We start from the raw sequence: 47,063 nt of genomic DNA, 5'->3' as shown, positions 1-47,063 counted from the left end.
CCTTCCGTGCCCACTTCACGCGCCACCCGCGTGACCTCGTCCGCGAACGAGGAAAGCTGATCGACCATCGTGTTGATCGTGTTCTTCAGCTCGAGAATCTCACCCCGCGCGTCCACCGTGATCTTCTGCGACAAGTCACCCTTCGCCACCGCGGTCGCGACCTGTGCGATGGACCGCACCTGCGCGGTGAGGTTGCCCGCCATGAAGTTCACCGACGTCGTCAAGTCCCGCCAAGTCCCCGCCACCCCGGGAACCTGCGCCTGCCCGCCGAGGGCACCCTCGGTGCCGACTTCGCGCGCGACCCGCGTGACTTCGTCGGCGAACGACGACAGCTGGTCCACCATCGTGTTGATCGTGTTCTTCAGCTCGAGAATCTCACCCCGCGCGTCCACCGTGATCTTCTGCGACAAGTCACCCTTCGCCACGGCGGTGGTCACTTCGGCGATCGATCGCACCTGATCGGTGAGGTTGCCCGCCATGAAGTTCACCGACGTCGTCAGATCCCGCCAAGTCCCCGCCACCCCGGGAACCTCCGCCTGCCCGCCCAGTCGTCCTTCGCTGCCGACCTCGCGCGCGACCCGCGTCACCTCGTCCGCGAACGACGACAACTGGTCCACCATCGTGTTGATCGTGTTCTTCAGCTCCAGCATCTCGCCTTTGACGTCGACGGTGATCTTCTGGGACAGATCCCCTTTCGCGACCGCCGTAGCGACCTCGGCGATGTCGCGAACCTGACCGGTCAGATTGCCCGCCATCGCGTTCACCGAATCGGTGAGGTCCTTCCAGGTACCCGAAACCGAAGGCACCGCCGCCTGTCCACCGAGCTTGCCGTCGGTCCCCACCTCACGCGCGACCCGGGTGACCTCGGAGGTGAACAACGCCAGCTGGTCGACCATCCCGTTGAAGACGACCGCCATCTCGTCCATCAGGACGTCGTCCACTTGGGGCAGCCGGGTGCTGAAATCGCCGTCACGGACGGCTTTCAGCCCCTCCAGCAGCCGTTGCAGTCCTTCGTCGTCGAGTCCACCACTCGCTCGGACCGGGTCGCGCGACACCCGCTTGTTCTCCGGTTCCGGCATCGAGGTGTCTCCTTCGTCCAGGGTTCCCCAGGTCCGGAGGAACCGTCATCGCCGTACCGGTCCGGAACCGGCCAGCGGAATCCAGCAGACCACCCAAGTGCCTTCACCCGGTTTACTGGTGACCCGGAACCATCCTTGCGCCGCCTCCGCACGCTCACGCATCGATGCCACTCCGATGTGCTCACCCGACAACATGTCCGGGGAACCGTCGGCGCCCGGCTTCATCCCGTCACCGTTGTCGGCGACCCGCACCAGCAGTCCGCCGTCCTGCCCGGTCAAGCTGACCTCGACGGCGGTGGCGTTCGCGTGCTTCCGCACGTTGACCAACGCCTCCTGCAGGATCCGGAAGACGGTGACGACGAGTTCAGGCGGCGGCCTGCCGGTGAAATCGTGCCGAAGCGTGCAGTCGAGCCCCCAGCCGCGGACGACCTCGTCGAGATAGTCGCGGATGGAGCCGACGAGGTCCTCGTCGTTCAGTGCGGGCGGGCGCAATTGGGCCACCAGTATCCGCAGTCGCCGGATCGCGCCTTGGATCGCTTCGTCGAGTTGCAGCAAAGCGGAATCGCGGCGCTGGGCGGCGAGCATCTGCAAGCGCATGCTCACCGCGATCATCGACTGAATGGAATCGTCGTGAACATCCCACGCGATACGACGTCTTTCGGTTTCTTGCGCTCGCACCAAATGCGCGAACGCCTGCTGCCGCCCGCTTCTCTCCTCTTGCACTTTCCGCCGTTCGGTGAGGTCCCTGGTCACCTTGCCGAAACCGATCAAGGCCCCCATGGGGTCACGCAGGGCGGTGAGCACGGTGTTGGCCCAGAAGTGTTTCCCTCCTCGGCGGACCCGCCAGCCTTCGTCCTCGTGGCTGCCCATTTCGGCGGCGATCAGCAGTTCCGCGGTCGGTCTTCCGTCGGCGATGTCCTCCTCGGTGTAGAAAACGGAGAAATGGCGGCCGAGGATCTCCTCCTCGGAATACCCCTTGATCCGTTCGGCGCCCTGGTTCCAGGTGATCACCTTTCCGTCGACGTCGAGCATGTAAATGGCGTAGTCGACGACGCTGTGCACGAACAACTCGAAGAGCACAGCATTGCGATGATCGGGCGCCGATTCCGATGGCAGCATGGCCATAGTGCAGCTTGGCACTCAGGCGCGTCCCGGCGCTACGGCCGTTCGAGGAGGCCGTTCCGGCGCGCGTGCGCCACGGCTTCGAGTTTCGAATGGGTTCCGGTCTTCACCAGTATCCGCTGCACGTGATTCCGCACGGTGTTCCGCGCGAGCCGCAACTCCTCGGCGATCCGATCGGTTCCCGCCCCGTCGGCGATCAAGCCGAGCACCTGCCGCTCCCGCAACGACAACACCGGACCGAGCGAACCGGAACTCCCGGCCAGCATGGCCAAAGCCCCGCTGAGCAGTTCCGGGTCGATGATCACGTCACCGGCCGCGACGGTGCGGATCGCCGTGATCAGCTCGTCGAGCAATCCCGATTTCAGCAACAGCCCGGCCCCGCCGACTTCGAGAATCCTGGCGGCGATGGCACTGTTCGCATCGCCGGTCAGCACGAGCACTCGGCTCGACGGCGAAATCGCGCGGAACCTCGCGATCGCCTCGATCCCGTCGCCGTCCGGCAGCCGCCTGTCGAGCAGAACGATGTCGGGCAGATGTTCTTCCGCCGCGATCATCCCGTGCGCGAGGGACTCCACCGAAGCCACCAGCCGGATCTCCGGGAATTCCTCGAAGGCGGCACCGAGTGCCTCGGCCACCATCTTGTGGTCTTCGACGAGCAGCACCCGGATCGGAGCCGCCGCCGGGGTTCCGGGCCGCGGGGAGTTCGGGTTCGGCATACACCTTCTCCGTCGATCGAGGTCTCGCCGGCGGACATTGTCCCACCGACTTCCGTCGTCCCGGCGTTTCGAAGCCAACCCGTGACACGTCGTACCCGTTCGGCGACCGAACGAGGTCTTTGTGCCCTCGATGCCACTACCTTCGGCGGTGACCTGAGCACCCGCGATACCGCATCGTCGAAGGTGGCAATCGCCGGACCGCCGAAGGGGAAGGGTGACCGGGACGTGACCACGAGGATCTGCGAGACCCGCCGCCGTCCCGGCACGCGCGCCGGCGCCACCCGGACACCGGTCTCCGCCGAACTCGAAAGGTTGCCGCGAGTATCGGCGAAACCCGAGACGCGCGCCTCCCTGCTCGACGACGTCTTGACCGTCATCCAGCAGGCCGACGGTGCGGCCGCGGCCACGAACGGCACCGCGCGGCCTCGGGAGCGGTACCACTTTCCGCGATGGAACCCACGGGACCGGCGCGTTCAGCGGCTGCGCGGCTGGCTCAGCGGCGCCACCGGCTGACCGGTCAGACCGGGCGCCACCGGCCGATATCGGGCTCCATCGGCACGATCCGGGTCAGCGACGAACGCACCTTCAGCTCCATCGCGCGGTCCCGGCCGCGGGTCCCGCGCGGGGCATAGGGATAGAAGGTGCCGCGCTCCCGGCGATAGACCATGGTCAGCTTGGGGTGGCGCAGATCCCGCAGCTCGGCGAAATCTACCGTCGTGTGCAGCAGCCAAGACGCGAAGCCCGCCTGCGCCAGCCGGTCGTTGACGTCGACGAGGTCACCGAGAAGCCAGCCCAGATCCCCGTTCTCCCGCCAGCAGCGCACGATCGTCCTTCCCTGGGCGTCGTGGTTGATCACGTTGCGGCGCACGGAATCCCCGGCGAGACCGGCGATGATCTCCGCGTCCGTCCCCTCGCCGGGACGGCCCTCCGCGACGAAGCAGACCGTCCCCGTCCCGGTCGGCGCGAGTCCGTAGCCTGCCCGCAACGGCAAGGCCGTGGACCTCAAATCCAGCAACGGAAGCAGGCTCGGCCGTACCGAGCGGCTCCTCCCGAGAAGGCTTCCCAGTCGCGCCATGGCATTCACGCATCCTCTCTTCTGCGTGAAGCCTTCCCCGTTCCGTCCCGGCGCTGTAGGGCCGCACGGTCGCGCGTTTCGCGGGACAAGTCATCGTTTCCGGTGACCAACGACCCTACCGGCAACTGCCGCTCACCACTCGGCAGTTGTCAACTGCGGCGCGATCGAAGGAATACCTGGCTGTCCAGTGAACCGTCGACGACCCCGCGTGCCACGTCGAACAGCTTCCGGTTCGAGCCGCGGGCGAACGCGCGCATGCGCTGAAAAGCCTCGCCGGCGCTGACACCGGCACGCTCGGCGAGTATCCCTTTCGCCTGCTCGATGACGATCCGGCTGTCGAGCGCCGTCTGCAACTGTTCCGATAGGTTCCGATAGTGCCGCAGCTCCCGATGCTGGACCAGGCACAGGGTCGCGGCATCGGCGAGCGCCTGTCCGAGGCGGCGATCCTCGGCACTCAAAACCGCGGTTTCGGTATTCAGAAAGGTGATCGCACCGAGGGTTTCCTCCATCGCACGCAACGGAAGCGCGGAAACCGCGGCGTAGCCCAGTTCGGCCATTCTGGCGACGTAACCTGGCCAGCGGGACTTTTCGGCGGAGAGATCGTCGATCGAGACGCCACTACCGGTTTCGAACGATTCGAGGGCGGGCCCTTCTTCGACGGCCGCGGGGTATCGCTCGAGTTCCAGGCCCGGCAGGAAAACCTCCATCGAGTCGATCGGCAGCAGGCGCGCGCATTCGCTGGACAGGATGTCCACGACTCGCTCCGGCCGCGGATCCTCCACGGCGCTCGCGGTCAAACTCACGAACGCCGCGCAGACCGCGGATTCCCTGGTCAGCCCGGCGGTGAGCTCGGTGTCCCTCGCCATGGACGCCATCACCGATCCCGGAAGTGCATTCGCGACCCCGCGCGCCGTTCAGTCACCCGAGCGATTCTGGCCCGCATGGCCGCACCCGGCAACGACCAGATGGAGGATCCTTCACAAAAGCGCTCGCGGCGCGAAGGTTCGCCTTACCGGCGCAGGGATATCGGGGGCACCGTATTCGCGCGCAGCGCGTATTCGTCCATAGTGGACTCTCCGATGCCCGCCTTGCCGATCTTCTCCGCGACGAAGGCGCCCGGATCGTCGAGCACGTCGGCCCTGCCGCTCAGGAACGCCCATTCGTGCTCGTCCGAGCCGTAGTAGAGGACGGTTCCGAACGACTCGGCGAACCGGCGCCACGACGAGATGAGGTTCTGATTGCGCCACAGCGTCGGGCAGCCTGCCTGGCAGCCGACCACTCCCCCGGTGGTGAGCAGCGCCGTGCACCGGGCCAGGAAATCGGTTCCGTACAACCGGTTGTGCTGTGCCTCCGGATCGTCGTTCTCGTCCGGCAGGTCGATGACGACCACGTCGTAGGTGTCCCCACGCTCCCGTGCTTCGGCGAGGAACTCCCAGCCGTCGCGATAGTGCACGCGGATCTTCCCGTCGCCGCGCTCGGCACGGGCGAGGTCGTCGAGCATGTAGCCGTAGGGAAGATGCTCGGCGCAGGCCCGCACCGCCTCGGCGTCGATGTCGACGTGATCGACCACGTCGGCTCCCGCGGCGACCGCGAGTTCCGAGGCGACCCCTTCGCTGGAGCCGATGATCAACACCCGCTCGACCCGTTCGGCGAGCAGCAGCGACGGGATCATCAGCGCCTCGTGGTAGACGAGCTGGCTCAGCTCGGTACTCTGCCGTTCGTCGTCGCAGAACAGAGAAACCCCCTGCGCCGTCCGTCCGATGAGGACGTTCTGGAAGGCGGTGCGACCCTCGAACAGCACCTCGTCGACGTCCCAGTGCCGGGTGAGTCCCGGTCCCATCGGTTCGACGATCCGCCGCTGTGCCATCAGTTCTCTCCTCGTTCCACAGTGGACATCCGGACGGTGCCGGCACCGAGCAGCTTCGCCAGCAGCGCGACGGCCCGCTCCGGGTCGGCCCGGTCCCCGCAGGTGAACACGTCCACGAACACCGAGCCGATCTCCGGGTAGGTGTGCACGGACGCGTGCGACTCGGCCAGCAGCGCGAGCACGGTGACCCCTTGCGGTGCGAAAGAATGCGACACGACCTCGCACACCGTCGCCCCCGCTTCCGTCACCGCGTCCGCGAGGGCCTTCTTCAGCAACGCGGGATCATCGAGGAGCGACGGCTCGATCCCCTCGAACTCCGCGAGAACGTGGCGGCCGGCGAACCGGCCGACGAGTGGCACTTCACCCGGCATCGGCGAACCTCCCCACACCATAGGTACGCAACGGTTCGATTCCGTTGAACGCGACGGACGAGTAGCTGGCGGTGTACGCACCGGTGCCCGGGATGTCCAGCCGGTCGCCCGCCTTCAACGACAGCGGCAGCGCGCACGGCGTCCGCTGGTAAAGCACGTCGTCACCATCGCAGGTCGGCCCCGCCAGTACCACCGGTCCTTCCGGTCCTTTGACGCCGACGGGCTCCAGCCGATACGCGACGGCTTCGTTCTCACACTCGGCCATCCCGTTGTACCGGCCGACGTCGAGGTAGACCCAGCGGCGTTCGTCGGCGGCGGCGCGGGTGGTCACCAGGACGACTTCGGTCCGGATGAGCCCGGCGTCGGCGACGATCACGCGGCCCGGCTCGAGCATCAGTTCCGGCCCCGGCAGGTGTCGCTGAATGGCGTCGTGGATCACCGCCGCGTAGCCCGCCAGGGAAGGAACGGGTTCCCGGTGCTCGGTGGCGAATCCGCCGCCGATGTTGAGCCGCGCCAGACCGACGCCCGCGTCGGCGGCGACCTTGGCCGCGGTCGCGACGCCGATCTCCCAGGCGGCCGGATCCGGTTGCTGTGAGCCGACGTGGAAGGCGATCCCCGGCCGCAGCCCGGCTTCCACGGCCTGGCGGAGCAACGCGGCCGCCACGGGTGGCTCACAGCCGAACTTGTGGCCGAACGGCGTGACCGAATCGGGACCGCCGGTCAGCAGGCGGATCGAGACCAGCGAACCGGGCGCGTGCTCGGCGAGGTTCGCCAGATCACCGGCGGAATCCGTGGTGAATTCACGGACTCCGCGCGCATACGCGTACGAGATGTCCGACGGCTTCTTGATCGTGTTGCCGTAGGCCAGTTCCGCCGCGTCCGCGCCGCGCGACAGGCACAAGTCGATCTCGCCCGTGCTCGCGACGTCGAACCCCGCTCCCGCCGACCGCACCGCGTCGAGCACCCCGGGAGCGGGATTGGCCTTGACCGCGTAGCGGATCAGCGCGTCCGGGAAGGCCGCCGAGACCGCGGCCGTCCGCTCCGCGACCAGGTCGGTGTCCACGACCAGGCACGGTGTCGGCGGCTCGCGATCCGCCAGGAAGGCGCGGATCCGGTTGAGGCTTTCGGTCACGCGCCCCAGGGTGCCAAAGGCCCCTGAGCGGCGCGGAACCCGGGGTCACGCCCGGGCGTCGTCCGAGGCCTGCGCGGGCAATTCCACCCCGTGTTCGGCCGCCAAGCGCTCCAGGTTGGCGAGATCGGCGCCGACGGCCGACGCACGATCCTCGTCCGAATCCCGCCTGGCGATCCGGACCTCTTCCCTCGCCTGCCGTACCCGGTCCCGCAGATTCACCGCGAACTCGCTCATCGTGCACCCCCGATCTGCCGCGCCTTGTCCGTCTTCACCCTAGGACACTGGCGAATTCATCACCCACGTGATGTGCGTCATCACGGGCGCGTTCGTGGTCGAAGTGAAGAAGTATGACGGCGCCGCCATGGTTTCGCAGATCAGGGGAGACCGGCTTTTTCCACCGGGGCGGCCGCGCCCACCCGGCGGCCGATCACCGCCAGCGGCACGAGAGCGCACAGCCCGCCCGCGATGGCGACCAGAACGTATCCGCCCAGGCCGAACAGGTGCCCGGCGAGCAGGCTCGCCGCCGCGGAGGTCCCCCACACGAAGGCGTCGACGGTGCCCTGAGCCCGTGCCCGCTGAGCGGGCGGGAGATCACGGCTGAGCATGCTGCTGCCGCCGACGAACACCAGATTCCAGCCGTAACCGAGCAGGAACATCGCGACCGGGATTCCCACGTGATGCGAATCGGGGCCGCCGATCGCGGTGACCGCCGCGACGGTGAGCGTGCCGATGCCGCCGAAGATGGTCACGCGGCCGCCCCAGCGGTCGGCGATCCAGCCGGACAACGGCGCCAGCGCGAACATTCCGATCAGATGGGCGCTCAGCACCCAGCCGACGACGTCCAGGCCCTGACCGTGCTGGTGCAACTGGACCGGCGTCATCGTCATCACCGCGACCATCGCCAGCTGCGCGCCGACCATCGCCACGAGCGGTCCGAGGATCAGCGGGTTCCGCACGGACATCCGCTCCCGCCTCGGTACCCCTTCCGCCGGAGCGGCGAGACCGCGCGGCAGGGTGGCGACGGCGACCACCGCGATGGCCACGACGATCGCCCCGGCCGCGAGCGGACCGGACAGGGCAGGCAGTTCGGCGGCTTCCGCCCGCGCCGCGGCTGGCGCGATCAACGCCGGACCGGCCACCGCGCCGACCGTCCCCGCCCAGACCATTGTGGACAGTGCGAAACCCTTGCGGTGTTCCGGAGACAGGTCGGCGGCTGTATAGCGCGAAAGCTGCGCCCCGCTGTTGCCGAAGCCGATCAAGGGCATCCCCGCCACCAGCGCGAGCACCGATCCGCCGAGCACACCCGCGAACGAGATCAGCGCGCCCGCCACCGCGGCGCCGTACATCAGCACCAGGACCAGCCGCCTGCCGTAGCGGGCGGACAGCGCTCCCGACGACAGCGACCCGGCGGCGGAACCGAGTACCAGTGCGGCGTTCGGGAGCCCGCTCCACGCGGCACCGGCGTGCTCGACCACGATCAACGCCGCCGTGGTGGACAGGCCGACGACCGCGGTGCTGAGGCAGGCGACGCCCATGAAGAGGGCGAACATCGGTTTCATGATTCAAACCTAAGGAATCCGGACGTTCCGGCGAATAGGCTCGCGAAGGCCTTGCGGGGGTGCGAGGCCCATCATGAAAGGAATCCTGGCGCGATGACCTTACGATCGGAAAGACCGCTGGACGACCTCGACTGGCGGCTCGTCGAGACGCTCCAGAGCGACGGACGCCTCTCGTTCAAGGAACTGGGACGCCGGGTCAACCTCTCCGCGCCGGCGGTCGCCGAGCGGGTCCGGCGGCTGGAGGAGACGGGCGTCATCACCGGGTATCGCGCACAGGTCGACGCGCGCCGCACCGGGTACGACCTGCAGGCGTTCGTCGAGATGCGCTGCTCGCTCGGCAGCTGCCTGCTGCGCACCAGCAAGTCGGAGGACTACCCCGAGGTGGTCGAGCTGCACCGGCTCAGCGGTGACCGCTGCACCATGCTGAAGGTGCGGGCCGTGTCGCTCGAACATCTCGAAGGCCTTTTCGAACGGCTGGGCAAGCACGGTGAGCTGCGGTCGTCGGTGGTGCTGTCGACACAGTTCGAAGGCAGGCCGGTCGGACCGCCGGTCGAGGACTACCTGAAGGCGACGAAGAGCGAGGGCTGGAGCGTCTGAACCGGATCAGGAATCGAGAAGCGCCGGAGGCCACGGTTCACCTAGCGTGATCATCGTCGCGGACGCCCCGCACGTACAAAAGGATGAACGGCTCGAAACTGGTTAGATCGAGCCCGGTGAGGCTGACGGACCGTGAACGCGGCCCACCTCAGGATGGAGAAACGATGCGCAAGACCGCCAGGCCGCAGCCGCCCGAGCAGCACCCCGCCGACACCCACGACCTGATCCGTGTGCTGGGCGCGCGCGAGAACAACCTCAAGGACGTCGCCGTCGAGCTGCCGAAAAGACGGCTGACGGTGTTCACCGGCGTTTCCGGCTCGGGCAAGAGCTCACTGGTCTTCGACACGATCGCGGCCGAGTCGCAGCGGCTGATCAACGAGACCTACAGCACCTTCGTGCAGGGTTTCATGCCGACGCTGGCCCGGCCCGAGGTCGACGTGCTCGACGGCCTGACCACGGCGATCATCGTCGACCAGCAGCGGATGGGCTCCGACCCTCGCTCCACCGTCGGCACCGCCACCGACGCCCACGCGATGCTGCGCATCCTCTTCAGCCGGATCGGGAAGCCGCACATCGGCTCACCGCAGGCGTTCTCCTTCAACGTCGCCTCGATCAGCGGGGCGGGCGCCGTCACCATCGAGAAGGCCGGGCGGACCACGAAGGAACGCCGCGAATTCAGCATCACCGGCGGCATGTGCTCACGCTGCGAAGGGCGCGGCACGGTCAACGACATCGACCTCACCGCGCTGTACGACGAGAACAAATCCCTCAACGAAGGCGCGCTCTCGATCCCCGGTTACTCCATGGAGGGCTGGTTCGGCCGCATCCTGCGCGGCTGCGGCTTCTTCGACCCCGACAAGCCGATCAAGAAGTACACCAAGAGGCAGCTGGACGACCTGCTCTACAAGGAGCCGGTCAAGCTCAAGATCGAAGGCATCAACCTGACCTATTCGGGTCTCATCCCCTCGATCCAGAAGTCGTTCCTCGCCAAGGACCGGGAGGCGATGCAGCCGCATATCCGCGCCTTCGTCGACCGGGCGGTCACCTTCACCACCTGCCCCGAATGCGACGGGACCCGGCTCAGCGAGACCGCGCGGTCGTCGAAGATCAAGCGGATCAACATCGCCGACGCCTGCTCGATGCAGATCAGCGACCTCGCCGAGTGGGTCCGAGGGCTGAAGGAGCCGTCGGTGGCGCCGCTGCTGGAGAAGCTGCTGCACACGCTCGACTCCTTCGTGGAGATCGGACTCGGCTACCTCTCGCTCGACCGGCCGTCCGGCACGCTGTCGGGTGGCGAGGCCCAGCGCACCAAGATGATCCGCCACCTCGGCTCCTCCCTCACCGACGTCACCTATGTCTTCGACGAGCCGACCATCGGCCTGCACCCGCACGACATCCAGCGGATGAACAACCTACTGCGGCAGCTGCGCGACAAGGGCAACACGGTGCTGGTCGTCGAGCACAAGCCGGAGACGATCGCCATCGCCGACCACGTCGTCGACCTCGGACCCGGCGCGGGCACGGCAGGCGGCACGATCTGCTTCGAGGGCACCGTCGACGGCCTGCGCGCCAGCGACACCATCACCGGCCGCCACCTCGACGACCGGGCCGCGCTCAAGGACAGCGTCCGCAAGCCCACCGGCAAACTGGAGATCCGCGGCGCGGACCGCCACAACCTGCGGAACGTCGACGTCGACGTCCCGCTCGGGGTCCTCTGCGTCGTCACCGGGGTGGCGGGCTCCGGCAAGAGCTCGCTGATCCACGGATCGCTCCCCGCCGCCGAGGGCGTGGTTTCGGTCGACCAGACGCCCATCCGCGGCTCGCGACGAAGCAACCCGGCCACCTACACCAGCCTGCTCGAACCGATCCGGAAGGCGTTCGCCAAGGCCAATGGCGTGAAGCCGGCGCTGTTCAGCGCCAACTCCGAAGGCGCCTGCCCGACCTGCAACGGCGCCGGTGTCATCTACACCGACCTCGGCATCATGGCGGGCACCGCGACCACCTGCGAAGAGTGCGACGGCAAGCGGTTCCAGGCCTCGGTACTGGAGTACACCTTCGGCGGCAAGAACATCAGCGAGGTCCTCGCGATGCCGGTGTCCGAAGCCGAGGCGTTCTTCGGCGAGGGCGACGGGCGCCTCCCGGCCGCGCACGCCATCCTCAGCAGGCTCAACGACGTCGGGCTCGGCTACCTCAGCCTCGGCCAGCCGCTCACCACGCTTTCCGGTGGCGAACGGCAGCGGCTGAAGCTCGCCACGCACATGGGCGACAAGGGCGGCGTCTACGTCCTCGACGAACCCACCACCGGTCTGCACCTGGCCGACGTCGAAAACCTGCTCGCCCTGCTGGACCGGCTCGTCGACTCCGGCAAGTCCGTGATCGTGATCGAGCACCACCAGGCCGTCATGGCGCACGCCGACTGGATCATCGACCTCGGTCCCGGCGCCGGTCACGACGGCGGCAAGATCGTCTTCGAGGGCACGCCCGCCGACCTCGTCGCGACCGGTTCGACGCTGACCGGCGAGCACCTGGCGGCCTACGTCGGCAAGTGAGTGGTGGGTCCGTGAAGGGGCTCTTCACTGCTCTCAAGGCCAGGTCCGGCAGAGTCGAGATGGGCGGGCCTGATTTTGGACATCCGACCGGGCTTTACTGTCCACAAAGGACACCTGCGGCCGGTTCGGTATCCGATTTCTGCCTTTATGTACGGTTCCGCGCGGGGTCGTGAGTGCGGATGAGGGTTCTAACCCTCATCCACACTCACGACCCCCTCGCGAAGCAGCGCAAATCACCCAAATCGGGCGCTACGGTCTCGAAAAGCATCCCTTATGGACAGTCAGGAGCGGGCCGATCCTGGCCTGGATGCCGACGTCGACGAGCGGGGACATCGCCCTACCCTCGCGTTTAGTCCTCTAAATGCGGGTCGCGGTCGGCCCACTCGAGGAGGGTGTCGAGCGAGTACGCCGTGTCGTCGATGCCCGCGTGCAGGTCGCCGAGTTCGGCGAAGCGCGCGGGCACGGTGGCGATGGGAATTCGCGCGGCTCGACGTCGTCGATCTCGTCCCAGCCGATCGGCGTCGAGACGACGGCTTCGGGTACGCCGCGGACCGAGTAGGCGCTGGCGATGGTGTGGTCGCGAGCGTTCTGGTTGTAGTCGACGAACAGTTTCGAAGGATCGCGATCCTTGCGCCACCAGGTGGTGGTGACCTCGTCGGGCATGCGGCGCTCGACCTCGCGCGCGAAGGCGTGCGCGGCCCGGCGTACCTCCTGGAAGCCCCACCTCGGTTCGATCCGGACGTAAACGTGCAGGCCGTGGCCACCGGAGGTCTTCGGCCATCCGGTGATGCCGAGTTCGTCCAGGATCTCGCGGACGGTGTGGGCGACCTTCCGCACGGTGGAGAACGGGCAGTCGGGCATCGGGTCGAGGTCGATCCGCCACTCGTCGGGGCGTTCGGTGTCGGCCCGGCGGGAGTTCCAGGGGTGAAACTCGACGGTCGACATCTGCACCGCCCAAATCACGTCGGCGGGATGCGTGACGCACAGTTCGTAGGCGTGCCTTCCGGAGGGGAAGTCGACGCGGACGGTCTGCAACCAGTCCGGGGCACCGTTCGGGACGCGTTTCTGGTGAACCTTCTCCCCCGAGACCCCGGACGGGAACCGGTGCAGCATGCAGGGCCGTTCCCGCAGCGCCCGCACGATCCCGTCGCCGACCGCGAGGTAGTACCGGACCAGATCGAGCTTGGTCTCACCCCGCGCCGGGAAGTAGACCCGATCCGGGTTCGAGACGCGCACCGTCCGGTCGCCGACCTCGATTTCCACCGCCGAGCTTTTCGCCATGAGGGGAAACTAGCTCGAAACCGGCCACCCGGCCGATCACGATCACTCACTTCCGACGAACATCTCGACCAGGCTCCACGGAAGTTTCTCGCGGAACTCACGTTCCCGCAGGACTGCGGTCTCGCCGTCGACTTCGGCACTCCGGACGAACATGGCCTGCTCGTACTCGCCGATCCCGGCCTCGACGTCGCCGGGATGGGCGACGAGCGCTTTGGCCAGTTCGGCGCCGTCGAGCATGGCCAGGTTGGCCCCTTCACCGTTGGGAGCGGCGAGGTGGGCGGCGTCACCGACCAGCGTCACCCCGGGCACCTGGTCCCAGCGGAGCCCGGACGGGAGGGCGTAGTGCGGGCGATGGACCGGCGCGGTGTCGCTCTCGGTGATCAGCGCCGTGAGCTCCGGCGCCCAGCCGTCGAACTCCCGCGCGATCCGCGCGGTGGTCGCGGCGGGATCGGTGAAATCGATGCCCGCGAACCAGTCCAGCGCCTCGTTGAGCACCACGTAGGTGTGCAAGGTGTCGCCGCTTTCCCGGTGCGCGTGGATCTCCCTCTCCGGTGCGGGCGCTATCAGCGCCCCACCGCCGACCGCCTTCGCCGCGGCCCGATGCCGGATGTCGGCCTCGAACAGGTAGGTCTCGACGAACGACGTACCGGCGTACTCGGGTGTGGCGTCGGTGAGCAAAGGCCGTACTCGGGACCAGGCGCCGTCCGCTCCGACCAGCACGTCTCCCACGACGGTGGTGCCGTCGGCGAAGGTCACCTCGTGGCCGCCTTCGTCGAGGCGTCGGACGCCGGTGACCTTGTGGCCCCAGCGGACGGTGCCGTCCGGAAGGGAATCGAGCAACATCCGCCGCAGATCGGCGCGCTGCACCTCGGGGCGGCCGCCCGTACCGTCGTCGGCCTGCTCGAACAGGACCGTCCCGTCCGGCGCGAGGATCCGCATCGCCTCGCGGCCCTCCAGGACGAGGTCGCGGAACTCCTCCATCAGGCCTGCGGCCTGGATGGCGAGCTGTCCGTTGTAGTCGTGGATGTCGAGCATCCCGCCCTGTGCGCGTTGCTCCGGCGAGCCCTCCGCCTCGTAGACCACTGCCGGGATTCCGTGTACGTGCAGGACACGGGCCAGGGTGAGCCCGCTGAGTCCCGCGCCGATGATCGTGACGGTCACCTTCATGCCACCTCTTCTGGAATGACGTTCCATCATGGAATGCCATTCCAGATTGGAACGACGCTCCAGTCGTGTCAAGATGGGCGGCATGGGCACACGGACAAGCCGGACACCTCGGCGCGCGGAAGCGCTCTCCCGGGAGCGCATCGTCGAGGCCGCCGTCGCACTGCTCGACGCGGACGGCGAGAGCGGGCTGACCTTCCGGACACTGACCGAACGCCTCGCCACCGGCCCGGGAGCGATCTACTGGCATGTGGCGAACAAAGGAGAACTACTCGCCGCCGCGACCGACTCCGTGATCACGGACGTCTTGGCCATCGAGCACGACGAGACATCGGACACGCCTCAGGACGAGATCCGCACCATCGCACTCGGCCTGTTCGACGCGATCGCGGAACACCCGTGGCTGTCCGCGCAACTCGCCGTTCAGCTTTCCCGCAGCCCTTGGGGTTCGGTGACCCCGCGGATCTTCGAAAGCCTCGGGCAACGGGTGGCCGCGCTGGGCGTGCCCGAAGCCACCTGGTTCACGGCGACCTCGGCGCTCATGCACTATGTCTTCGGCGCCGCGGGCCAGAACGCCGCGAACGCCCGCGCACTCGGCCCCGGAGTAGACCGGGCCGAGTTTCTCCACGCCGCGGCGACGGCGTGGGAAGAGCTCGACCCGGGCGAATACCCGTTCATGAAGTCGATCGCCGATCAGGTGCGCGAGCACGACGACCGGGAGCAGTTCCTCACCGGGGTCGATCTCATCCTCACCGGCATCACCGCCCCGAACCGGGCCTGAGCACCGGGCGTCAAGCTTTCCGCCGCCAGGCCCTGTGAATTGTCGCGACCATGACGGCGAATACGGCGCCAAAGAAAGTGATGTCCACGGCGGGCACCCAGCGCACGTCGCCGCCCTTGAGCACGTACGCGCCGACAGGGCGCGCGGCCAGGATGAAACCGCCGCCCTCGCCTTCCTTGTCCTGTTCGGTGCCGTGCCCGCCACCGCCACCGCCGATGACGCTCGCGGCGGGGATCACCACCACGCCGTCGCGCTCCACCGGCTCGCCGTAGACGCGGCGGGCGGTGAGGATGTCGCGCATGGTGCCGGCGACCTTTTCGAGTCCCATTCAGGCCCCCAGCCTGTCCAGTTCCAGCGCGATCACGCCGTGCGAGAGGTTCCCGCGCCCTGTCCGGATCCATCGAACCAGAAAGCCGTCCCGCGGCGTCGTGGGCGATGTCATGAGGGGTCAGCCTTCCTGCGGCAGTACCGACATGACTTCGGACACCGGGCGCAGGTGCTCTTCCAGTAACCGCGACGCCTCTTTCGCGTCGTGGGCGTTCAAGGCAGCGACCAATTCCCGGTGTTCCTCGTTGATCACCGTCAGCCTCTCCGGCCGGGCCTCCAGCGCGCGGACCGTGACGCGTTGCTGCCGTGAGCGGAGGGTGTCGTACAGCTCGGTCAGGACGGAGTTGCCCGCGGCGTTCACGATGGCGCGATGGAACCGGCGGTCGAAGCCGGAAACGGCGAACCAGTCGCGTTCGTTCCCGGCGTTCACCATCGCTTCGATGAGTTCCGGCAGTTCGGCGGGCGCCCCGGCGCGATTCGCGCAGAGCGCCGCGATCGCGTGGCCTTCGATCAGCCGCCTGCTCTGGTAGACCTCTTCCAGCTCGCGCGCGGTGACCGTGCGCACCTGGGCGCCCTTGCGCGGCAAGAGACTGATGAACCGTTCGGCGGCCAGCCGGTGGAACGCCTCGCGCACCGGGGTCCGCGAAACGCCGATCTCGCCGGAAACCCACATTTCGTCGAGGAAGCGGCCGCCTTCCAGGGCGCCCGAGATGATTCCGTCGCGCAGCCACGTGTAGACCCGCTCGCGTGCCGGGCCGCCCCCTTCGGCGGTCACAGTCATCTCGTCCCCCTCCAAGCCGTCACTTTCCGCGACGGAGCCTACACCTGGACCACTCAAGTATCCATCATGTATACAAGAGTCCCACCTATCGGAAGGGGTCCCATGGTGCACGTCGCGGTGGCGCAGTTCGCGCCCGGCAACGACAAACAGGCCAACCTCGCACGCGTCGCCTCCCTCGTCGGTGAAGCGGCCGACCGCGGGGCGCGGGTGGTCGTGCTGCCCGAGTACTCGTTGTTCACCGTACCGACGATGAGCCGGGAGTTCGTGACCTCGGCCGAAGAACTCGACGGCCCGTTCGTCACCGAACTGCGCGGCCTCGCGAAGGAGCGGCAGATCACCGTCGTCGCGGGCATCAACGAAGCGCTCCCCGAGGGAGACCGGATCTCGAACACGCTGGTCGCGGCCGGTCCCGACGGGGCGATCGCCGCGCTCTACCGCAAATTGCACCTGTACGACGCCTTCGGTTTCCACGAGTCGGAACTGGTGCGGCCCGGCGACATCGAAGCGCCGGAGACCTTCGAGGCCGACGGCTTCGTCTTCGGTCTGCAGACCTGTTACGACCTGCGATTCCCGGAGGTCACCCGGCGGCTGGTCGACGCGGGCGCGGACGCGGTACTGCTGCCGGCGGAATGGATGCCCGGCCCGCTCAAGGAGGACCACTGGACCACGCTGGTCCGGGCGCGGGCGATCGAGAACACGAGCTATCTGGTCGCGGCGGGGCAGGCGGCGCCGACCGGGTCGGGGCACAGCATGATCGTCGACCCGATGGGCGTCGTGCTCGCCTCCGTCGGCGAGCGCACGGGAACCGCCGCCGCCGAGCTTTCGGCCGAGCGTGTTTCCGAAGTCCGCGCCAAGAACCCGGCGCTGGAACTGCGCCGGTTCGTCGTCACCCCGAAGTCCTGAGTATCTTCTCCAGGCGGAGGTCCGTTCGTGAAGACACGCCCTCGGGCGTGGTGACGCGGCTTCCGTTCGCCTGGGTGCCGGGTGGCCGCCCGGCACCCAGGCTCTCGGCTCACGGCACGAGCAGTCCCCAGTGGACGGCCCACGGGACGAACGCGACGGCTCCGGCCAGCAGCAGCCCGACTCGCACTCCCCTGGCCTCCTTGCGCCGCCACCACGAAACCGCGGTCACCACCCCGGCGATCACGACGCCGACCGCGATCAGCTGCAACGTGAGCCAGGGCAGCGTCCGTCCGAAAAGGACGGGACCCGGTGCCATCGCCGCCCCCATCGTCAAGGCGACGTAGTAAACGAGGAATCCCGCTGTGGCGAGCAAGCCGGTCGACGCCAGCCAGCGGGCGGGGCGGGCGAACGGCACGACGTCCTTACGGCGGCGGAACAACGCCGTCACCGGATAGGCCGCGAACGCCAGCAACGCCAGCGCCCACACCGCGATCTGCGCCCACGGCACCTCGTACCAGGCCAGCGGTGCCAGTGCGACACTCTCGCTCGCCTGCACCGGCGGCGGATCCGCGGACGGCTGGACGGTTCCGTCCTTCAATCCGGTCACCCAGGCCCCGACGAGATCGAGGTAGCCGGGAGCGAACCCGTCGAGCTTGTCGAAGCCATCGGTCGTCGGCCGGAGAGCGTGCTGGGCCCGGGGAAACACCTTCAGCGTGTACTGCCGGTTTCCCGTTCGCTCCAGCGTTTCCCGGAAGATCCGCACGGCCTCGCCGGGTGGGGTGAGCCGGTCCAGCTCACCCCACAACCCGAGCACCGGTTGCCGCACCTTCTCCAGCACCGGCACCGGGTCGTACCCTGCCTCGGGGAACACACCGGCGCCCGCGAGAGTCCGCATGTTCGTCGACGCGACCATGTCCACCATCGAGCCGGTGACCCCGCCTCGCCGCAGGTAGGTCTCGAAGGCCCAGGACTGCTGGCGGTCGGGTGAGACGCCGTTCGCCCCGACCGTGACCGCGAAAGCGACGTCCTTCGACTTCGACGCCGCCAACGGCGCGACCCAGCCGCCCTCGCTCAACCCCCACACGCCGACGCGGGCCGGATCCACGCCCGGAGACGACCGCAGGGCCTGCACCGCGGCGAGCGCGTCGTCGGCCAGGACCGAGTAATCCCGCTCGAACAGCGAATAGCCTTCGGTACGCTTGTCGTAGATCAGCGTCGCGATGCCCGCTTTGGCGAACGCCTCGGCCTCGGGGCGGTAGTCGTCCCGGTCGTGTTCGCCCGAGCCGTGCACCATGACGATCCCCGGTGCCGGACCGTCGCCTTCCGCCGCCACAATCGTTCCGCGCAAGGTGACGCCGTGGCTGGTGAACGAGACGTCGCCGGCGGGAGCGTCGGCGGGCGCCGGCGACGAAACCGCCATGACGGCCGCGAGCAGCGCGGCGATCATCGCCTGCTCACCCGGACCACCTCGAGCGACGGCGACGCGAGAATGTCGCTCTCGCAGTACCGTTCGGTGACCCACCGCTTGCGCGAGTACAGCTCCGTCTGGTCGCTGTGGTGCGCGCCCCGGCACGCCGGATCGGTGATCTCGCCGTCGCGCAGGTATTTGTTGACGCCCTCGACGTACCCGCGGATCAGTTCGCGGACCTCGCGGTGCAGACCGCGCGGCGCCGGCTCGGCCAGCATCCGCTCGACGGCACCGCTTTCGTTGAGCCCCTGGAAATACAGATCGCCGGCGAGGTTCGTACTCGCCTGGCTCACGCCGCTCGTCGGGGCCGTGTCCGGGCCGAGCCGGCGGGAACGCTGAGCGCGGGTGGTGAGCGCGACGTCCGCTATCGCGCAGATGTTGTCCTTGGCCGCGGCGTACCCCTGCCCGAAGCCCAGGTTCACGTAGTCGCTCGCGACGATATGCGGGATGCCGTACTCGGTGTAGCGGATGGTGGCGTCCGCGCGGGATAGTCCATCCGGCGGTTGCGCGGCCGTCGCGGTCCCCGCCGCGAGCAGGCTCATCGCGGTACCGACGGCCGCGATTCTCTTCCAGAGCAGCATGCTGCTCCCCCTTTACCTGTGAAGTCGTTCGTGAAGACACGCCGTCCGGCGTGGTGACGCGATCAGAGGTGGTCGAGTGGCCGCTCTCCCACCTGCTCTTCAGTCCCCCTCCTTCCCGTCCGGATCCGGGAACGCGATCCAGCGCACGAACACCTTCCGCGCGTCCGGGCCGGGCTCCGGCCGCCAATAGCGGCGCAGCAGCTCCATGTACTCCTCCCAAAACTGCTTGAGCTCCTCGATGTCCACGTGCACCGCGCCACGGGAGAACACCAGCGCGTCACCCCATTCACCCAGCTCACCGCGACGTTCGAGGAAACGCGCCAGCTGTTCGAGGTCTTCGGTGAACGCGGCACGCTGCGTCTCGTCGAACACCGCGCGCATCTCTTCGCTCTGCTCGCTGTGCCGGGGCCAGCGGATGTCGCGCGGCCTCGCGCGCCACCAGCGTTCCTTGCCGTGCGCGAGTTCCGGTGCCTCCTCGACGAAGTGGTACTTCGCCAGTTCCCGCAGGTGGTAGCTGGTCGCGCCCGAGCTCTCCCCCAGTTCCTTGGCCAGCTTCGTCGCTGTCGCCGGCCCTCGGCCCAGCGCTTCCATGATCCGTCTGCGCAACGGATGCATCACCGCCTTGAGCACGGCGGGGTCGGCGATCTCTTCGGGTGGCGGTGGGCCGGTCATGGCACCAAGGTAGCCATGCAAAGAAGATTGTGCAAAGGAATCTTTGCACGCGGTTCAGACCAGTCGCGTGGAGCGGCCGAGGATTCTGCTGGCACTTCGGTGAACTCAGCGTGAAATTGACAACTTCACTACCAAGGTCTTGTGCCGGGCGGACGAAATCCCGGCAGGCTCGCAGGTTTTTCGTTGTGTCTTCCCCGAAATTCGGTTGCATCCGATAGTTTTGCCCGGAGTCGACCTAGCGGGAGAGAACATGCCGAAGCACCGCCCTCGACAGCCGGACAGGTTGTCCGCCCGGCACCGGACGGCCTTCGCGCTCGCCGGTGGCGCACTCGCCGTCCTGCCCGCGGTCACCGCGTCGGCCGGTCCCGACACCCCGATCGCGGCGGCGAAGGAAACCGCACCGCGGAATCAGGCGGCGCAGTGGCAGCCGCCCGCCGGGGTCGTCCCGGAGATCGCGGTCGACGGCAGCCTCCCCGAGCCGCCCCATCCGGATCCGCTGACCGTCCCCGGCGGCACCGGCAACGTCGGCGGCTCGTTCGCGCCGTCGGGTGCGCTCGGCATCCCCGCCAGCATGATGAAGGCCTACCGCAACGCTGCGGACATCCTCGCGAAGGAACTGCCGGGCTGCCACATCGACTGGGCGCTCATCGCCAGCATCGGCCGGATCGAATCGAACCACGCGCGCGGCGGCTACGTCGACGCCAAGGGCGACACCCTCGAACCCATCCGAGGCCCGCAGCTCAACGGCGCCGGGCCCTTCGCCGCGATCCCCGACACCGACGGCGGCAAGTACGACGGCGACACGGTCTGGGATCGCGCCGTCGGCCCGACGCAGTTCATCCCGTCCACGTGGAAGGGCTACGCCTCCGACGGCAACGGCGACGGCGAATCGAATCCGAACAACATCTACGACGCCACCCTGGGTTCGGGCCGGTACCTCTGCTCCGGCGGAGTCGACTTGACCTCCGAGCAGACCCAGCGCGTCGCGGTGTACCGCTACAACCACTCGCTGTCCTATGTGGACACCGTGATCCGGTGGGCGGTCACCTATCGCGGCGGTGTCGCCACATTCCCGGACAGCCAGGTCCCCGTCGGCGCCCCCGACTCCCAGGACGTCGCCGCCGGCACGCCCGGCGGTCAGGTTCCGGTGCCGACCCTGCCCGGCACTCCCCCGCCCGGCACGACCACGCCGCCGCCGTCCACGCCGCCCGGTCCGTCGCTACCGCCGAGCAGCAGCGTGCCGCCGAGCAGCTCCTCGCCGTCGAAGCCGAGCAGCACGCCGCCTTCGTCGACGCCACCGTCGTCGAACCCGCCCACTTCGACCCCGCCTCCGAGCACCCCGCCGTCGTCGACGCCTCCGCCGTCGAGCACCACGACCACGCCGCCGCCTGCCTCCACCCCGGCGGGCAACACCGGCGACGCGACCCCCACCAGCTCCGCTTCGCCCACGCCGTAACGCGCCCGGAATGTCCTGAACGTGTCCCGCGTTACCTTCTCTCGTAGATCATTAAGCCGAGAGAAGTGAGACACGGATGTCGTCGATGGTCATGACCGCCGAAGAACGGGAAGCCTTCCTGAGCGAGGTGCACATCGGGGTCCTGGCGGTGGAACGGGAAGGACGGGCGCCGCTGGCCGTACCGGTCTGGTACGACTACGAGCCCGGCGGGGAACTCCTGATCTGGATGGACGGCGGGTCGGTCAAGGACAAGGCCATCAAGAAGGCGGGCAGGCTCAGCCTGGCCACCCAGACCGAGACCTGGCCGTACAAGTACGTGACCGTCGAGGGTCCGGTCATCGCCAACGACGCACCCCCGACCCGCGAGCAGGCACTGAAGATCGCGCAGCGCTACCTCCCCGGCGACGAAGGCGCGAAGTACGTCGACGGCGCGCTCAGCGACAAGTCCGTGCTGGTCCGGGTCCGGCCGGAGAAGTGGCTGAGCAACGACCAGTCCAAGGCGTAGCACCGGATGAGATGAACGGGACTTTCCTCTCGTTTTCTGCGATGAAAGTCCCGTTCATCTCACGCTCTCATCCCGCGATCGGCTCGAACTCGACCACACTGTCGAGCGCCTTGCCCATCGCGGCGTTCCCTTCGCGTTCGATCATGATCTCCACCAGTACCGGTCGCGAAGTCCGCTCGGCCTCCTCGCGTGCCCATTCCAGCGACGCCCGGATCTCGCCCGGCTCGGTCACCCGGGTGCCGGAGCAGCCGTAGGCCTCCATAACCTTCACGTTGTCCGTGCCGATCTTGTCGTAGTGGATGTCGACCTCGAAGTTCATCTCGTAGCCGGTTTCGGCCTGCCGGATGAGCCCGAGGTACTCGTTGTTCAGCATGATCAGCACGAACCCGACGTCGTACTGCGCGGCCACCGCCAGCTCCTCGACCAGGAACTGGAACGAGTAGTCCCCGACGACGCCGACCACTTCGGCCTCCGGCTTCGCCTTCTTGACCCCGATCGCCGCCGGGATCTCCCAGCCGAGCGGGCCTGCCTGGCCGCACACCTGGTAGTGGCGGGGCTTGTGCGCGCGCTGGAACTGCCCGGACCAGATCTGGTAGAGCCCGATCGCGGTGACGAAGTAGGCGTCCTCGCCGTAGAACTCGTTGATCTCCTTGAACACCCGCGGTGCCTTGATCGGTGTGTCGTCGAAGTCCTCCCGCCGCGGCAGGCTCTTCTTGAGTTCGCCGATCCGCCGCGGCCACGCCCGATCCCGCGCCGGAGAACGTTTCGACGCCGCTTCGATCAGCGCGTCCAGGAACGCGCCCGTGTCGGACACGATCCCGAGATCCGGCCCGAACACCTTGCCCAGCTGCGTGGGTTCGATGTCGACGTGGATGAATTTCCGGCTGCCGCGGTAGACCTCCAGCTCACCGGTGTGCCGGTCACCGAAGCGGGCACCCAGCGCGAGCACCAGATCCGCTTCGAGGAAGGCCGCGTTCGCCCACCGCTGCGACGTCTGGACACCCGCCATCCCGGCGAACAGTTCGTGGTCCTCGGGGAAGGTCCCCTTGCCCATCAACGTCACGCCGACCGGGACGCCGAGCAGTTCGGCCGCGGTCCGCAGCCGGTCGCTCGCGCCGCCGAGGACCACGCCACCACCGGCGAGGATCAGCGGCCGTTTCGCGGCGAGCAGCAGATCGAGTGCCCGCTCCACCCTGGCGGGCGACGGCGTCACCGTGGTGACCGGCAGCGGCGAATCGATGCTGGAGTCCCATTCGATCTCCTGCCGCTGGACGTCGATCGGCAGATCGATCAGCACCGGCCCGGGGCGGTGCGACCGGGCGATGCGGAACGCCTCCCGGAACACCCACGGCAGCTGCGCCGCCTCCTTGACCTGGACCGCCCATTTGGTCACCGGCTTGGCGATTTCGACGATGTCGACGGCCTGGAACGCCTCGGTGTGCAGCTTGCGCGAATCGGCCTGCCCGGTGATGCACAGGATCGGGATCGAGTCGGCCTGCGCGGTATAGAGCCCGGTGATCATGTTCGTCCCGGCAGGCCCGGAGGTGCCGATCGCGACACCGACGTTGCCGGTGGTCCTCGCCCACCCGTCGGCCATATGGGTCGCGCCCTCTTCGTGGCGCACGATCAGATGCTCGATGCCGCTGCCCTGCATCGCGTGGTACAGCGGAAGGATCGCGGCGCCGGGACAGCCGAACGCGGTGTCGACGCCCTCACTGACCAGGACGTCGACGACGGCCTGCATGGCGGGGATTCTGGGCATGCCTCACTCCTTGCTTTCCGCGCCGGACAGCGTTTCGACGACCTTCAACAGAGCGGAATGATCGAGCGAGCCGTGTCCCATCGCCCTTCCGGCGGCGACGAGCTGGGCGACCAGCCCGGTGAGCGGCAGCGCGACCTCGGCCTGCCTCGCGGCCGCGAGCGCGATACCCATGTCCTTGTGGTGCAGGTCGATCCGGAACCCCGGCGCGAATTCCCGCGCCACCATGGACTTCCGCTTGAGTTCGAGGATCCGGCTGCCCGCCAGGCCGCCCGCGAGCAGGTCGAGCCCGACCCCTGCGTCCACCCCGGACGCTTCGAGCAGCACGATCGCCTCGGCGATCAGCCCGTAGGTCCCGCCGACCACCAGCTGGTTGGCCGCTTTGACGACCTGACCGGCACCGTGCGGTCCCACGTGGACGATCGTCTTGCCGACGGCCTCCAGTATCGGGAGCGCGGCCGCGAAGTCCTCTTCCGCACCACCGACCATAATGGACAGTGACGCTTGCCGGGCGCCCGCTTCACCACCCGAGACAGGCGCGTCCAGCACCCGGATCTCCCGTTCGCCCGCCCGTTCGGCCACCTCGATGGAGGTCTCCGGCCGGATCGTGCTCATGTCGATCAGCAGGGTCCCCGGTTTCGCCGATTCCAGCACCCCGCCAGCCGCCAGCACGACGGCCTCGACCTGAGGGTGGTCCGGCAGCATGGTGATGACGACTTCCGCGCCCGAGACCGCGTCCGTCACCCCGCTCGCCGCCCGGCCGCCCGCCGCTTCCAGCCTCGCGAGCGCGTCGGCGTTCGTGTCGAAGCCGCTCACGTCGTGCCCGGCCGCGGCGAGATGCCCCGCCATCGGCCCGCCCATGATCCCCAGCCCGATGAATCCCAGCTTGGTCATGCCAGTCCCCTTCGTTCGAAAGGCAGCCACGACAGCGACTCCGCGCTCGGCCCGTTGGGCTTGTACTCCACGCCGACCTGCCCGCGGTAGCCCGCCGTCTGCAGCTTTTCCAGGTATCCCTCGATGTCCAGCGTTCCGGTCCCCGGCTGGTGCCGCCCTGGGGCGTCGGCGATCTGCACATGGCCGATCCGTCCGGTGTGGACGGACACGACCCGGTCGAGGTCGTCACCGTTGACCGCCAGGTGATACAGGTCGGCCAGCAGCTTCACGTTGTCCCGCCCGAGTTCGTCGAGCACCTTCAGTACTTCGGCCGCGGTCTTGAGCGGGTACTTCTCCGCTCCCGACAACGGCTCCAGGACGATCTCCGCACCGATCCGCGCGGCGGCGTCCGAGGCGAGCGCCAGGTTCTCCCGGCCGAGCTTGTCCTGCTCGGCGGGATCGGCGCCGTCGACGCGGTTGCCGTAGAGCGCGTTGAACCGGCGACAGCCGAGCCGCTCGCCGAGCTCGATCGCGGAAGCGATGCCGTGCGCGAACTCGTCCTCCCGGCCGGTCCAGGTGACCAGGCCACGATCGCCGCCGGCCATGTCACCGGGGAAGAAGTTCAGCCCGGTCACCGCGACCCCCGCCTTCTCGACCGACGCCACGAACGCGTCGACCTCGGTGGCGTCCGGTACCGCCGTCTCGAACGGCCACCAGTACTCGACCGCGGTGAACCCCGCCGCCCGCGCCGCCTCCGCGCGCGCCAAGAGCGGCAACTCGGTAAAGACCATCGACAGGTTCAGCACATAGGGCAACGCATGACGGGAACCGGCAAGATCAGCCATCGAAACCTCTGCAATTTCGCTATGCGGAAATTTTCTTTCGTATATCGAGAATAGCTCGCTGACCTGGCCGCGGTCAACGGGCAGCGCGGGAGCGAGGGCGCCGAACGTCCGGGCGGAAGTCCACGAATTGTCGGACCCTGTCGTTACCGTCGACCGCCATGGACACGACGCCCTTCCGAGCCCGGGTCCCGGAGGCCGAACTCGAAGACCTCCGCGACCGGCTCCGCCGCACCCGCTGGCCCGAGGACGAGACCGTCGACGACTGGTCGCAAGGGGTTCCCGCCGCCTACCTGCGTGAACTCTGCGCGTACTGGGCGGAGACCTACGACTGGCGTGCCGCGGAGTCCCGGCTCAACGCGATTCCCCAATTCCGGACCGAGATCGACGGCCTCGGCATCCACTACCTGCACGCCCGCTCCCCGCATCCCGGCGCGCTGCCGCTGATCCTCACGCACGGCTGGCCGGGTTCGGTCTTCGAGTTCCTCGACGTACTCGGCCCGCTCACCGATCCGGTCGCCCACGGCGGCGACGCGGCCGACGCCTTCCACGTCGTCGTCCCGTCCCTGCCCGGTTACGGCTTCAGTGACAAACCGGCCGGGACAGGCTGGTCGATCCAGCGCATCGCCGACGCGTGGATCCGCCTCATGACAGGCCTCGGCTACGAACGCTTCGGCGCGCAAGGCGGAGACTGGGGTACGAGCATCACCACGCTCATGGGACGGACGGCTCCCGAGCGCCTCGCCGGGATCCACCTCAACCCGCCGCTCGCCGCACCGGATCCGGCGACCTTCGACGACCTGACCGAGTTCGAGCGGAAGTCCCTCGACGATCTCGAACGCGCCAAAGCGGACGGTTCCGGTTACGCGAACCAGCAGGCGACCCGGCCACAGACGATCGGCTACGCGCTGACCGACTCGCCAGTGGCACTCTGCGCATGGATCCTCGAAAAGTTCCAGGCGTGGACGGATTGCGACGGCCATCCGGAGAACGCGCTGAGCCGCGACGCCATGCTCGACGACATCACGCTCTACTGGCTGACCGGCACCGGCGCCTCGTCGGCCCGGTTGTACTGGGAGAGTTTCGCCGAGGTCTCGAGCTGGTTCTCCGACTCCACTGTGGACACGATCACCGTGCCGACAGGATGTTCGATCTTCCCGCGCGAGACCCCGCGCCCATCCCGCCGTTGGGCCGAGCGCCGGTTCACCGATATCCGGTACTGGAACGAACTCAAGCGAGGCGGCCACTTCGCGGCCTTCGAACAGCCGGGCGTTTTCACCGAGGAGGTGCGGTCGTTCTTCCGGCTCGTGCGCTGATCGCTTGACTGTGACACCGTGTCAGGCTGTCTGGTGGGAGGCGTCATGTTCGGTATCGGAGACTTCGCCAAACACGGCCGGGTATCGGTCCGGATGCTGCGTCACTACGACGCCATCGGGCTGCTGCGACCAGCTCACGTCGACCCGTTCAGCGGCTACCGGTCCTACACCGGCGACCAGCTGGCGCGGCTCAACCGGGTGGTCGCGCTTAAGGATCTCGGGTTCACGCTCACCCAGGTGCAAGAGATCCTCGACGCCCGGATCGGCGTGGACGAGCTGCGCGGGATGTTGCGGCTCCGGCGGGCCGAACTCGAAGCGGCGATCGCGGCCGACGAGGCGCGGCTCAAGGCCGTCGAGGCGAGGCTCCGGTCGATCGAAAGCGAGGGAACCATGCCTTCCGAAGACGTCGTAGTCAAAAGCCTGCCCGCGGTACGGGTCGCCGAGCTGACCGGGACGGCACGCGGATACGTCAACGAGGAGATCGCGCCGGTGGTGCAGCGGCTGTACAAGGAGCTGTTCGGCGCGCTCGGCCCGATCACCCCCTCAGGCCCGTTGATCGCCTACTACGAAGATGAATCCGCCGGAGAAAAGGTGCTGATCCACGCCGCGGTCCCGATCTCGACCGAGACGAACGGAAGTGAAGGGTTCTCGACGGTGAACCTCGCCGAAGTCCCGACCGCGGCGACGATTCTGCACCGGGGTTCGATGGAGACCGTGCTCCCCAGCTACCAGGCGCTGGCGAGATGGGTCGACGCCCACGGGTACCGCGCGAGCGGGCCGGCGCGGGAGTTCTACCTCGAATGCCCGGACGACGGCGACAGGTGGGTCACCGAGCTGCAGCAGCCGATCACCAAGGACTGAAGGCTCGGCAAACTCCGGCCGGTCACGAGTTCCGGCTGGCTCCGAGCGGGAAGATTCCGGACGTTCAACGTCCGAAACCTTCCCCGCTCACCCACATAGGCATCCAGATTGCCAAAGACCGACGATGAAGGAATCGGGACACTCAACGTCCCGATTCCTTCATCGTCGCGACCTCACCACATCCCGGCCAAGATCGACCACTCTTCACTGTCCACAAGGGACACTTCTCACGACCGCAGCGCCCGTTTCAGGCGGTTTGCGCGGTTTCGCGAGAGGGTCGTGAGTGATTTGGGTCGTTCTAACCCTCATTAGCACTCACGACCCCACGCAGAAGCGGACAGGTAGTCGCGAATCGGACACTCGATGACCGGAGGACGTCCTCTGTGGACACTCAGTGCACGACAGGCTCCCGTCACCAGCCCAGACCCACCCTTTGACCTCTGTCGTCAGCGCCGCGCCCGCGACGATCACCACCTCAAGCGTGGCGCTCATGACCCCCGAAGCCGTGCGGAACACCCGTAGTGCCACCACTCAAGCCCCGGCCAGGAAATCGAGCACTGCGGCGCGGAATGCGTCCGGCGCCTCCAGCCACGGCACGTGGCCGACCCATCCGGGCGAGGGTGTGCGGACCGCGCGGGTCCGATCGTCCGGAACCGCGCACCGAGATCGAGAGTGCCTAACATGTCCCCCTGGCCAGGGCCGCTGTGACAGCACAGGATCGGTTCGCCCTGACCCGTCACCAGGTCCAGAGCTCACGGACGTCGTCGGCGACCATCCCGCGATTATCCGGTAGGCGCGATCGCCGTCGTTGGTTATCTTCCGCGCATGACGACCTACACGCCGCAGCAGCGGACGGCTACGCTCGCCGACGCGCCGGCCATCGCGGCACTGATGCGGGCTTCGGTCCTGGAGTTGTTCCCCCGGTTCTACGACGAGCGGCAGACCGCGAGCGCGGCGGAGCACATCGCGCACCTCGATCTTCGCTTGATCGAGGACGGCACCTACTTCGTGCACGAGGCGGATGGCGAGATCGTCGCCTGCGGGGGTTGGAGCAGGCGCAAAAAGATGCACGCCGGCGCCGGTGACGCGGCGGACGACGACCGCCCGCTCGACCCGGCGACCGAACCGGCGCGGGTTCGCGCCATGTTCGTCCGCGGCGACTGGACCCGGCGGGGGCTCGGGCGCGCGATCCTCGAATCGTGCCGCCGCGCGGCGAAAGCCGAGGGGTTCACGTCGCTGACGCTGACCGCGACCATGCCCGGTGTCCCGCTGTACCGGGCGTTCGGCTTCACCGAGGTCGAGCGGGTGACGGTGACGACACCGGACGGTGTCGACGTCCCTGGCGCTGTCATGGTCCGGGACATCGACCGGCCGGATAGCATCGGCGGATGATCTCCGGGGCCACCGCACTCTCGTTCGTCTTGGTCTGCCTGCTCGGCGCGATGGCGCCCGGTCCGGATTTCCTGGTGGTGACCCGCAGCGCGATCCTCGGCGGGCGCAAGGCCGGGATCGCCGCCGGACTCGGTATCGCGCTCGGCGTCTTCGTCTGGGTGGTCGCGATCGCGCTCGGTGTCGCGGCGATTCTCACCGCGTCGGCGATCGCCTTCACCGTGGTGAAGCTGATCGGCGCCGCCTACCTGGTCTTCCTCGGCGTCAAAGCCTGGCTGGCGGTGCGCCGCGGCGACTACAGCGAACTCAAGGACAAGGTGACGCCGGTCGTCGCGCCGAGGGCGGCGTTCCGGCACGGACTGCTCACCAATCTGCTCAACCCGAAGGTCGCGGTGTTCTTCCTCGCCCTGCTCCCCCAGTTCCTCCCGCACACGGCCTCGACAACGCAGACCCTGCAGCTGGCGATGCTGGCCACCGCGGTGGCCCTCGTGTGGACCTTCGTCCTGGCCACACTGGTCGGTTCGCTGCGGAGGTTCTTCTCCACCGGCCGGGTGCGGCGAGCGATGGACGCGGTGATGGGCACCTTGCTCGTCGGGCTCGGGATCAGGGTCGCCGTCCAGAGCTGAAGGTGCCCATCACGCCCGGCTACAGGGATTCCGCGGCGAGACGCGTGCCCTCGACACGAGCGGCGATCTTGGCGAACGCGATCTCCCGCGACGTCGACGTGTCGTCGGCGAACGGCGAGAAACCACAGTCGTCACAAGTGCCCAGCCGGTCGAACGGGATGAACCGCGCCGCCTGAAGAACCCGGTCGCGGACCTCCTCGGCGGTCTCGACGCGGGGGTCGATCGGGTCGGTTACGCCGACGAAGATCCGCTGCTCCGGCCGGGAGTGCTCGGCGATCACACGCAGCGCTCGCTCGGGATCCGCCTCGCTGGCCAGCTGCACGTAGACGTTGCCCACCTTCAGCTGGAACAACGTCGGCAGCAGTTCGGCGTAGTCGACGTCGAGGCTGTGCACCGAGTCCTGATCCCCGCCGGGGCAGGTGTGCACGCCGATCTTCTTGCGCTCCTCCTCGGAAAAGCGCTCCAGCACGGCGTTGTTCAGATCCACAAAGGACTTCAACAGCCCACCGGACGGGTCGAGCTTCAGCGACAGCCTGCCTTCGGTGAAGTCGATCTGGACGCTGTCCGCGCCCGCGTCGAGACTGCCGCGGATATCCGCTTCCGCTTCGTTCACCAGGTCGGTGATGAACTGTTCTTTGCCATATCCGGCCAATTCCTCACCCGGATAGACGAGCCCGATTGCCGAAGCCGCGATCACCGCCTGCTTGACCGGCTTGGTCGCGTATTTCTTGGCCTGGCGCAGATAAGAGGCGGCGTGGGTCTGGTAGCGGAACGGGCCGGCGGTGAGCCGCGGAAGCTGTCGGGTGTGCCCGTCGGCGAAGGGGATGACGACGCCGTCCGGCGCGAGCGAAGTCAGCCCCGCCAAGGGATACGTGGCGAAACTCGGCTTGCCTTGTTCGCCATCGGTGATGACCGGCGAACCGGTCTCCTCCAACCGCTCGATGGTCTCCATGAGGGCCTTTTCCGTCACCTCGCCGAGCCCGTCGGCGTCCAGCCGCCCGGCCGCGTGCTCACCGAGCGCTTCGAGGAGATACGCCGGGCGGGGAATACTGCCGATCGGTTCGGTGGGTATCGTCATCGTGCGCTTTCCTCCCAGGTGAAAACCGCCTGCGGTCGTGATCACGCAAACTACCCATCATCCCCTTCGTTGAGGATCTTTCTTCGTGCGGAGACCCCGAATGGCCCAGCACGGTCCAGTCGAACGCACCATTCGCCGGACGTATAGGCCGTTATACGAAATCCGGGTGAAATTCAATGCTTATCCCGCCTTGGTCCTGGGTATTCCCCCGTTGTCGAGCGGGCGCGCGCCGAAGGAGCAACCGATGCTGAGCCATCACGATCGGCAGGAATTGGAGAAGATCGAGCGCTGGTTCGAACTGACCGAGCCCGCGCTCGCCGCTCGGCTCCGGTCCGGCAAGCCCGCCCCGCCTCCCCTCCTCCGCCTGGCGGTCGTGCTGAGCATCGATGTGACCGCCGGACTGCTGATGCTGCTGGGCTTGGTGACGAACAGCCCGGCCCTGCTGCTGATCGGGATGATCACCGTGACCGCGGCCGTGATCGTTCACCTGTCCCGGTTCGGGCGCGACTGACCGTCTTCCCGTACGCCGGTAGAGTCCGGGCGATACGTCCGATTCACTGGGAGGAAGACCATGCGGTTCATGATCATCATCAAGGCTGACGAAGATTCCGAGGCCGGGAAGATGCCGCCGATGGAGGCCTTGACCGCCATGGCGAAGTTCAACCAGGAGATGCTCGACGCCGGGGTGCTGGTGGGCGGCGAAGGTCTGCAGGAAAGCTCGAAGGGCGCGCGGGTCACCCTCAGCGCCGCGGGAGCCACCGTCACCGACGGCCCGTTCACCGAAGCCAAAGAACTCGTCGGCGGCTTCTGGATCGTCGACGTCCCGTCGCGCGCCGAAGCGATCGAGTGGGCGAAGCGCTGCCCCACTCCCCCGCACGGCGACACCGTGCTGGAGATCCGCAAGATCCTCGAAGCCGAGGACTTCGGCGAGGACTTCACGCCGGAACTTCAGGAGAACGAGCAGCGCATGCGCGACGAGATCGCCGAACGGTCCTAAGCTCGCCGTATGGCCGTCCGGGAGTGGGTGCTCCATGTCGACCTCGACCAGTTCATCGCTGCTGTCGAGGTCGCCCGGCGGCCTGAGCTGCGCGGGAAGCCCGTGGTCGTCGGTGGCAACGGTGATCCGACCGAACGGGCCGTGGTGGCGACGGCGTCGTACGAAGCGCGAGAGTTCGGCATCCAGTCCGGGATGCCGTTGCGGACCGCGGCGAAACGCTGCCCCGAGGCGATCTTCCTCGCCACGGACGCCCCCGCCTACCAAGAGGTCTCCGACCGGGTGATGGCGACGCTGCGGGAATTCCCGGTGGTGGTCGAGGTACTCGGCTGGGACGAGGCGTTCCTCGGCGCCGCCACCGACGATCCCGAAGCCCTCGCCGCCGACATCCGGCGGGTGGTCGCCGACGAGACCGGGCTGTCCTGCTCGGTCGGCGTCGGGGACAACAAGCTGCGGGCCAAACTCGCCACCGGGTTCGCGAAACCGGCCGGGATCTTCCGGCTCGTCCGGGAGAACTGGTGGGACGTCATGGCCGAAAGGCCGACGGATGCGCTGTGGGGCATCGGCGCCAAAACCACGAAGAAGCTCGCGGCGGCCGGTTACCACACCGTGCTGGACCTGGCGGGCGCCGACGCGGCCGACCTCGCCGCCCGGTTCGGGCCGAAGCTGGGCCCGTGGTACCGAATCCTCGCCGGCGGAATCGGCGACGCAGAAGTCACCGCGACGCCGTACGTGGCCCGGTCCCGCAGTCGTGAGACCACGTTCCAGCAGAACCTGACCGACCCCGAGGCCATGGCCACCGAGGTCGTCGCGCTGGCGAAACGCGTTGCCCAGGACGTCGCGGACGAAGGCAGGCCCGTCGCGCGGGTCGCGGTCAAGGTGCGGTTCGCGCCGTTCCTGACCCACACCCACAGCGTGACCCTGCCCGCACCCACCGCGGACCCGGGTGAGATCGAGAAGGCGGCGCTGGCCGTGCTCGACATGTTCGACCTCGGCAGACCGGTCCGCCTGCTGGGTGTCCGCGCCGAATTCTCCGCGGCGGCGGCGCGATCCGCGTCGCCTTGACAGCGCTCGCGGCGCTTTGCCATCCTGGTTTCGGGCCGAGAGGCGCTGCGACGGAATTCTTCCGCCACGCTCGGCCCGCCGTGACAGACGTAAGGGCGCCTCCCATCGCGGAGGTGTCCTTTTTGCGTTGTAACACTTTTCCGGCTGCCGCCGTCTTCGAGGCCGCACGCTGACCTCCCGCGCTGACTCCGTTCTTCCCGCCATCGGCGAGAAGAACCGCTCCGCCCTGCCTTCCTTCACGATTGGAGAACCTGTGAGCCCCACCCTGACCAAGGTCAACGGGATCGAATTCGCCGTCGCCGACCTTTCCCTCGCCGAGGCCGGCCGTAAGCAGTTGCGCCTCGCCGAGGTCGAGATGCCCGGCTTGATGGCGCTGCGCCGTGAATTCGCCGCCTCGCAGCCGCTGAAGGGCGCGCGTGTCGCGGGTTCGCTGCACATGACGGTCCAGACCGCCGTGCTGATCGAAACGCTGGTCGCGCTGGGCGCCGAGGTGCGCTGGGTGTCCTGCAACATCTTCTCCACGCAGGACGAGGCGGCCGCGGCCGTCGTCGTCGGCCCGAACGGCACCGTCGACGCTCCCTCCGGCTCGGCCGTGTTCGCGTGGAAGGGCGAGACGCTCGCCGAATACTGGTGGTGCACGGACCAGCTCTTCGACTTCGGTGGTGGCCGCGTCCCGAACATGATCCTCGACGACGGTGGCGACGCGACCATGCTGATCCACAAGGGCGTCGAGTTCGAGGCCGCCGGTGCCGTCCCGCAGCCGACCGACGATGACCCGGAGGAATACCACTCCGTGCTGCGCACGCTCAGCGAGAGCCTCGCGCGTGACGCCGGCCGGTTCACCCGCATCGCCAAGGAGGTCCGCGGGGTCACCGAGGAGACCACCAACGGCGTCAAGCGGCTCTACAAGCTCGCCAAGGAAGGCGAGCTGCTGTTCCCGGCGATGAACGTGAACGACTCCGTGACGAAGTCGAAGTTCGACAACAAGTACGGCATCCGTCACTCGCTCATCGACGGTCTCAACCGCGGCACCGACGTGATGATCGCCGGCAAGGTCGCCGTCATCTGCGGCTACGGCGACGTCGGCAAGGGCGCGGTGGAATCGCTGCGAGGTCAGGGCGCTCGCGTGGTCGTCACCGAGATCGACCCGATCTGCGCGCTGCAGGCGGCGATGGAGGGCCTCGACGTCGTGGAACTCGACGACGTCGTCGAGCGCGGCGACATCTTCATCACCACCACCGGCAACTTCGACATCATCATGGCCGACCAGATGGCCAAGATGAAGCACAACGCGATCGTCGCGAACGTCGGGCACTTCGACAACGAGATCGACATGGCCGGGCTCGCGAAGATCCCGGGTATCCAGAAGATCGAAATCAAGCCGCAGGTGCACGAGTGGGTCTTCCCGGCGACTGGCGACCGCGAAGCGCACTCGATCATCGTGCTGTCCGAGGGCAGGCTGATGAACCTCGGGAACGCGACCGGTCACCCGAGCTTCGTGATGTCGAACTCCTTCACCAACCAGACGATCGCGCAGATCGAGCTGTTCACGAAGCAGGGCGAGTACACCACCGACGTCCACGTGCTGCCGAAGCACCTCGACGAGAAGGTGGCGCGTCTGCACCTCGACGCGCTGGGGGTCCGTCTGACGAAGCTGACCAAGCGCCAGGCCGAGTACATCGGCGTGGACGTCGAGGGACCGTACAAGCTGGACCACTACCGGTACTGAGCTACTGCGCTACGTCTCGTGAGTGGTAATGACGGTTCTAACCGTCATTACCACTCACGAGCGGGCAGTCACTAGGCCAAATGCGTGAAAACTGCGGCCGGATGGACCTGTTTCCCCTGGCGTAGGCCGGGCATTCCTTAAGTAGCCACACCCCGGCATCAACTCGGCCGGGCGACTACGAAGGAGAAGGTGCCCCGTGATCATTCTCGGCGTCATCCTGATTGTCATCGGTGTCATCGCCAGCATCCCCGTTCTGTACTCGATCGGGATCGCGCTCGCGGTCATCGGCATCATCCTGGCCGTTCTCGGGAACACCGGGAAGGCCATCGGCGGTCGCGCCCACTGGTACTGAGCACCGAACCGACCCCTGGTACTGAGTCCCCGGTACCAGTACTGAAACAGCACGGGCACCCGGCGTTCCCTTATGCCGGGTGCCCGTGCTGTTTCCGTTTCCGTCCGTCGGGTACCCACCGCGGACGAGGAGAAGGAGGGACAGCCGATGCCCGGAACGGACCCCCGCCCCTACCTGACGGCGGCGAAATACCCGTGCGGACGCGACGAACTCCTGCGGGCCGCCGCGGCGGCCGGAGCGGGTGACGACGTCCTCGGTCCACTGGGGACACTCCCCGCGACCGACTACGCGGACGGGGACGGAGTCTGGGAAGCGGTGCGCAAGTGCGACGGCGCTTCGATCCATGACACCGCGAAGGAAGCACCGTGACATGAAGGGGTCCCCCGGCTCCGAGGGGGAGGGAGAGCCGGAGGACCCCCGTCATAAGTAACACATTTCCTGCCTGGATGTACACGAATGCATACACCTTTGGGTGGCAATCGGTCCTGATCGCCCCGATCGGGCCGGACTGGTGTAGTCGCCGCCGGTCAGGAAGCCCGCAGCAGCAGCCGGGCCTCCACCTCCGCACACGTGCAGCCGCCGTCGACGTCGAAGCAGTCGATCGTCAGGGTGTGCCGCGCGAAATCGAAGTCGACGCAGCCGTCCTCACTGCATTCGGTGAACCCACCTTCCAGGTGGACCACCAGGGTTCCGTGGCAGTGGTCGAGACCATCGGCGCAGAACGCGCACTCCATGCTCATGCCGCCTCCCGCGATCAAGCGAAGATCGCTTCGGAAAAGTTCTCCTCGATTGCCTTACTACCACCGAGGGACGACAGATCCTGGCATACGCCCGGCGTGTCGCGAGACCCGGCCGGGTGAGTCCGGCCACACTGTCCACAAAGGAAGGTCAGGCGCTCTTCGGGGTTCGCTTGCCCGTGGCGGGCTTCTTCGCCGCGGTGGCCTTCTTGGCGGACGACGCCGACGACTTCCGGCTCTTCTTCGCCTCGCTCACGCTGGCCTGCAAGGCCTCCATGAGGTCGACCACATCACCCTTCGCGCGGACAGCCTTCGGTTTCGTCGTCTCGCTCCCCGCGGCCTTGGCCTCGATCATGGCCTCCAGTGCTTCACGGTAGGAGTCGGTGTACTTCTCCGGCTCGAACACCGGCTCCGAAAGCGAGTCGATCAGCGACCCCGCCATCGTCAGTTCCTGCGGCCGCACCTGCGGCGGGTCGTCGTGCAGGAAACCGAAGTCCGGGACGCGGACCTCGTCGGGCCACAGCATCGTCGTCATCATCAGTACGTCGTTGTGCACCCGCAGGACCGCCAGGGCCTCACGCTGCCGGATGGCGACCTTCGCGATCGCCACGTGGCTGGCCTTCTGCAGCGCGTCACGCAGGACCACGTACGGCTTGACCGCGTTCTTCTGCGGCTCGAGGTAATAGGTCTTGTCGAAGTTGATCGGGTCGATCGACTCAAGCGGCACGAACTCGAGTACGTCGATCGCCCGTGACGACGCCAGCGGCAGTTCGGCCATGTCCTCGTCGGTGAGCACGACCATCTCGCCGTCGGGCAGTTCGTAGCCCTTGGCGATCTCGGCGTAGGGCACTTCCTCGCCGTCGATCGTGCAGAACCGCTTGTACTGGATCCGGCCACCATCGGACTCGTGCACCTGGCGCAGCGAGACGTTCTTGTTCTCGGTGGCCGCGTAGAGCTGGATCGGGATGCTCACCAGCCCGAACGACACCGAGCCCTTCCACATCGAACGCATCGCGCCGCACCTCCACCGCCGTTACCGACCGTACTCACGCTCGGTAACAACGGTAGCCCGAAACGTCGGACCGCGACAGTCCCGTGAACCCGATCGCGGGACTGCCGTGGTCCGGGAATCACGCTTCGGCCAGGTACTTCTCCGCCTTGACGGGGTCGAAGAACCAATGCTGGAAGTCGGTCGGATCGGAGAATCCGTTCGCGAACCGCTTCGCCACCGCGGGGTTCTCCCCCGCCGCGCCGATGATCTGGAGCACGTGCGGGGGCGGCGGCTGCAGCATCGCGTTGGTCCAGGTCGTGACGTGCTGGGCGTATTCCCAGTACTTCTCGAACGCCGCCGTCATCCACTCAGCGTCGAACGGCTTGTCGCCGCGCTCGAGAATAGAGTCCAGATAGGACGCCGCGCAGTGGCTCGCGTTGTTGGAGCCCTGCCCGGTGATGGGGTCGTTGGCGACCACGACGTCGGCCATGCCCAGTACGACCGTGCCCGAGGCCAGCTTGCCGACGGCGTTCCGCACGACCGGGGTGTACCCGCCGGCCAGCGTCGCCTTCTCGTCGGTCAGCACGGCGTTCTTGGACCGCTCGTACTCCCACGGGAGGAACTGCTTCATCAGCGACAGGATCCGGTCGAGGTGCTGCTGCGGCGACGGCCGGTCGTTCCAGCAGTCCAACGGCCCGCCGGGGATGCCCTCGAAGAAGAGGATGTCGCAGTTCCCGCTCAACGTGAACGCCGGGATCATGAACAGCTCCCCGACGCCGGGGATGATGCTGAACCGCACCGCGGCCTTGTCCGGATGCTCCGGCCGGCGCTCGACACCGTGCACGTAGGCCAGGGAAAGTGCACGCTGCGGTTCGGTGTACGGGGAACGCTCCGGGATACGGTCGAACAGCTGGACCAGCTCACCCTTGCCCGCCGCGATGACCACGAGGTCGTACAGCTTCGCCAGCGGCGCCAGATCCGAGGTGGTGACACCGTGGATGACGACCTTGCCGCCGCGCTCCTCGACCAGTTCGAGCCAGCCCGCCATCTTCACCCGCTGGTCCACCGACTGCGCGTACTGCTCCAGCGGCCCGAACCAGTCCAGCACCCGGCTGGAGTCCGGTCCCGCGATCGAGACGCCGAGCCCCTCGACCCTGACGGTCTCGTTCTCCCACAGGTTCAGCTGGTGGTCGCGCTCGTGCTGCAGCGCGGAGTCGAACATGCACTGGGTCGACATCACCTTGCCGGACCGGATCTCGTCCGGCGTCCGCGCCGACATCACCGTGACGTCGTAGTCGTGGTTCAGCAGGCTCAGTGCCAGCTGCAAGCCCGACTGACCGGCACCGACGATCAGAACCTTGCGCATCCTCGACATTCCTCCCAGAGCGGTTCAGCTGAGTGCGGCGAACTCGCGGCCTGGCCCGGAGAGCACCGCGAGGGACAGCGTGTGGGACACCAGTTCCTGCATCGTGGCGACCGCCGATTTCGGGTCGCGCGCGTCGCAGGTGACCAGCGGGATCTCCGGGGACAGCGCGAGCGCGTCGCGGACCTCGTCGAGGTCGTGCACCGGCATCCCCTCGAACTGGTTGACCGCGACGATGAACGGCAGTTCGGAGTCGTTCTCGAAGTAGTTGATCGCGGCGAACGACTGGTCGATCCGGCTGGTGTCGACCAGCACGACGGCACCCAGCGCGCCGCGCGACAAGTCGTCCCAGAGGAACCAGAACCGGGCCTGACCCGGCGTGCCGAACAGGTACAGGAGCAGGTCTTCCCGCAGCGTGATCCGGCCGAAATCCATCGCGACCGTGGTGGTGGACTTGGTTCCCGGGGGCACCAGCTCGTCGACGCCGGCGCCTGCCTCGGTCATCCAGGCCTCGTTGCTCAGCGGCGGGACCTCGGAGACGGAGCCGACGAACGTCGTCTTGCCAACGCCGAATCCACCGGCGACCACGATCTTCGCCGAGATGGCGAGAAGATCGGCGTCAGACCGGGAGGCGCTTGAGTCCATCGAGGATCCTCTCGAGCACGTTCGTATCGTGGTTGTAGGCGTGTGCCGTCGGGTGCACGAAGACCGCGCCCTGGGTGGCGAGGTCGCCGATGAGGACGCGGACCACACCGAGCGGCAGGTCGAGCCCCACCGACAGTTCGGCGATCGACGAACGATCGCGGGCGCGCTCGTACAGCGAACGCGATTCGGGCATCAGCGCCTCGGCCAGCGCCGGGTCGTAGCGCGGCACCGAGATCAGGGTCTCCACCAGCAGCAGGTGACTGCTCTTGGTCCGGCCGCCGGTCAGCGCGTACGGCCGGATTCTGCGGCTGCGCATCTTGCCGGGCCGGTCCGGAGCTTGGTCGCTGGACACGGTCATCCCTTCCTTCTCCGGATTCTCAGGCCTGCGGCCGTCGGGCGGTCAGGACCTGCCGGAGTCCCGCGCGCACCTCGGGGGTGAGGGCGTGACCGGCGTTGGTGATGAACTGGGTCATCTCGTAGGCGACGACCTTCATGTCACAGTCGGGTTCGGTGAGCACGGCGAGCCCGGCCTCGGCGCCGATCCCCATGAACAGGAAGTAGCCGCGGGTGAGCCGGATGATGATCTGCTCGCAGTTGCCCTTGCCGAACAACGAGGCGCTGTTCCCGGCAAGGCTGAGCAGGCCGCTGGCGATGGCGGCGAGCTGCTCGGCGTCGTCACTGGACACCGATTCCGATGCGGTCAAAGGGAAACCGTCGACGGACATGATCAGCGCGTGACTGGCGCCGTGCACCTTGCGCACGAAATCGTCGAGCAGCCACGTGAAATCCGTGGTCGCGTCCTGGGCGGTCACTGGGTGTTTCCTCCGGTCTCACGCTCACGCCGGTCATCGAGAGCGGCGCGCTCGCCGTCGGTGAAGGCGTCGAGGTCGGCCAGCAGCGCTTCGTGCCCGTCCGCCGCGTCGGCGGGCGGGCTGGTCGGCGGGGCCGGTTCGTCGGGCAAAGTCCTGATACTGCGGGAAACCCGGCGCGGCAGGCCACTGGGCGTGGTGCCACCGTCGGTGGGCGGCGGGACGGCGGCACGCGGACGCGGGCTGGGCTTCCGCTCCGGTTCCGCCGACGGCGCCGGGCGGCGCCTCGGCAGCCCCGACGGCGTCGCGACCGGGCTGCCCGGAGGTGTTCCGTTGGCGATCTTCGTCTGCGGCAACACCACGGTCTGCGTGCCCGACCACTGTGTTTCCGCCAGCTCCGACACCACCGGAACCGGCAGCAGCACGGTGGCGACCGTGCCGTGCGGGGTGCGGCGATCGAGTTTGACGGTGATCTCGTGCCGGTCGGCGAGCCTGCCGACGACGGCGAGTCCCATGTGCCGCACCGAATCGTCGTCGAGGACGGGACCGGCGGCGAGGCGTTCGTTCAGCACCGCGAGGCGTTCCGGCGGCATGCCGATGCCCTCGTCCTCGATGCGGATCAGCACACTCCCCTGTTCGGTGAGATGCGCGCTGACGCTGACCGGCGAACTCGGCGACGACTGGTTCGCCGCGTTGTCGAACAGTTCCGCGAGGATCCGGCTGACGTCCTCGGCGGCGAAACCGACGACACCGAGCGGGACGACACGGCCGATCGTGATCCGCGAGTAGTGGTCGATCGACGACATCGCCGCGCGCATCACGTCGAGCACGGACGAGATCCCGGCCGCGGTGTCGTCGGCGTCGCGGCCGGCGAGGACGCGCAGGTTCTCGGCGTTGCGCCGCAACCGGGTCGCCAGGTGGTCGAGCCGGTAGAGCTCGGCGAGCCGGTCGGAGTTCTCCTCGCCCGCCTCCATCGTCTCCAGCTGCGCGAGCAACTGGTCGAGCAGGTTGAGGTCGCGCAGCGCGACGTTGGAGCAGACACCCGCGAGTGCTCCGGCGTCCGGCGCTTCCACGGCAGGCCGCTGTTCCGCGGCCGGTTCGGCCGACGGCTCCGAAGGGGCATGCCGGGGCGGTGCGGCGAGGAACTGCGCCGCGGCGACCCGGGATCGGTCCAGTAGAACCCGTGAGCGGTCAAGCAAGCCTCGAGCCCGCGTCACCATGTGCTTCCACTTCTTTCTCTTCACGTACCCGGACCCGTGTTGCACTCCCCAGTGACAACGTCCGACATGCAAGCAGACGGAACTATCGGTGTCCACAACCGGTTTCCGTTCAACCGCTGGCAGTGACCTGATAACGAAAGCGTTGCGGCTGGTGAGCGGTGCACGCTAGGCCATTCGGCTCAATTTGCCCGCCACCCGCGTCGTGTCGTGTCCGAAAAGTGCGTAGTGCGCATAAATTTGCGTAGCCCGCACCTTTTCTCTACTCTTTCCGACGTGACCACCGACTCGGCCGCTCCTCTCGGACTACGCGAACGCAAGAAGCGCGCGGCACGGCGCGCCATGAGCGAGGCCGCGTTGAAACTGGCCATGGAGAAGGGCGTCGAGCAGGTCCGCGTCGAGGACATCGCCAGCGCCGTGGGGGTCTCGCCGCGCACGTTCAACAACTACTTCTCCAGCAAGGAGGAGGCGATCTGCTCGTTCATCGTCGAACGACAGGAACGCCTGCGGGAAGCGCTGCGCACCCGGCCGCCGGAAGAGACACTGTGGGAGGCGGTCAGCGCCGCGACGCTGGAGACCTACAGCCGCGACGGTGAGCCGAACCGCGACTCGGTGAAGCTGGCGCGCTCGATGATCCTGCACCCATCGGTGCACGGCGAGTTCCTCAAGGCGCACGCCACCGTCGAGCAGGTACTCGCCGAGGCGATCCTGGAGCGGGCGGGCGCTGGGGAAGAAAACGCGTTGAACGCGCGGCTCATGGCGGCGATCGTGGAGTCCGCGGTGAAGACCGCGTTCTTCAACTGGCTGGTGAACGAGGGCGCCGAGCCGTTCCTGAGCACGGTCGAGACCCTCCTGCGGGAGGCCTCGTCCGGCGTCCCCTCGCTGACCGGACGCGAACCGGTGCGGAAACCGGACAAGAAGTAACACCTTACCCACCACTGGGGGAGAAACCGTTGTGCTGACAAAGCTGTTGCGCACTCACCTGCGCCCATACCGGCGAGACCTGTGGCTGATCGTGCTGCTGCAGTTCGTCCAGACCCTCGCCGGGCTCTACCTGCCGACGCTGAACGCCGACATCATCGACGACGGCGTGGTCAAGGGCGACATCGACTACATCCTCGGCGTCGGCGGCGTGATGCTGCTGGTGTCGCTGGTGCAGATCGGGTGCTCGATCGGCGCCGTCTACTTCGGCGCCCGTACCGCGATGGCGGTCGGTCGCGACGTCCGCGCCGCGATCTTCCACCGCGTACAGGACTTCTCCGCCCGCGAAGTCGGCCAGTTCGGCACACCGTCGCTGATCACCCGCACCACCAACGACGTCCAGCAGGTGCAGATGCTGACGTTGATGGCGTTCACCCTGATGGTGTCGGCGCCGATCATGTGCTTCGGCGGCATCGTCATGGCATTGAACCAGGACGTCACGCTGTCCTGGCTGCTGGTGGTCGTGGTCCCGATCCTGGGCATCTCGGTCGGCGTGATCATCGCGAAGATGCGCCCGGCCTTCCGGCTGATGCAGGAGCGGATCGACAAGATCAACCAGATTCTGCGCGAGCAGATCATGGGCATCCGCGTGATCAGGGCCTTCGTCAAGGACACCCACGAGCGACGACGGTTCACCACGGCCAACACCGCGCTGCTGGACGTCTCGCTGATCGTCGGCAGGCTCATGGCACTGATGTTCCCCATCGTCATGCTCGTGATGAACACCTCCAGCGTCGCCGTGCTGTGGTTCGGCGGGCTGCGCATCGACGACGGCAGCATGCAGATCGGCGCGCTGACCGCGTTCCTGTCCTATCTGATGCAGATCCTGATGGCGGTCATGATGGCCACCTTCATGTTCATGATGGTGCCGCGCGCCGAGGTCAGTGCCGAGCGCATCACCGAGGTGCTCGACACCCACTCCAGCGTCGTCCTGCCGCTGAACCCGATCAGTCCCGGGCAAGTGCACGGACGGCTTGAGCTGTCCAACGTGGAATTCCGTTACCCGGGAGCGGAGAAGCCGGTCCTGCAGGAGATCTCGCTGCTCGCCATGCCGGGTGAGACGACCGCGATCATCGGCAGCACCGGCAGCGGGAAGACCACGCTGCTCAACCTGATCCCGCGGTTGATGGACGCCACCGACGGTTCCGTGCGGGTCGACGGCGTCGACGTCCGCGAACTGGATCCGACCGTGCTGTCCGACGCAGTCGGGCTGGTACCGCAGAAGCCGTACCTGTTCGCCGGGACGGTCGCGAGCAACCTCCGCTACGGCAAGGCCGACGCCACCGACGAGGAACTGTGGCACGCGCTGGAGGTCGCGCAGGGCAAGGAGTTCGTCGAGCGGATGCCCGACGGCCTCGACTCCCCCATCGCGCAAGGCGGCACCAACGTCTCCGGTGGTCAGCGGCAGCGGCTCGCGATCGCGCGCATGCTGGTCCGCCGTCCCGAGATCTACCTCTTCGACGATTCCTTCTCCGCGCTCGACTACGCGACCGACGCCGCGCTGCGGCGGGCGCTGGTGGCCGAGACCGCCGAGGCGACCGTGGTGATCGTCGCGCAGCGGGTCAGCACGATCCGCAACGCCGACCGCATCATCGTGCTCGACGAGGGCCGGGTCGTCGGTAGCGGAACGCACACCGAACTCATGGACGGTAACGAGACCTATCGGGAAATCGTGCTGTCCCAGCTGACCGAACAGGAGGCCGCCTGATGAGCGCGCCCGAGTCCACAACGGACACTTCAGGCAGTTCAGGCGCGTCTGCCACTCCGGCGAAAGGCGTGGGTGAGCGAGCGAGCGCGCCCCGTGGGCCGGGCGGAGGCGGAACCGTCTTCAGCCGTGGTCCCGCCGCCCTCATGGGTGCTCCCGCCGAGAAGGCCTTGGACTTCAAGGGATCGCTGAAACGCCTGCTGCGGCTGCTGCAACCGCAGCGCGCCGTGCTGTACGGGATCCTGCTCTTCGGTGTCGCCAGCGTGACGCTGAGCGTCATCGGACCGAAGATCCTCGGTAGGGCGACGGACCTGATCTTCGCGGGCGTTGTCGCGCAGGACCTGCCCCAGGGGATCAGCAAGGAAGAGGTCATCGCGGGGTTGCGGACGAAGGGCGACAACACCCTCGCCGACATGTTCTCGGCGATCGACTTCGTCCCGGGTCAGCGGATCGACTTCGACGCCGTCGGCCAGGTCCTGATGTGGGTTCTGCTGCTCTACATCGTGGCGTCGTTCTTCGCGCTGCTGCAGGCCCGGCTGACCACGAACCTGGTACAGCGGGCGGTGTTCGAGCTCCGGGAGAAGATCGAGGAGAAGTTCGCCAAACTCCCGCTGAGCTACTTCGACCGCCAGCCGCGTGGTGAGGTGCTGAGCCGGGCGACCAACGACATCGACAACCTCGCGCAGTCGCTGCAGCAAACCCTCGCGCAGATCGTGACGTCGCTGCTGACGGTCGTCGGCGTGCTCGCGATGATGTTCGTCATCTCGCCGTTGCTGGCGCTGGTCGCGCTGCTTTCGGTACCGGCTTCGGTGCTGGTCGCGGCGAAGATCGGCAAGAAGGCACAGCCACAGTTCATCAAGCAGTGGTCCACCACCGGGCGGCTCAACGCCCATATCGAGGAGATGTACACCGGGCACTCGCTGGTCAAGGTGTTCGGCCGCCGCGAGGAGGCTCAGGAGGTCTTCCGCGAGCACAACGACACTCTCTACGGCGCGAGCTTCAAGGCGCAGTTCATCTCGGGCACCATCCAGCCCGCGATGATGTTCATCGGCAACCTGAGCTACGTGCTGGTGGCCGTGATCGGCGCGCTGCGGGTGGCGTCCGGGACGCTGTCGCTCGGCGACGTCCAGGCGTTCATCCAGTACTCGCGGCAGTTCAGCCAGCCGGTCACGCAGATCGCCAGCATGGCGAACCTGCTGCAGTCGGGGCTCGCGTCCGCGGAGCGGGTCTTCGCGTTGCTCGACGCGGACGAGCAGGAACCTGAGCCCGCCGAGCCCGCCCGGGTACCGGCGGTACGCGGCCAAGTCGAATTCGAACACGTGTCGTTCCGGTACGCGCCGGACACCCCGCTCATCGAGGACCTGTCGCTCACCGTCGATCCGGGGCACACCGTCGCCATCGTCGGGCCGACCGGGGCCGGGAAGACCACGCTGGTCAACCTGCTCATGCGGTTCTACGAACTCGACGGCGGCCGGATCACCCTCGACGGCGTCGACATCGCCGAGATGGACCGCGAGGACCTGCGGTCCAAGACCGGCATGGTGCTGCAGGACGCGTGGCTGTTCGGCGGCACGATCGCGGAGAACATCGCCTACGGTTCCGCGGGCGCCACGCACGAGGAGATCGTCGCGGCGGCCAAGGCGACGCACGTCGACCGGTTCGTCCGCACTCTGCCCGACGGCTACGACACGGTCATCGACGACGAGGGCGGCACGGTCAGCACCGGGGAGAAACAGCTGATCACCGTCGCGCGGGCGTTCCTGGCGAAGCCCGCGATCCTCATCCTCGACGAGGCGACCAGTTCGGTCGACACCCGGACCGAGGTGCTGATCCAGCGGGCGATGAATTCGCTGCGCGAGGGGCGGACGAGTTTCGTCATCGCGCACCGGCTCTCCACCATTCGCGACGCGGATGTCATCCTCGTGATGGAGAACGGCTCGATCGTCGAACAAGGCGACCACGAAACGCTGCTGCTCACCGGCGGTGCGTACTCCCGGCTCTACGCCGCCCAGTTCGCCGAGGCGTTGGCCGAAACCGACTGATCCGCCCTTCGTGAAGGCCCCTTTCCCTACTCTCACAGTGGGAAAAGGGGCCTTCACCACGCGTACGGGCGGTGAACGGCGCTAGGCTTGCGTGACCGGATCCGGAGAGGGGTGCGCTGGCCGACCATGGCGGAGAAACTCGGCGAATATCGCCGTAAGCGCAAACCGGGACGGACTCCCGAACCCATTCCCGATCGCGATGGGGCAACCGGGTCCGACGACCTTTTCGTCATCCAGGAGCACCACGCGAGCAGCCTGCACTGGGATGTCCGTCTGGAACGGGACGGGGTGCTGGTCTCCTGGGCGGTGCCGAAAGGCTTGCCGATGTCGCCGGATCTCGACCGGCTGGCGGTGCACACCGAGGACCACCCGATGGAATATCTCACCTTCGAGGGCGAGATCCCCGCCGGCGAATACGGGGGCGGCCACATGACGATCTGGGACACCGGCCGGTACGAGACCCTGCACTTCAACGACCACAAGGTCGAGGTCGTCTTCCACGGGACAAGGGCACGCGGGAAGTACCTGTTCCTCAATGTGAAGAAGGACGGGAACGATCGCGGCTGGCTGCTCAAACGACTCGACCCGGCCGATCCCGGCCGAACGGGACTTCCGCCTTTCCTCGCCCCGATGCTGACCAAGCCCGGACGTCTCCCCTCGACCGGCGAAGACCCGGAATGGGCTTACGAATTCGACTGGTCCGGGCGGCGCGCCTTGATCCGGGTGTCGGGTGGCCGGATCACCGCCTACGACGATTCAGGCGACGACGTGACCGGGCTGTACCCCGAATTCCGCGGGCTCGGCGAGCAACTGGGGGCCACGGAAGCCTTTCTCGACGGGGAAATCGTCGTCTTCGACGGTGGAAAGCCGAGCGCGGAAGGGCTCGGGCACCGGGCGCGTGCCACGAAGAGTTCCGCGAAACGGCTCACCGCCCGGTATCCGGCGTTCTACCTGGTGACCGACCTCCTGCATCTGGACGGCCGGGCCTGCCTCGAATCGCCCTACGTCGAGCGGCGGGATCTCCTCGACGGGCTCGGCCTCGCCGGACCGCATTGGCAGGTCCCCCGGCATTATCTCGGCGACGGTGGAGCGGTCGCGCGCGCGGCCCGCGAACACGGCCTCGCCGGAATCATCGCGAAACGCGCCGGCTCCGCGTACCACCCTGGAAGGCGTACCGGGGATTGGCTCTCCATCACCGACACCAGGGTCCAGCAAGTGGTGCTCGGCGGGTGGCGGCCCGGTGGCGGCAGCCGCGCGGGCACCTTCAGTTCGCTGCTGCTCGGCGTCCCGCACGAAGACGGCTTGCGGTACATCGGAAACGTCGGCGTCGGCTTCGCGGGCGACGAACTGGAAGAGCTTTCACGGCGGCTGTTCCGCCTGGAGCGCAAGACATCCCCGTTCCGCTCCGTACCGGACAAACAGGCTCGGGACGCGCGCTGGTCGCGGCCGACCATCGTCGGCGAGGTCGTCTTCGGTGGCTGGACGGACGCGGGCTGCCTGCGCAATCCACGCTGGCGTGGGCTGCTGCCGGACGTCTCCGCCGACGAGGTCGAACTCGACGGATGAGCACGCCGTCGTACAGCGGCTCGTGAGTGGTAATGACGGTTCTGGAGCTGCCCCCGCGATGCGGACACCTTGATTCCAGACGCTGGTCTGGAGGGAGGATGTCCTGGTGCCTCGCAGGTCGAAGTATCCGGAGCAGT

The 47,063-nt window shown here is 67.6% G+C and carries 48 protein-coding genes and 1 pseudogene; 21 read left to right on the top strand and 28 right to left on the bottom strand.

What is annotated here, in order from left to right; all coding sequences use genetic code 11:
• The 3 genes from ACZ54P_RS30565 to ACZ54P_RS30555 form a co-directional block, all read right to left on the bottom strand.
• Positions 1-1,079: HAMP domain-containing protein (locus tag ACZ54P_RS30565; RefSeq protein WP_465465050.1), on the bottom strand; the 1,079-nt coding region annotated here is incomplete at its 3' end.
• 45 nt (positions 1,080-1,124) lie between these two features.
• Positions 1,125-2,198, bottom strand: coding sequence for a PAS domain-containing sensor histidine kinase (locus ACZ54P_RS30560; RefSeq protein WP_465465049.1), 1,074 nt, complete (start codon positions 2,196-2,198; stop codon positions 1,125-1,127).
• Between the two features lie 38 nt (positions 2,199-2,236).
• Positions 2,237-2,917, bottom strand: coding sequence for a response regulator (locus ACZ54P_RS30555; protein ID WP_465465048.1), 681 nt, complete (start codon positions 2,915-2,917; stop codon positions 2,237-2,239).
• Between the two features lie 225 nt (positions 2,918-3,142).
• Between ACZ54P_RS30555 and ACZ54P_RS30550 the strand changes: the two genes are divergently transcribed.
• A complete protein-coding gene (locus ACZ54P_RS30550) occupies positions 3,143-3,430 on the top strand; it encodes a hypothetical protein (protein WP_465465047.1) in 288 nt (95 codons plus the stop codon).
• A 4-nt stretch (positions 3,431-3,434) separates the two neighbouring features.
• Here the strand turns inward: ACZ54P_RS30550 and pspAB are convergent, their stop codons facing one another.
• The 7 genes from pspAB to ACZ54P_RS30515 all read right to left on the bottom strand — a co-directional run bounded on the left by pspAB (position 3,435) and on the right by ACZ54P_RS30515 (position 8,921).
• A complete protein-coding gene (pspAB, locus tag ACZ54P_RS30545; protein WP_465465046.1) occupies positions 3,435-3,992 on the bottom strand; it encodes a PspA-associated protein PspAB in 558 nt (185 codons plus the stop codon).
• Positions 3,993-4,141: 149 nt separating this feature from the next.
• Positions 4,142-4,747: an ANTAR domain-containing protein gene (locus tag ACZ54P_RS30540; RefSeq protein ID WP_465465045.1), complete on the bottom strand. Its 606-nt coding sequence runs from the start codon at positions 4,745-4,747 to the stop codon at positions 4,142-4,144.
• A 254-nt stretch (positions 4,748-5,001) separates the two neighbouring features.
• Complete coding sequence (locus tag ACZ54P_RS30535) at positions 5,002-5,859, bottom strand: spermidine synthase (RefSeq protein WP_465465044.1); 858 nt, start codon at positions 5,857-5,859, stop codon at positions 5,002-5,004.
• The gene (speD, locus tag ACZ54P_RS30530; protein ID WP_465465043.1) at positions 5,859-6,230 is read right to left on the bottom strand and encodes an adenosylmethionine decarboxylase; all 372 of its coding nucleotides are present in this window, start codon (positions 6,228-6,230) and stop codon (positions 5,859-5,861) included. The genes ACZ54P_RS30535 and speD overlap by 1 nt, the downstream gene beginning before the upstream one ends.
• Positions 6,220-7,362, bottom strand: coding sequence for a type III PLP-dependent enzyme (locus tag ACZ54P_RS30525; protein WP_465465042.1), 1,143 nt, complete (start codon positions 7,360-7,362; stop codon positions 6,220-6,222). Before ACZ54P_RS30525 ends, speD begins: the two co-directional genes overlap by 11 nt.
• A gap of 45 nt (positions 7,363-7,407) precedes the next feature.
• Positions 7,408-7,596 carry a hypothetical protein gene (locus ACZ54P_RS30520; RefSeq protein WP_465465041.1) on the bottom strand — a complete coding sequence of 63 codons (189 nt, stop codon included), beginning with the start codon at positions 7,594-7,596 and terminating at the stop codon, positions 7,408-7,410.
• A 140-nt stretch (positions 7,597-7,736) separates the two neighbouring features.
• Positions 7,737-8,921 (bottom strand): MFS transporter, encoded by a 1,185-nt coding sequence (locus ACZ54P_RS30515; RefSeq protein WP_465465040.1) that lies wholly within the window; start codon positions 8,919-8,921, stop codon positions 7,737-7,739.
• Positions 8,922-9,014: 93 nt separating this feature from the next.
• Between ACZ54P_RS30515 and ACZ54P_RS30510 the strand changes: the two genes are divergently transcribed.
• Positions 9,015-9,518, top strand: coding sequence for an Lrp/AsnC family transcriptional regulator (locus ACZ54P_RS30510; RefSeq protein ID WP_037304977.1), 504 nt, complete (start codon positions 9,015-9,017; stop codon positions 9,516-9,518).
• A 164-nt stretch (positions 9,519-9,682) separates the two neighbouring features.
• Positions 9,683-12,067: an ATP-binding cassette domain-containing protein gene (locus ACZ54P_RS30505; protein WP_465465039.1), complete on the top strand. Its 2,385-nt coding sequence runs from the start codon at positions 9,683-9,685 to the stop codon at positions 12,065-12,067.
• 349 nt (positions 12,068-12,416) lie between these two features.
• Here the strand turns inward: ACZ54P_RS30505 and ligD are convergent.
• Both ligD and ACZ54P_RS30495 read right to left on the bottom strand, forming a co-directional pair.
• Positions 12,417-13,348 (bottom strand): annotated as a pseudogene (gene ligD, locus ACZ54P_RS30500) (non-homologous end-joining DNA ligase).
• Between the two features lie 42 nt (positions 13,349-13,390).
• Positions 13,391-14,515, bottom strand: a complete 1,125-nt coding sequence (locus tag ACZ54P_RS30495) for an FAD-dependent oxidoreductase (protein WP_465465038.1) — start codon at positions 14,513-14,515, stop codon at positions 13,391-13,393.
• A gap of 82 nt (positions 14,516-14,597) precedes the next feature.
• Here ACZ54P_RS30495 and ACZ54P_RS30490 point away from each other — a divergent pair, with 82 nt between their 5' ends.
• Positions 14,598-15,293, top strand: a complete 696-nt coding sequence (locus ACZ54P_RS30490; RefSeq protein ID WP_465465037.1) for a TetR/AcrR family transcriptional regulator — start codon at positions 14,598-14,600, stop codon at positions 15,291-15,293.
• A gap of 10 nt (positions 15,294-15,303) precedes the next feature.
• Here the strand turns inward: ACZ54P_RS30490 and ACZ54P_RS30485 are convergent, their stop codons facing one another.
• Positions 15,304-15,621, bottom strand: coding sequence for a sporulation protein (locus ACZ54P_RS30485; protein WP_465465036.1), 318 nt, complete (start codon positions 15,619-15,621; stop codon positions 15,304-15,306).
• A 120-nt stretch (positions 15,622-15,741) separates the two neighbouring features.
• Positions 15,742-16,401 (bottom strand): GntR family transcriptional regulator, encoded by a 660-nt coding sequence (locus ACZ54P_RS30480; RefSeq protein ID WP_465465035.1) that lies wholly within the window; start codon positions 16,399-16,401, stop codon positions 15,742-15,744.
• A gap of 102 nt (positions 16,402-16,503) precedes the next feature.
• Between ACZ54P_RS30480 and ACZ54P_RS30475 the strand changes: the two genes are divergently transcribed.
• Entirely contained in the window at positions 16,504-17,304 is an 801-nt protein-coding gene (locus tag ACZ54P_RS30475; RefSeq protein WP_465465034.1) for a carbon-nitrogen hydrolase family protein, read from the top strand.
• 109 nt (positions 17,305-17,413) lie between these two features.
• Here ACZ54P_RS30475 and ACZ54P_RS30470 read toward each other — a convergent pair whose 3' ends face one another.
• The 3 genes from ACZ54P_RS30470 to ACZ54P_RS30460 all read right to left on the bottom strand — a co-directional run bounded on the left by ACZ54P_RS30470 (position 17,414) and on the right by ACZ54P_RS30460 (position 20,025).
• The gene (locus tag ACZ54P_RS30470; protein WP_465465033.1) at positions 17,414-18,751 is read right to left on the bottom strand and encodes an alpha/beta hydrolase family protein; all 1,338 of its coding nucleotides are present in this window, start codon (positions 18,749-18,751) and stop codon (positions 17,414-17,416) included.
• Positions 18,748-19,353, bottom strand: coding sequence for a penicillin acylase family protein (locus ACZ54P_RS30465; RefSeq protein WP_465465032.1), 606 nt, complete (start codon positions 19,351-19,353; stop codon positions 18,748-18,750). Before ACZ54P_RS30465 ends, ACZ54P_RS30470 begins: the two co-directional genes overlap by 4 nt.
• 99 nt (positions 19,354-19,452) lie before the next feature.
• Entirely contained in the window at positions 19,453-20,025 is a 573-nt protein-coding gene (locus ACZ54P_RS30460) for an ArsR/SmtB family transcription factor (protein ID WP_465465031.1), read from the bottom strand.
• A 250-nt stretch (positions 20,026-20,275) separates the two neighbouring features.
• Between ACZ54P_RS30460 and ACZ54P_RS30455 the strand changes: the two genes are divergently transcribed.
• Entirely contained in the window at positions 20,276-21,481 is a 1,206-nt protein-coding gene (locus ACZ54P_RS30455; RefSeq protein ID WP_465465030.1) for a lytic transglycosylase domain-containing protein, read from the top strand.
• A gap of 76 nt (positions 21,482-21,557) precedes the next feature.
• Positions 21,558-21,986 carry a pyridoxamine 5'-phosphate oxidase family protein gene (locus ACZ54P_RS30450; protein ID WP_465465029.1) on the top strand — a complete coding sequence of 143 codons (429 nt, stop codon included), beginning with the start codon at positions 21,558-21,560 and terminating at the stop codon, positions 21,984-21,986.
• 67 nt (positions 21,987-22,053) lie between these two features.
• Here ACZ54P_RS30450 and gcl read toward each other — a convergent pair whose 3' ends face one another.
• Genes gcl through ACZ54P_RS30435 form a run of 3 tightly spaced genes read right to left on the bottom strand, consistent with a single transcriptional unit; the run spans position 22,054 to position 25,463 of the window.
• Positions 22,054-23,748: a glyoxylate carboligase gene (gene gcl / locus ACZ54P_RS30445; protein ID WP_465465028.1), complete on the bottom strand. Its 1,695-nt coding sequence runs from the start codon at positions 23,746-23,748 to the stop codon at positions 22,054-22,056.
• Between the two features lie 3 nt (positions 23,749-23,751).
• On the bottom strand, positions 23,752-24,639 hold the full coding sequence (locus ACZ54P_RS30440) for a 2-hydroxy-3-oxopropionate reductase (protein ID WP_465465027.1): 888 nt from the start codon (positions 24,637-24,639) through the stop codon (positions 23,752-23,754).
• Positions 24,636-25,463: a hydroxypyruvate isomerase family protein gene (locus tag ACZ54P_RS30435; RefSeq protein WP_465465026.1), complete on the bottom strand. Its 828-nt coding sequence runs from the start codon at positions 25,461-25,463 to the stop codon at positions 24,636-24,638. The genes ACZ54P_RS30440 and ACZ54P_RS30435 overlap by 4 nt, the downstream gene beginning before the upstream one ends.
• A 158-nt stretch (positions 25,464-25,621) precedes the next feature.
• Between ACZ54P_RS30435 and ACZ54P_RS30430 the strand changes: the two genes are divergently transcribed.
• The 4 genes from ACZ54P_RS30430 to ACZ54P_RS30415 all read left to right on the top strand — a co-directional run bounded on the left by ACZ54P_RS30430 (position 25,622) and on the right by ACZ54P_RS30415 (position 29,652).
• The gene (locus ACZ54P_RS30430; protein ID WP_465465025.1) at positions 25,622-26,776 is read left to right on the top strand and encodes an epoxide hydrolase family protein; all 1,155 of its coding nucleotides are present in this window, start codon (positions 25,622-25,624) and stop codon (positions 26,774-26,776) included.
• A gap of 45 nt (positions 26,777-26,821) precedes the next feature.
• Positions 26,822-27,637 carry a MerR family transcriptional regulator gene (locus ACZ54P_RS30425; protein ID WP_465465024.1) on the top strand — a complete coding sequence of 272 codons (816 nt, stop codon included), beginning with the start codon at positions 26,822-26,824 and terminating at the stop codon, positions 27,635-27,637.
• 825 nt (positions 27,638-28,462) lie between these two features.
• Positions 28,463-29,029 (top strand): GNAT family N-acetyltransferase, encoded by a 567-nt coding sequence (locus ACZ54P_RS30420; RefSeq protein ID WP_465465023.1) that lies wholly within the window; start codon positions 28,463-28,465, stop codon positions 29,027-29,029.
• Positions 29,026-29,652: a LysE family translocator gene (locus ACZ54P_RS30415; protein ID WP_465465022.1), complete on the top strand. Its 627-nt coding sequence runs from the start codon at positions 29,026-29,028 to the stop codon at positions 29,650-29,652. Before ACZ54P_RS30420 ends, ACZ54P_RS30415 begins: the two co-directional genes overlap by 4 nt.
• Positions 29,653-29,671: 19 nt before the next feature.
• Here the strand turns inward: ACZ54P_RS30415 and ACZ54P_RS30410 are convergent, their stop codons facing one another.
• Positions 29,672-30,730, bottom strand: a complete 1,059-nt coding sequence (locus ACZ54P_RS30410) for a cobalamin-independent methionine synthase II family protein (RefSeq protein WP_465465021.1) — start codon at positions 30,728-30,730, stop codon at positions 29,672-29,674.
• A gap of 244 nt (positions 30,731-30,974) precedes the next feature.
• On the opposite strand from ACZ54P_RS30410, the gene ACZ54P_RS30405 reads away from it, so the two are divergent.
• From ACZ54P_RS30405 to ACZ54P_RS30380, 6 genes are all read left to right on the top strand, one after another.
• Positions 30,975-31,241 (top strand): DUF3040 domain-containing protein, encoded by a 267-nt coding sequence (locus ACZ54P_RS30405; RefSeq protein WP_465465020.1) that lies wholly within the window; start codon positions 30,975-30,977, stop codon positions 31,239-31,241.
• Positions 31,242-31,301: 60 nt separating this feature from the next.
• Positions 31,302-31,727 carry a YciI family protein gene (locus ACZ54P_RS30400; RefSeq protein WP_465465019.1) on the top strand — a complete coding sequence of 142 codons (426 nt, stop codon included), beginning with the start codon at positions 31,302-31,304 and terminating at the stop codon, positions 31,725-31,727.
• Positions 31,728-31,736: 9 nt separating this feature from the next.
• Complete coding sequence (locus ACZ54P_RS30395; protein ID WP_465465018.1) at positions 31,737-32,789, top strand: DNA polymerase IV; 1,053 nt, start codon at positions 31,737-31,739, stop codon at positions 32,787-32,789.
• A gap of 253 nt (positions 32,790-33,042) precedes the next feature.
• Positions 33,043-34,518: an adenosylhomocysteinase gene (gene ahcY / locus ACZ54P_RS30390; protein WP_465465017.1), complete on the top strand. Its 1,476-nt coding sequence runs from the start codon at positions 33,043-33,045 to the stop codon at positions 34,516-34,518.
• 196 nt (positions 34,519-34,714) lie between these two features.
• A complete protein-coding gene (locus tag ACZ54P_RS30385) occupies positions 34,715-34,870 on the top strand; it encodes a DUF6131 family protein (protein ID WP_005159014.1) in 156 nt (51 codons plus the stop codon).
• Between the two features lie 147 nt (positions 34,871-35,017).
• The gene (locus ACZ54P_RS30380; protein ID WP_465465016.1) at positions 35,018-35,239 is read left to right on the top strand and encodes a DUF2795 domain-containing protein; all 222 of its coding nucleotides are present in this window, start codon (positions 35,018-35,020) and stop codon (positions 35,237-35,239) included.
• Positions 35,240-35,397: 158 nt separating this feature from the next.
• Here the strand turns inward: ACZ54P_RS30380 and ACZ54P_RS30375 are convergent, their stop codons facing one another.
• The 7 genes from ACZ54P_RS30375 to ACZ54P_RS30345 form a co-directional block, all read right to left on the bottom strand.
• The gene (locus ACZ54P_RS30375) at positions 35,398-35,610 is read right to left on the bottom strand and encodes a hypothetical protein (protein WP_465465015.1); all 213 of its coding nucleotides are present in this window, start codon (positions 35,608-35,610) and stop codon (positions 35,398-35,400) included.
• 148 nt (positions 35,611-35,758) lie between these two features.
• Entirely contained in the window at positions 35,759-36,619 is an 861-nt protein-coding gene (gene ku / locus ACZ54P_RS30370) for a non-homologous end joining protein Ku (RefSeq protein ID WP_465465014.1), read from the bottom strand.
• 118 nt (positions 36,620-36,737) lie between these two features.
• Complete coding sequence (locus ACZ54P_RS30365; RefSeq protein ID WP_465465013.1) at positions 36,738-37,964, bottom strand: styrene monooxygenase/indole monooxygenase family protein; 1,227 nt, start codon at positions 37,962-37,964, stop codon at positions 36,738-36,740.
• Between the two features lie 24 nt (positions 37,965-37,988).
• Positions 37,989-38,606 carry a GTP-binding protein gene (locus ACZ54P_RS30360; RefSeq protein ID WP_465465012.1) on the bottom strand — a complete coding sequence of 206 codons (618 nt, stop codon included), beginning with the start codon at positions 38,604-38,606 and terminating at the stop codon, positions 37,989-37,991.
• Positions 38,581-38,964 (bottom strand): DUF742 domain-containing protein, encoded by a 384-nt coding sequence (locus tag ACZ54P_RS30355; protein WP_465465011.1) that lies wholly within the window; start codon positions 38,962-38,964, stop codon positions 38,581-38,583. The genes ACZ54P_RS30360 and ACZ54P_RS30355 overlap by 26 nt, the downstream gene beginning before the upstream one ends.
• 19 nt (positions 38,965-38,983) lie before the next feature.
• On the bottom strand, positions 38,984-39,418 hold the full coding sequence (locus ACZ54P_RS30350; RefSeq protein WP_465465010.1) for a roadblock/LC7 domain-containing protein: 435 nt from the start codon (positions 39,416-39,418) through the stop codon (positions 38,984-38,986).
• Positions 39,415-40,635, bottom strand: a complete 1,221-nt coding sequence (locus ACZ54P_RS30345) for a sensor histidine kinase (protein WP_465465139.1) — start codon at positions 40,633-40,635, stop codon at positions 39,415-39,417. The genes ACZ54P_RS30350 and ACZ54P_RS30345 overlap by 4 nt, the downstream gene beginning before the upstream one ends.
• A gap of 273 nt (positions 40,636-40,908) precedes the next feature.
• On the opposite strand from ACZ54P_RS30345, the gene ACZ54P_RS30340 reads away from it, so the two are divergent.
• From ACZ54P_RS30340 to ACZ54P_RS30325, 4 genes are all read left to right on the top strand, one after another.
• Positions 40,909-41,556: a TetR/AcrR family transcriptional regulator gene (locus ACZ54P_RS30340; RefSeq protein ID WP_465465009.1), complete on the top strand. Its 648-nt coding sequence runs from the start codon at positions 40,909-40,911 to the stop codon at positions 41,554-41,556.
• Positions 41,557-41,587: 31 nt separating this feature from the next.
• Entirely contained in the window at positions 41,588-43,321 is a 1,734-nt protein-coding gene (locus tag ACZ54P_RS30335; protein ID WP_465465008.1) for an ABC transporter ATP-binding protein, read from the top strand.
• The gene (locus ACZ54P_RS30330) at positions 43,321-45,360 is read left to right on the top strand and encodes an ABC transporter ATP-binding protein (RefSeq protein WP_465465007.1); all 2,040 of its coding nucleotides are present in this window, start codon (positions 43,321-43,323) and stop codon (positions 45,358-45,360) included. The genes ACZ54P_RS30335 and ACZ54P_RS30330 overlap by 1 nt, the downstream gene beginning before the upstream one ends.
• Before the next feature lie 111 nt (positions 45,361-45,471).
• Positions 45,472-46,926: a DNA polymerase ligase N-terminal domain-containing protein gene (locus tag ACZ54P_RS30325; RefSeq protein ID WP_465465006.1), complete on the top strand. Its 1,455-nt coding sequence runs from the start codon at positions 45,472-45,474 to the stop codon at positions 46,924-46,926.
• Positions 46,927-47,063 lie beyond the last annotated feature (137 nt).

Source organism: Amycolatopsis sp. NPDC034160, from assembly GCF_055575355.1.
This window is presented reverse-complemented; position numbering and strand designations above follow the sequence as displayed.

What these genes read in the sequence shown, in the direction of transcription:
- ACZ54P_RS30560 (WP_465465049.1), bottom strand. Translation starts at nt 2,198, where the DNA reads ATGCTGCCATCGGAATCGGCGCCCGATCATCGCAATGCTGTGCTCTTC.
- ACZ54P_RS30430 (WP_465465025.1), top strand. Translation starts at nt 25,622, where the DNA reads ATGGACACGACGCCCTTCCGAGCCCGGGTCCCGGAGGCCGAACTCGAA.
- ku (WP_465465014.1), bottom strand. Translation starts at nt 36,619, where the DNA reads ATGCGTTCGATGTGGAAGGGCTCGGTGTCGTTCGGGCTGGTGAGCATC.
- ACZ54P_RS30450 (WP_465465029.1), top strand. Translation starts at nt 21,558, where the DNA reads ATGTCGTCGATGGTCATGACCGCCGAAGAACGGGAAGCCTTCCTGAGC.
- pspAB (WP_465465046.1), bottom strand. Translation starts at nt 3,992, where the DNA reads ATGGCGCGACTGGGAAGCCTTCTCGGGAGGAGCCGCTCGGTACGGCCG.
- ACZ54P_RS30520 (WP_465465041.1), bottom strand. Translation starts at nt 7,596, where the DNA reads ATGAGCGAGTTCGCGGTGAATCTGCGGGACCGGGTACGGCAGGCGAGG.
- speD (WP_465465043.1), bottom strand. Translation starts at nt 6,230, where the DNA reads ATGCCGGGTGAAGTGCCACTCGTCGGCCGGTTCGCCGGCCGCCACGTT.
- ACZ54P_RS30435 (WP_465465026.1), bottom strand. Translation starts at nt 25,463, where the DNA reads ATGGCTGATCTTGCCGGTTCCCGTCATGCGTTGCCCTATGTGCTGAAC.
- ACZ54P_RS30555 (WP_465465048.1), bottom strand. Translation starts at nt 2,917, where the DNA reads ATGCCGAACCCGAACTCCCCGCGGCCCGGAACCCCGGCGGCGGCTCCG.
- ACZ54P_RS30410 (WP_465465021.1), bottom strand. Translation starts at nt 30,730, where the DNA reads ATGACGATACCCACCGAACCGATCGGCAGTATTCCCCGCCCGGCGTAT.
- ACZ54P_RS30475 (WP_465465034.1), top strand. Translation starts at nt 16,504, where the DNA reads ATGGTGCACGTCGCGGTGGCGCAGTTCGCGCCCGGCAACGACAAACAG.
- ACZ54P_RS30395 (WP_465465018.1), top strand. Translation starts at nt 31,737, where the DNA reads ATGGCCGTCCGGGAGTGGGTGCTCCATGTCGACCTCGACCAGTTCATC.
- ACZ54P_RS30425 (WP_465465024.1), top strand. Translation starts at nt 26,822, where the DNA reads ATGTTCGGTATCGGAGACTTCGCCAAACACGGCCGGGTATCGGTCCGG.
- ACZ54P_RS30510 (WP_037304977.1), top strand. Translation starts at nt 9,015, where the DNA reads ATGACCTTACGATCGGAAAGACCGCTGGACGACCTCGACTGGCGGCTC.
- ACZ54P_RS30330 (WP_465465007.1), top strand. Translation starts at nt 43,321, where the DNA reads ATGAGCGCGCCCGAGTCCACAACGGACACTTCAGGCAGTTCAGGCGCG.
- ACZ54P_RS30515 (WP_465465040.1), bottom strand. Translation starts at nt 8,921, where the DNA reads ATGAAACCGATGTTCGCCCTCTTCATGGGCGTCGCCTGCCTCAGCACC.
- ACZ54P_RS30490 (WP_465465037.1), top strand. Translation starts at nt 14,598, where the DNA reads ATGGGCACACGGACAAGCCGGACACCTCGGCGCGCGGAAGCGCTCTCC.
- ACZ54P_RS30345 (WP_465465139.1), bottom strand. Translation starts at nt 40,635, where the DNA reads ATGGTGACGCGGGCTCGAGGCTTGCTTGACCGCTCACGGGTTCTACTG.
- ACZ54P_RS30505 (WP_465465039.1), top strand. Translation starts at nt 9,683, where the DNA reads ATGCGCAAGACCGCCAGGCCGCAGCCGCCCGAGCAGCACCCCGCCGAC.
- ACZ54P_RS30460 (WP_465465031.1), bottom strand. Translation starts at nt 20,025, where the DNA reads ATGACCGGCCCACCGCCACCCGAAGAGATCGCCGACCCCGCCGTGCTC.
- ACZ54P_RS30455 (WP_465465030.1), top strand. Translation starts at nt 20,276, where the DNA reads ATGCCGAAGCACCGCCCTCGACAGCCGGACAGGTTGTCCGCCCGGCAC.
- ACZ54P_RS30415 (WP_465465022.1), top strand. Translation starts at nt 29,026, where the DNA reads ATGATCTCCGGGGCCACCGCACTCTCGTTCGTCTTGGTCTGCCTGCTC.
- ACZ54P_RS30380 (WP_465465016.1), top strand. Translation starts at nt 35,018, where the DNA reads ATGCCCGGAACGGACCCCCGCCCCTACCTGACGGCGGCGAAATACCCG.
- ACZ54P_RS30535 (WP_465465044.1), bottom strand. Translation starts at nt 5,859, where the DNA reads ATGGCACAGCGGCGGATCGTCGAACCGATGGGACCGGGACTCACCCGG.
- ACZ54P_RS30465 (WP_465465032.1), bottom strand. Translation starts at nt 19,353, where the DNA reads ATGCTGCTCTGGAAGAGAATCGCGGCCGTCGGTACCGCGATGAGCCTG.
- gcl (WP_465465028.1), bottom strand. Translation starts at nt 23,748, where the DNA reads ATGCCCAGAATCCCCGCCATGCAGGCCGTCGTCGACGTCCTGGTCAGT.
- ACZ54P_RS30470 (WP_465465033.1), bottom strand. Translation starts at nt 18,751, where the DNA reads ATGATCGCCGCGCTGCTCGCGGCCGTCATGGCGGTTTCGTCGCCGGCG.
- ACZ54P_RS30400 (WP_465465019.1), top strand. Translation starts at nt 31,302, where the DNA reads ATGCGGTTCATGATCATCATCAAGGCTGACGAAGATTCCGAGGCCGGG.
- ACZ54P_RS30375 (WP_465465015.1), bottom strand. Translation starts at nt 35,610, where the DNA reads ATGAGCATGGAGTGCGCGTTCTGCGCCGATGGTCTCGACCACTGCCAC.
- ACZ54P_RS30440 (WP_465465027.1), bottom strand. Translation starts at nt 24,639, where the DNA reads ATGACCAAGCTGGGATTCATCGGGCTGGGGATCATGGGCGGGCCGATG.
- ACZ54P_RS30480 (WP_465465035.1), bottom strand. Translation starts at nt 16,401, where the DNA reads ATGACTGTGACCGCCGAAGGGGGCGGCCCGGCACGCGAGCGGGTCTAC.
- ACZ54P_RS30420 (WP_465465023.1), top strand. Translation starts at nt 28,463, where the DNA reads ATGACGACCTACACGCCGCAGCAGCGGACGGCTACGCTCGCCGACGCG.
- ACZ54P_RS30355 (WP_465465011.1), bottom strand. Translation starts at nt 38,964, where the DNA reads ATGACCGTGTCCAGCGACCAAGCTCCGGACCGGCCCGGCAAGATGCGC.
- ACZ54P_RS30405 (WP_465465020.1), top strand. Translation starts at nt 30,975, where the DNA reads ATGCTGAGCCATCACGATCGGCAGGAATTGGAGAAGATCGAGCGCTGG.
- ACZ54P_RS30485 (WP_465465036.1), bottom strand. Translation starts at nt 15,621, where the DNA reads ATGGGACTCGAAAAGGTCGCCGGCACCATGCGCGACATCCTCACCGCC.
- ACZ54P_RS30365 (WP_465465013.1), bottom strand. Translation starts at nt 37,964, where the DNA reads ATGCGCAAGGTTCTGATCGTCGGTGCCGGTCAGTCGGGCTTGCAGCTG.
- ACZ54P_RS30495 (WP_465465038.1), bottom strand. Translation starts at nt 14,515, where the DNA reads ATGAAGGTGACCGTCACGATCATCGGCGCGGGACTCAGCGGGCTCACC.
- ACZ54P_RS30360 (WP_465465012.1), bottom strand. Translation starts at nt 38,606, where the DNA reads ATGGACTCAAGCGCCTCCCGGTCTGACGCCGATCTTCTCGCCATCTCG.